The sequence below is a fragment of the Pseudomonas fluorescens genome, assembly GCF_902497875.1.
GTDB classification, from domain to species: domain Bacteria; phylum Pseudomonadota; class Gammaproteobacteria; order Pseudomonadales; family Pseudomonadaceae; genus Aquipseudomonas; species Aquipseudomonas fluorescens_BR.
Genome location: NZ_CABVHY010000043.1, coordinates 1 through 48,543, shown reverse-complemented (window position 1 = coordinate 48,543; position 48,543 = coordinate 1). Strand labels below are relative to the sequence as shown.

Below are 48,543 nucleotides of genomic sequence, written 5' to 3'. Positions count from 1 at the left end.
TTCGGTCGCCCCTCATTCGGGGTAGGAGAGACGCCATAGCGGGATAAGGCATGCCATTGCAAGGTAGACCTCCATGAAAACTTCAATCACCCCACAAGAGATCAAAATCACCATTTGTGCCGTTTCGACTACGTTGTTGCTCTGTTCCTCCATGGAGGTTCAGGCAGGTAATGCCGAAGAGGAGTCGACGCCCTGGTATCGCCAGGACATTCCAGTGTTTACCTTGCCGACACCGGATTCGACCTTCACCGGACCTTACAGCTCCAACCCGCGCCTCGACACTCAGCCACTGACCATCAATGAAGCTGCCCCTGCCGCCTGGGAGCGGGTATATGGCCAGGCCTCCAGGCAGGCTGAAAGCGACTTCCTCACCTCGCAGTACGCCGACCACCTGTCCAGGGGACCGGCGCTCTACACCTTGAAAAATGACAGCGGGCACACCCAGCGTGTCGGCCTGGTCGCAGGTCAGAGCCAGTTCCAGGGCAACAGCAATGGCATGTTGACCTCGCGCACCGTCGCCGACCCGCGACATGACAGCCTGAACCTCGAAGGCCCGAGCATGGGTGCCTACTGGAGCCTGACCGGCCCGCAAGGCTGGCATGTGGATTTGACCGCGAGCGGCGGCCGGGTCAATGGCTTCAGCCGCAGCGAACAGGGCGCCCGGCAGGCCGCCGAAGGTAGTGCGGTGACGCTGTCGGTCGAAGGTGGCTTCCCCATCGGCATCAGCGAAAACTGGGTCGTTGAACCCCAGGCGCAGTTGATCAATCAACGGATCAGCCTGGACCCCATGAATGGCGGCAACGGCACCGCCTCGTCCAGCGATTTGACGTCCTGGAGTGGCCGGGTCGGAGCCCGCTTGAAAGGTAGCTACGAAATTCGCGGGCTGCCGGTCGAACCCTATGTGCGGACCAACTTGTGGCATACGGTGTATAGCGGCGACACGCTGAGCCTCGACCGTGTCGACAAGATCAGCAGCAGTCGCAAATCCTCCACCGTCGATCTGGGCCTTGGCCTGGTGGCCAAAGTCTCGCCCACCGTGAGCCTGTACATCAGCGCCGACTACAGCAGCGATGTCGACGACAACGACCTTAATGGTTTGATTGGCAGTCTGGGTGTGCGGATGCGTTGGTGAGGGTTTGGTTGTGGTTATGGGGCTTGCCCCCTCGCCACAGAAAGCTCCCTCACCCAATGTCCGCGTTAACCCTCGGGCCGCAGGATCAACACCCCCAGCGGCGGCAAGTTCAACACCAGCGACAGGGCCTGGCCATGGCTGGGCTCGTCCTCGGTGAAGACTCCGCCGCCATTGCCAAAATTGGAACCGGCATAGGTGTCGGCATCGCTGTTGATCACTTCGCTCCAGCGCCCGGCGAACGGCACGCCGATCCGATAGGCCTGACGCGGCACTGGCGTGAAGTTGGCCACCACCAGCACCGGCCGCCCTTCCTTGCTCCAGCGCAACCAGGCATACACGCTGTTGATTGCATCGTCACCGATCAGCCACTGGAACCCCTGTGGCGCATCGTCCTGATCGTGCAGCGCCGGCTCTTCACGGTACAGCCGGTTCAGATCCGCCACCAGCTTCTGCACACCCCGGTGCTCGGGATACTGCATCAAGTACCAGTCCAGTTGCTGATCGTGATTCCACTCCCGCCACTGGCCGAACTCGCAGCCCATGAACAGCAGCTTCTTGCCCGGATGCGCCCACATGAAGCTCAGGTAAGCGCGCAGGTTGGCGAATTTCTGCCAGCGATCGCCGGGCATTTTATCGATCAGCGAATGTTTGCCATGGACCACTTCATCGTGGGAGATCGGCAGGATGAACCGCTCGGACCAGGCGTACACCAGGCCGAAGCTCAACTCGTTGTGATGATGAGCGCGGTACACCGGGTCCTGCTGAATGTAATGCAGCGAATCGTGCATCCAGCCCATGTTCCATTTGTAATTGAAACCCAGACCACCCTGCTGGGTGCCCTGACTGACGCCGGGCCAGGCGGTCGACTCTTCGGCAATCATCAGCGCCCCCGGAGCCTCCAGCGCGACCACGTCGTTCAGGTGCCGGACAAAATCGATGGCTTCAAGGTTCTCGCGACCGCCGTGGCGATTGGGTACCCACTCGCCGGCTTTACGTGAGTAATCGCGGTAGAGCATCGAGGCCACTGCATCCACCCGCAGGCCGTCGACATGGAAATGCTTGAGCCAGTGCAGTGCCGAGGCCAGCATGAAACCGTGAACTTCGGTGCGCCCCAGGTTGTAGATCAAGGTATCCCAATCCTGATGGAAGCCTTCCTGAGGGTTGCCGTACTCATACAGCGCGGTCCCGTCGAATTGCGCCAGGCCGTGGGTGTCGGTGGGGAAATGCGCCGGGACCCAATCAAGGATTACCCCGATGTTCGCCTGGTGGCAGGCGTTGACGAAATAACCGAAATCCTCCGGCGAGCCATAACGGGCGCTCGGGGCGAACTGCGACAGTGGCTGGTAACCCCAGGAGCCGCCGAACGGATGTTCCATGATCGGCATCAGCTCGATATGAGTGAAGCCCAGTTCCTGCACGTAGGGGATCAAGCGCTCGGCCAGCTCGTGCCAGTTGTATTGACGCGACACCTCACCGAGGTCATCGACTTCACATTGCCAGGAGCCCGCATGCAATTCATAGATCGACAGCGGTGCATTCGGCCGGTGGCGCTCGCCGCGAGTCTGCATCCACTCGTGGTCCTGCCAGTCGATCCGCAGTGGCGATGCGACCTTCGATGCGGTATCCGGCGGCAGCTGAGTGGCCAGCGCCATCGGGTCGGCCTTGAGCGGCAGAATCCCGTGCGCGCCGAGAATTTCGTACTTGTAGGCCTCCCCTGCCTGCAGGCGCGGGATGAACAACTCCCATACCCCGGACGGATGACGCAGGCGCATCGGATGTCGACGGCCGTCCCAGACGTTGAAGTCACCGACCACCGAGACCCTTCGGGCATTCGGTGCCCACACCGCAAAACGCACGCCATCGACGCCGTCCACGGTCATCAGCTGCGCGCCAAGGCAGGCGCTCAGATCGCGATGATTACCTTCGGCGAACAGATAAAGGTCCATCTCGCCCAACAGCGGGCCGAAGCTGTAAGGGTCTTCGCTGGTCTGCTCGCCGCCCGCCCAGTTGATCCGCAGTTGATAGGCTTGCGCGCGGTCGAAATGCCCGACAAACAAACCCGGCACATCGGTCGCCTCCAGGTTCCCGAGCACTTCACCGCTATCACTGGCCAGCACCTGAACACTCAGGGCACCGGGCAGGAACCCGCGAATAAACTGCCCACCGGCACCATCGCCATGGGGGCCCAGGATCGCAAACGGATCATGATGCTCGGCGCGCACCAACGCATCGATATCCTTGGCGCCGGGCAGTAATTTCTCTTTCGAATGCCCCTGTTCCCTGTTTGAGAAACTCATGACTACTCTCCACTGGTCTCTGTGTCGGAAAAGGGTTTGAGCCCATTCAATAACCCGTACAAACCGTGCAATGGCACCGGCAGCCAGGTGGGACGATTCTCGGCTTCATAGACTACCTCATAAGCCGCTTTCTCCAGGCCGAACAACGCCAGCGCGGCGTCCTCACCTTCGGCGTCCTGCCATGCATGAGCAAGACTAGACGTTGCCAGCCGATATGCCTGAACAAACGCTTCTCGCGCTTCAATGACATAGCGCTCGGTCACGCGCCGACGCGCGGCATGGGCCTGGGCCGAGCCATCGACATTCTGCACATTCAACGCCATTGCCGCCGCATAGTCGAACGAGCGCAGCACACCGCTGACATCTTTGTACGGACTGTGCTTGCCCCGCCGCTCATGCAATGCCCGCGCCGGTTCGCCTTCGAAGTCGATCAGATAGGCATCACCCTTGATCACCAGCACCTGGCCCAGATGCAGGTCACCGTGCACACGTATGCGCAAACCGCCAGTGGCCTGTTTCGCCAGCGCCTGAATATGACTGAGCAACGCCTTCTTGTGTTGCAGCAAACGGCTGATCAGCAGTTGATCCTCGTGCCGCAACTCGGCCTGATGCTGCTTGAGCATCTGCAAGGCGCGCTCCAGTTGCGCCCCGATATGGCGGGTCCATGCCTGTGCGTCCTTGAGCGTACTCGGTTGCGGGCTGAAATCGGGATTGTCGGTCGCCGCCGCCAGTATCTGATGCATTTCGCCCAGACGCTGCCCCAGCATGCCGGCGAAATCCTTCAATTCGCCGAGGGCGTTGTAATGCTGTTCCTGCTCGGAAATCGCTTCGGCCAATTCATCGCGAATCGCCCGTTCGAGGTTGTTCTGCGTCCACTCCCAGGCATCGCCCTGATTGCTCAGGTAACCCTGGGCGATCATCAGCAACGTGTCCTCACCCTGCTCATCGCGGCGCAGCACCGAGCCGAGCAGCGGTGAGATATGGAGGAAACCGGCTGCGGTGAGATAGGCACCCATCTCCAGTTCCGGATGCACCCCGGCGCTGACTTTGCGGATCAACTTCAACACCAGGCTGTTGCCGATTACCACCGAACTGTTGGACTGTTCGGCCGACAGATAACGCACTTCAGATTCGTCGTTCAAGCCCAGCTTCGCCAGTTCCGTGGTCGGCTCGAAACGGATCTCGCCAGCACTGGTCGGCAATACGGTCTGCGCCTGTATATCGTGCAAGACCGCCCGCACAAAGGTATCAAGGCTGAAGGCGTCGGTGATCAAGCCGACTTGCCGTCCGCGCCGGACCCGGGCCAATGCCAGTTGCTGCGGCAAGGCCGCACTGTATTGATCTTCGCCCAGTAAGCCGAAGGGCAATTGATAACGATTGGTCTGACCGTCGCTGGTGACCTCGATCTCGCTGAGCAGCACCGGATGCTGCGGGTCGCCAAAACGCACGCCGTAGACGATATGCACTTGCCCGATCGTCGAGTCCTTGCTGGCGAACCAACGGCGCTTTGGCAACCAGGCCGGTAGTGAAGTCTGCTCCAGAGTGGTGCGCGACGGTGCTTCGAGCAATTCTTCGAGGCGTTTTTTCAGCACCAGGGTGGTGAAGTCCGGCATGCTTTTCGCCGGTTCCACATGCCAGCTGGGCATCTGGTTTTCCGCCGCCAACACAAACCAGTAGAACCCGTAAGGTGCCAGGGTCAGCAGGAAGTTCAGCTGGCCGATCGGTGGAAAGGCGTTACCGCCAAGCATCTCCACCGGCACCATCCCGGCGTACGTTGACAGGTCCAGTTCGGCGGCCTGGGCGCTGCGTGACACATTGGCCACGCAGAGAATGATTTCGTGCTTGCCATCAGGACCGGTGTACTCCCGGGTATAGGCCAGAATCCGCCGGTTGCTCGGTGAAAGCATTCTCAGCGTACCGCGGCCAAACGCCTTCGACTGTTTACGCACCGCCAGCATCCGCCGGTTCCAGTTCAGCAGCGAATGGGGATCGCCCGCCTGGGTCTCGACGTTGACCGACAGATAACCGTAGAGCGGGTCCATGATCGGCGGTAGCACCAGGCTCGCCGGGTCGGCGCGGGAGAAGCCGCCGTTACGGTCGATCGACCATTGCATTGGCGTACGCACGCCGTCGCGGTCACCGAGGTAGATGTTGTCGCCCATGCCGATTTCATCGCCGTAGTACAGGGTCGGGGTGCCCGGCATCGACAACAGCAGACTGTTGAGCAGTTCGACCCGACGCCGGTCGCGTTCCATCAAGGGCGCCAGGCGGCGGCGAATCCCCAGGTTGATCCGCGCCCGGCGGTCGGACGCGTAATAATTCCACAGGTAATCGCGCTCTTTGTCGGTGACCATTTCCAGGGTCAGCTCATCGTGGTTGCGCAGGAAAATCGCCCACTGGCAGTTGGCCGGAATCTCCGGGGTCTGGCGCAGGATGTCGGTGATCGGAAAGCGGTCTTCCTGGGCCAGTGCCATGTACATGCGTGGCATCAAGGGGAAGTGAAAAGCCATGTGGCACTCGTCACCGTTGTCGCCCTTGGTATCGCCGCTCTTTTTATCACCAAAATACAGCTGAGTATCTTCCGGCCACTGATTGGCTTCGGCCAGCAGCATGCGGTCCGGGTAATTGGCATCGATCTCGGCGCGGATCTGCTTGAGCACCTGATGGGTCTCGGGCAGGTTCTCGTTGTTGGTGCCGTCGCGCTCGATCAGGTAAGGGATCGCGTCCAGGCGCAAGCCGTCGATGCCCATGTCCAGCCAGTAGCGCATCACCGAGAGCACGGCTTTCATGACTTGCGGGTTGTCGAAATTCAGGTCCGGCTGGTGGGAATAGAACCGGTGCCAGAAGTACTGGCCGGCCACCGGGTCCCAGGTCCAGTTGGATTTTTCGGTGTCGAGGAAGATGATCCGGGTGCCGTCATATTTCTGATCGTCATCGGACCACACATAGAAATCCCGAGCCGCCGAACCAGGCTTGGCCTTGCGTGCCCGCTGGAACCAGGGGTGCTGGTCCGAGGTATGGTTGATGACCAGCTCGGTAATGACCCGCAGCCCGCGCTTGTGGGCTTCGGCGATAAATCGCTTGGCATCGGCCATGGTCCCGTAATCGGCATGCACGCCACGGTACTCGGCAATGTCGTAGCCATCGTCGCGACGCGGTGAAGGGTAGAACGGCAATACCCAGATGGTGTTCACACCGAGATCGGCAATGTAATCGAGTTTGGCGATCAAGCCAGGAAAGTCGCCGATCCCGTCATTGTTAGAGTCGAAAAAAGACTTAACGTGTACTTGGTAAATCACCGCATCCTTGTACCAGAGCGGATCCTTGATAAAGGCGGCTGACTTGGGTTTCTTCGCCATCTGTAACTCCTGTTGAATTCATAAAAGCAAGCAGCGCCGCGACCTTTGTGGCGAGGGGAGCTTACTGTGGCGAGGGGGCTTGCCCCCGCTGGGCTGCGAAGCGGCCCCAAATGCTGACAACTTGTTCTTTCAGGCACACCGCAACCGCTGGTTTCACGACTGCTTCGCAGCCGAGCGGGGCGGTGCGGCGTTCCGGCAAGCTCCCTCGCCACAAATCAAGTCGCCGTTATCCGCCAGATCCCGAACGGCTGATGCCAGGGTTCAATTCGCATCCACTGGGTCTTGCCGTACCAGGTCCAGCGATGGCCGCTCATAAGGTCCTCGCCGCTGGTTTGCGCATCGTCAGGCAAATCCATCTCCCACAACGGTAGTTCGAAACTCGCCTCCTGGGCGTTGAACGGATCGAGGCTGATCGCCACCAGAATGAAATTGCTGCCATCGGCGCTGCGCTTGCCGAAATACAGAATGTTGTCGTTCCACGCGTTGTAGACCTTCAGCCCCAGATGACTGTGCAGCGCCGGGTTCTGCCGGCGGATGCGATTGAGCTGGGCGATCTCGGCAATGATGTTGCCCGGCGCAGTGAAGTCCCGAGGGCGGATCTGGTATTTCTCCGAATCCAGGTACTCTTCCTTGCCCGGTACCGGCGCCGACTCACACAACTCAAAGCCTGAGTACATGCCCCACAGCCCCGAGCCCATGGTCGCCAGCGCGGCGCGGATGAGAAAACCGGCGCGCCCCGACTCATGCAGGAATCCGGGATTGATGTCCGGCGTATTGACGAAGAAATTCGGCCGGTAACACTCACGCCACGGCGACTCGTTCAACTCGGTGAAATACGTCGCCAGTTCGGCCTTGGTGTTGCGCCAGGTGAAATAGGTGTAGCTCTGGGAATAACCGACCTTGCCCAATCGCGCCATCATGGCCGGCTTGGTAAAGGCCTCGGCGAGGAAAATCACCTCGGGGTACTGCGCCCGCACATCGGCGATCATCCACTGCCAGAACGGGAGGGGCTTGGTATGCGGATTGTCGACGCGGAAAATCTTCACTCCCTCCTCGACCCAACCGATGACGATGTCCCGCAGTGCAAGCCAGAGCCCGGGGATTGCATCGACCGCATAAAAATCGACGTTGACGATGTCCTGATACTTCTTCGGCGGGTTCTCGGCGTATTTGATGCTGCCGTCCGGCCGCCAGTTGAACCAGCCCGGATGCTCTTTGAGCCAAGGGTGATCCTGGGAACACTGAATGGCGAAATCCAGGGCGATTTCCAGCCCGTGATCAGCGGCGGCGGCCACCAGCCGGCGGAAGTCTTCACGGGTGCCCAGTTCGGAGTGAATCGCTTCGTGCCCGCCCTCGGCACTGCCGATCGCATAGGGACTGCCCGGGTCGTCAGGGCCGGCCGTCAGGGAATTGTTCGGGCCCTTGCGAAAGCTGCGACCGATCGGGTGGATCGGCGGGAAATACAATACGTCGAAACCCATGTCGTGGATCATCGACAAACGCGAGTGCACATCGTTGAAGGTGCCATGACGCGCCGGGTCATCAGTGATCGAACGTGGAAACAGCTCATACCAACTGGCGAACTGCGCCAGTTCGCGCTCGACGTCCACCGCATATTCAGGGCTGATACTGAGGAAGGCCCGATGATCGGCCTGGGCCATTAGGTCGGCGCTGCGCTCGTGCAGAAACAGTGCAACCTGCTCGGCTTCCAGCAAACCGGACAGTTCACGGTGCAACGCCTGCAACTGCTCGCTCAGTGTCCCTTCACTGCGTGAAGCCGCCTGCAGCACGTGGCTACGCCCTTCCTGCAACTCCAGGCTGACCGGCACCCCAGCCATATGTTTCTTGCTTAACTCATAACAGAAACTGGCGAACTGATCGATCCAGGCTTCGATGCGAAACCCATAGCGACCCTGCTCAGTCACAGTGAACTGCCCTTCCCAGCCGTTATTGCCCAGATCGGTCATGGTCAGGCTGTACCACTGCGAATCAGCCGATCCGCGCCAGCACAGCTTCACCGCCAGCTGGTCGTGGCCATCGGCGAATACCTTGGTGGTGACTACCACCGGCTGGTCCACCACCGCCTTGACCGCAAACTGGCCACCATCGATCACCGGCGAAGTGCTCTCGATCGCAATCCGCGGCAACAGCAACGCCTGCGACAAGGGTATTTGCGGGTTGTGCTCAAGCTCTGTGGGTTGTTCAGCAATCATCGAGCATCTCTCCTTACGCCCCATGGACGCTCTTGTGCCTGGTCGAATCTCACCTGCGCTGGTGTTCTCTGAATGAACTCACTTAGGTTCCGAGCCAAAAGCAGGGGCAAAAGTTCATATGGATTTTCCTGCGGTATGCCCTGGGCGAAATCCCGGGAGTCAAAGTCGTCCGTCGATGGTCAACCGCTTTACTCCTGTCAACAACAAGCAGAAACGAGGCCACATTCATGGGTATTCCTATTCCAGCTGAAACACCTGATCCGAACATCGATGACCCGATCCTGCCACCGCCTGACCCAACGCCCGACCCGACACCCGTTCCGGAGAAGGATCCAACGCCTCCCGGCACTCAGACTCCCGTGGGCGACCCGCAGAGCGAGGAGCCGCCGGTGAAGGCCTGATCAGGATAGACGCCCTGTCGCTCGGCGGTTATCCAGCAGGGCGACAAATCTTCGGCATCACACTAAACATCGCCAACGCCAACGCCAACCGTTGTGCGGTATCGCGCCACCAGCTCGGTTCCATCAAATCCCAAGATCAGAAGATCTGACCGATCGGCACTTTGTTTGGTAATAGTGAACGTTGTTTGTTGGCACTGAATGTCAATTGATTCGATCGGGCGTTCACCCAAGTAGACGTCAAGCCTGGTGATTCCCTGGGTATCAGTGATGACCTTTGATTGTTCGGACGTGATTGCGTTGACCGTGACTATCAAGACCCGTAACGGACAAACGCCCGCCAGCATTGATCCGGCTTTATTGATAAGGTCGACGTTGCTGTTTAGAAGATCATCGCGCGTAAGGAAGTGACGCTTATCCGGAATCACACCCAAATCTTCCACGGGCACTCCTTCTCGTGGGCCAACACGAAGTGTTCGTCTGATCGATACTCGCATACCTGCATCATTGGGCAGAGATTCATAAACGGAGCCTGCCCTAGGCAAGATGTGACTGACAAAGTGACGATGCTCCCATACATTTGCCCCGCCCGCGCCAGTATTGCCATCCGTACCCAGTATCGTCCCGATACCATGATCCTGAAAGCCGGATGCGAACATGTCGGTAGCGCTATAGCAAAGTGCATCGGTAATCAGGATGACAGGGCCAAAATACCTTTGCCCAATAGCATTGCACGCCTCGGGAGAGGTGATCGGAAAGCCTGCAGAAAATACAGCACCGGTCTGGAGGGACTGCTCCATTGATTCCACCCATTGTGAAAGATCGGTCCAAATTGACTGGGGACCATTGCGACGACAAATGTCCAGATTAAGCGGGGTATTGATGAACTGAAAACGGGTCGGCTCGATACTCTTGAATGTCAGCGTCTGCAGGATACGCTCACAATTAGCGATATGCCCCCCACCATTTCCGCGCACATCAATAATCAACCCATTCGTTGGAAGAAGGGAAATAAGGCGAACAAACTCCTCAACAAAAGTATCGTTTGGCCAGTATAAAAATGTACGAATTCTGAGGTAACCAAATGTACCTGTCGGGGTCGTTGCAACGCGCGCCTCGAACACCTCAGGCAGATGGCTTTTTATTACATCGACTCTATTTTCACTGTTGCTCTTAGCGGATTTTGCATTCTGCGCCGCCCTCGACTTGGGCGCGAATAAGGCAGCTCTGACTCGCTGGGTGATATTCTGCTCCAGGTCCAGTCCCTGAATGGTCTGAGCGCAGGATTCAACGCCAGCATTTTTATCAGCCAAAGACGGTAGCATTGGACTGACAAGCCAATCGACACGAAGCTCCTCAATCTCACCAGCAAGGGTTCGGTAGCCAACGACAACCCACTCTTCATCAGGTGGGAGCGCGAGACTGAGTGCTTTGGTTGTAAGTGTTTGTACACCTCTCGCGATCCTGGCCTCACGGTTGCCCCCCGCATATCGGTGGGCATTGTTCATTACCGCACGATCGATCGGCAGGCCATTCCAATAGAGGATTTCGACACCCGGCACTAACGTAGGGTGATTGAAGCTATCCCTTACTCGGGTCACCAGATATTTACGTTGTGCACCTTCGAAATAGTTCTCTACCAGAAAAGGCAAAAAAGCGGTCTTGTCGTTAAAGGGCGCAGGGAGTAGATAATTGGTATGAAGATCCCGAACAGACATAAAAATTTCGGTTATTTCCCGGTGAAACTCCACCTCGGCCACTTGCATTGCGCTAACAGGTTGCTCCAGGGTTTGAAGTAACATTTTCAATCGCTGCACCGGATTGACTGCGTGCATGGCGCGCTTTAACGGAAGGTTAGCGTAATTCTGCTCGATCAGGATCAACGCTTGCTGAACAATCACCTTGCGCTGCTCTAACGTCAGTTCACCTGCGGTAGCCAGAAAATTTTGAAGGGGGGTTGTCCCCGGAAACTGCTCGAGAATAGCGGCTGTAAAGGTTTCCATGCAGGAAGCTGTCTTTCCAGTTGCATAACGTGATAACGCACCCACCTTGCCGGTTCGCAGATCGGGATTTTCCTGGAATTTCATTTTAGTCATCCTTAACTATTTTTTTGAAAAACCATCAAACAATTTTAATTATTGATGGACATTCATAATGGCCTGCGGCCGGATTCTTTATCAATCATGAGCCCACGAATTGAGTATAGGTGCGCACTGAAAAACATACTCAGCATTGCGCAAACACTCATGTAACAACACATCACCAATACAGCAAGCGCTCAGAGCGACTCTGAGTGCACACCTGACAACAACAATACGCTTTTCCTAAAACGACCCGCACGCTCTTTAAAATTAATCATCACACGCACTGGCTATATTCATCTTATTTTTATTACCTGATCTTTCGCTGCATATAACTGCGACTAAGTACACCTCAGCTGAACGCCCCATAGATACTTCTCCCGAGGTCCCGGAGCGTCAAAACCAGCTGTCATCGATTAAACGGTGATGACAGGCCAACATCGAGGCATTGAGGCCTCATGGCTCATCCTTCTCCAGCAACTTGACCACCATTGGCATCACACCCAGTATCAGCAGCGCCAACAAGGTGCTGAGCACCGCCGTCGCCTCTCGGCCCAGCCCGGCCGAGACGCCGATGGCGGCGGTCATCCACAGCCCGGCGGCGGTGGTCAGGCCTTTGACGTGACCCTCGTCGCCTTCGGTGTTTTTCAGGATGGTCCCGGCGCAGAGGAAGCCGATCCCGGCGACCACGCCCTGGATCACCCGGCTCATCGCGTCGGCCTGGGAGCCGGACATTTGAGGCACCAGCACGAACAAGGCCGCGCCCAGCGCCACCAGCATGTGGGTGCGAACGCCGGCAGCCTTGCCCTTTTGTTCGCGTTCGAAGCCGAGAATGCCCCCGAGGATGGCGGCCATCAGCAGGCGCACGGTGATTCTGGTCATTTGGCTGGCATCGCCGACATCGGCGAACTCGGCTTGTAGCGTTACCCAAACCTCATGCCACCAGGCGTCCATGATGCTGTCCTTCTTATTGACCAATATGCGATGGACAGCAGCCGTGGGCAGTCGTGCGCAAGGGACCAGTGACCGTTAATCGGCTGTCCAGAACGATGACCAACCGCTGACACCTAATGCTCAAACCCCTGACAAAAGGACAACACCATGACTGTGCGCATCGAAAATCAAACCTGCTTCTTTGACACTGACGAGGTGCAGGAACAACGCCCCGCCGCCGAAGTGACGGTCATTACCGATCCGCAAGTGTCGATGTCGGCGGTCGAGCTCAACGGCGGTCGCGTGTACATCACCGAAGCAGAAGCCGACGCATTGACCGTAGCAGGTGCAGTCGACGGGCGCAGGCATTTGAAGGCCAGCGAGCGTGGTTCGGTGATTTGACTGACCCAGATCACAGACATCCGCCGGCGTCTGTGTCAGGCGCTGACGTCGTGTCGGCATAGGCTCGCCAAGGGTGCAGCAAGTTGTCGCAGGCAGGCTTTGGCGCGCATCTGATCCGCTTTTTATTCCGATACCTGAGTCTGTTATGCAAACAGATCGCTGGTCATAGTGCATCGGCCTGATGGAGGCTGATGAGCGAAAGACCATGAGCGATAAAATCCCCGTCCGATTAGTAGAAACATTCGAGCCTTCGCGTCCAAAGATGAAGGCCAAGTCCAGCGACAACCTGATCCACACCCGCAGCTTCAGCGGTGTGTTCCGCAATTTGCGGTTAAGCGGCGCGGGCTTTTTGTTCCTGGCGTTTTTTGGCACCGTCTGGCTGAACTGGGGCGGCCGTCAGGCCGTGCTCTGGGACCTGTCGGAAAGCAAATTCCACATCTTCGGCGCGACGTTCTGGCCGCAGGATTTCATCCTGCTCTCGGCGCTGCTGATTATCTGCGCGTTCGGCCTGTTTGCGATCACCGTGTTTGCAGGCCGGGTCTGGTGCGGCTACACCTGCCCTCAGAGTTCCTTTACCTGGCTGTTCATGTGGTGCGAAAAGGTTACCGAAGGCGAGCGCAACCAGCGAATCAAGCTGCAAGCCGCGCCCTGGGGCCCGAACAAGCTGATGCGCCGCTCGGCCAAGCACACGCTGTGGCTGGCCATCAGCCTGCTCACCGGTTTGACCTTTGTCGGCTACTTCACACCGATCCGCCCACTGGCCAACGAACTGCTGACCCTGCAGATGGGTGGGGTCAGTCTGTTCTGGGTGCTGTTTTTCACCGGTGCCACCTACATCAACGCCGGCTGGTTGCGCGAAGCGGTGTGCATGCACATGTGTCCCTATGCACGCTTTCAGAGCGTGATGTTCGACAAGGACACCCTGACCATCTCCTACGACGTGGCGCGCGGCGAAAGCCGTGGCCCGCGCAAACGCGGCGTGACCTCGGCCGAGGCCGGCCTGGGCGACTGCATCGACTGTCAGTTGTGCGTGCAAGTGTGCCCGACCGGCATCGATATCCGCGACGGCTTGCAGATGGAATGCATCGGTTGCGCGGCCTGTGTCGATGCCTGTGACTCGATCATGGACAAAATGGGCTATGCCCGCGGGCTGGTCAGTTATACCTCGGAGCATGAACTGCAGGGTGGCAAGACTCATTTGCTGCGGCCACGGCTGATCGGCTACACGGCGGTGCTGGTACTGATGATCGGCGCCCTGGCCCTGGCACTGGTAGAGCGGCCGATGGTGTCCCTGGATGTCAGCAAGGACCGTGGCCTGTTCCGTGAGAACAGTCAGGGCCAGATCGAAAACATCTACAGTCTGAAGGTGATCAACAAGACCCAGCTGCGCCAGCAGTACCGCCTGGAACTGGTGGATGGCGATGGCTTCCAGCTGCAGGGCAAGACCGACCTGAGCCTGGCGCCGGGGGAGATTGTCGACGTGCCGGTGTCGGTGGCGATGACCACTGAACGGCCGAGCAGCAGTTCGCAGAGCATCAGCTTCAAGGTGGTCGACAGCGACGAGCCTGAGATCTACAGCGTGGCGAAAAGCCGGTTTGTTGCGCCGATGAATCGGTGAGGCTTTAGACTGCGGTGCGGCCATTCGCGGGCAAGTCGGAGCGGCAGTGTGGCGATCCGACTTGCCCGCGAAGAAGTCACCTGAAAATTTCTGCATGACACTGAACTGAGCTCTTGATGAAACGCTACGAAAAATTCGCCGATGACATCGCTGAACTGATCCGCTCCGGGGTGCTCGGCCCCGGCCAGCGCGTGCCGCCGGTGCGCTACGCCAGCCAGACTTACGGCGTCAGCCCGTCCACGGTGTTCCAGGCCTATTACCTGCTGGAACGTCGCGGCCTGATCCGCGCCCGGCCGCGTTCCGGCTACTTCGTCAACACCCATGCACCGAGCCCGTTCTCGGAGCCGGTGATCAGCAGCCAGGTCAACGAGTCCACCGAAGTCGACGTCAGTGAACTGGTGTTCTCGGTCCTCGACTCGATCAAGGACCCGAGCACCGTGCCGTTCGGCTCGGCCTTCCCCAGCCCGGCGCTGTTCCCGCTGCAACGTCTGGCTCGCTCACTGGCCAGCGCCAGCCGCGATATGGACCCGCGCATGGTGGTCACCGACATGTCGCCGGGCAACCCGCAATTGCGCCGGCAAATCGCCCTGCGCTACATGGTCGGCGGCCTGATGCTGCCGATGGAAGAGCTGCTGATCACCAATGGTGCCCTCGAGGCCCTGAACCTGTGCCTGCAGGCGGTGACCGAACCCGGTGACCTGGTGGCCATCGAAGCCCCGGCGTTCTATGCCTGCCTGCAAGTGCTGGAGCGACTGAAGCTCAAGGCCGTGGAAATCCCCGTGCACCCCAGGGACGGCATCGACCTTGGCGTCCTCGCACAAACTCTGGAACGACATCCGATCAAGGCCTGCTGGTGCATGACCAGCTTCCAGAACCCGATGGGCGCGACCATGCCCGAAGCCAAGAAGCAGGAGCTGGTGGCGTTGTTGCGCCGCCATCAAGTGCCACTGATCGAGGACGACGTCTACGCCGAACTCTATTACGGCCAACAGGCGCCAAAACCGGCCAAGGCGTTCGACACCGAAGGCCTGGTGATGCACTGCGGCTCCTTCGCCAAAAGCCTGGCTCCCGGCTACCGCATCGGCTGGGTCGCCGCCGGGCGCTATGCGCAGAAAATCGAACGGCTGAAGCTCATGACCTCACTCTGCGCCTCGATGCCGGCCCAGGCCGCCATCGCCGACTACCTGCAGCACGGCGGTTACGACCGTCACCTGCGCAAACTGCGCTACGCCCTGGAAGAACAGCAAAGCGCCATGCTTGCCGCCATCGCCCGTTATTTTCCAGCGCAGACCCGCGTCAGCCAACCAGCCGGCGGCTACTTCCTGTGGCTGGAACTGCCAGAGCAGATGGACTCGTTGAAGTTGTTCCAGATGGCCCTTGCCCAAGGCATCAGCATTGCTCCAGGACCGATTTTTTCACCGACCCGGCGCTTCAGAAATTGCATTCGGTTGAACTACGGCAGCCCCTGGACCGAGACGGCGGAAAAGGCCATGGAAACCTTGGGGCGGATTGTGCGGTCGTTCTAAACAGCAAAAAGATCGTCCGAACGCGGCCCGAACCTGCGGCAGCTCCTACGCAAGCCCTATACATCCACAAGATAATGGGTGTACGCAAAACCTGTAGGAGCTGCCGCAGGCTGCGATCTTTTGATCTTGATCTTTACCGACCGCCCCCCAGATCGACAAAGGTCCCGGTCGCATACGAAGCTTTGTCCGACAGCAGCCAGACTATCGCTTCCGCCACTTCTTCCGGGCGGCCGCCGCGGGCCATGGGGATGCCGGATTCGAGTTTGCTGACTCTCTCCGGGTCGCCGCTCAGGGCGTGAAAATCGGTAAAAATGAAGCCCGGACGCACGGCGTTGACGCGAATGCCCTCGCCCGCCACTTCTTTGGACAGGCCGATGGTGAAGCTGTCCAGCGCGCCTTTGGAGGCGGCGTAATCGACGTATTCATTGGGTGAACCCAGGCGCGAGGCGACCGAGGAGACGTTGACGATGCTGCCGCCCTGGCCACCGTGTTTGGGCGACATGCGCAGCACCGCGTGCTTGGCGCAGAGAATCGGCCCCAGCACATTGGTCCGGATGGTTTTGAGAATACGGAATTCGGACATTTCATCGACCCGGGACTTGTGCCCGACGGTGCCCGCATTGTTGACCAGCGCCGTGACTCGTCCCAGCTCGGTATCGACCCGGTGGAACAGCGCGATGACTTCATCTTCGATACTGACATCGGCGCGCACCGCCATCGCCTGGGCGCCCAGTCCACGGACTTGCTCGAGTATCTGGTGAGCGGCCTGTTCGTCCGCCTGGTAATTGATGCAGATTCGATAACCTTGCTGCGCTGCCAGCAGTGCGGTGGCCGCGCCAATGCCGCGGCTGCCGCCGGTGATGACCAGGACTTTGTCCATGCTTGCTTTCCTCCGTTCTAAGCTGAAGCACTGCGCTGCAAGAATACTCGCCAGTGCTCGCTTTTGCATGGGCTCAAGTCAAGCACACATTGCTTGAGCCCACCGCCAATTGCTCCGCCCGATGGATATCGGCCATGAAACGCGCCGCCGGCAGCGGGTGCCCGAGCAGGTAACCTTGCAGCGAATCACAGCCCAATTGAGTCAGGAAACGCTGTTGCATATTGGTCTCCACCCCTTCGGCGACGATCCGCAGCCCCAGCGCCTGACCGAGGGCGACGATGGCCGAGACGATGGCGGCATCGTCGCTGTCATGCTCCAGGTCGCGGACAAAACCGCGGTCGATCTTCAACTCGTTGGCCGGCAGCCGCTTGAGGTACATCAGGCTTGAATAGCCGGTGCCGAAATCATCGATGGACAGGTCGACACCCATTGCCGAGAGTTCCTGCAGCACCATCATGCTCGCATCTGCGTCGCTCATGGCCGTGGTTTCGGTGATTTCCAGCGTCAGGTTGTTGGCCGGCAGCTGGTGGCGAGCCAACGCGCCGGCAACACTTTGTACCAGCCCGACATGACAAAACTGCAACGCTGACAGGTTCACCGCGATACGCCAGTCGGTGTAACCCTGCACATACCACTCACGCATCTGGCGGCAGGCTTCGTTCAATACCCACTCGCCGATCGGGATGATCAACCCGGTCTTTTCCGCCAGATCGATGAATTTGTCCGGCAGTAGCATCCCGTGCTGCGGATGCTCCCAGCGCAACAAGGCCTCGGCGCCCACCGGCCGGCCATTGCCGGCATCGAACTTGGGCTGGTAATACAGACTGAATTGTTGCTGCTCGATCGCCACGCGCAGGTCCTGCAGCATTTGCAGCTGTTTGCGGGCGTTGGTGTTCATCGAGGCATCGAAGAAGCGGTAGCCGTTTTTGCCGGTGCCTTTGGCGTGATACATCGCCGCGTCGGCGTTCATCAGCAATTCTTGCGCGGTCAGGCCGTTACCCGGGTACAGCGCAATGCCGACGCTGGCGGAGATTTGCAAGTCATGCTCGGCCACCCTGAACGAACGGGAAATCAACCCGACCTGGCGAGCGGCCAGTCGCAGGGCATCATCCGGACCGCCAAGCTGCACCAGCAATACGAATTCGTCACCACCGATCCGCGCCAGGGTGTCCTGGCTGCGCAACTCCTCGCGCAAGCGCTGGCCGACCTCACGCAACAACTGGTCGCCCATGTGATGCCCAAAAGCGTCGTTGACCGGCTTGAAGCCATCCAGATCAATGAACATCAGCGCAAAACAACCACCCTGCTCCTGCACCAGATGCATGGCCTGATCGATGCGATCGGCCAGCAGCACCCGGTTCGGCAAACCGGTCAGGGTGTCATGCAGCGCAAGCTGGGTGAGTTCCTGGTTGGCCAGGGTCAGGGAATCGGCCAGGTCAGCGGTGCGGGCTTCCAGGCGAGCATCAAGGATCGAGGTCAGCAAGGCGATGCACAGCACCGCCAAAGTGGTGACCAGCACCAGGTTGTCCAGCCCATTGCCGCTCAGGCCATCGATTGCCGCGCCGCAGAAACTGCCGTCGGCGAAACGCGCGGCGGCCATGCCGGTGTAATGCATGCCGACGATGGCGAGGCCCATGACCACCGCCGCCCCACCACGGGCCAATCTGACGTAGGGGGTGTTCTGCCGCAGGCGGAAGGCAATCCACAGTGCTGCGGCCGAAGCCCCGACCGCAATCAACAGCGAGGCGCTGAACAAGGCTGGATCGTAATCGATGCCTGGCTGCATGCGCATCGCGGCCATGCCGGTGTAGTGCATGGCGCTGATCCCCGCGCCCATGATCAGGGCGCCGAACGCCAACTGCCAGGCCGGCAAGCGCGGCTGACTGACCAGCCACAGGGCAAACCCGCAGGACAGGATACTGATCAGCAGCGATAACAGGGTGATAGTGAGGTCATAACCCAAGTCGATCGGCAACTTGAAGGCCAGCATGCCGATAAAGTGCATCGACCAGACACCCACGCCCATCGCCAACGCCCCGCCAGCCGTCCACAGATGAACCGCCCGGCCTTTGGCCGTGGCGATACGCCCGGTAAGGTCAAGGGCGGTATAGGACGCGAGAATCGCCACGCAGAGGGAGATCAACACCAGGACGGGGGAATAACTACCGATGAGCATGGGACTTCTCGTGGAGACTGAGCCGAACACTGTCCATGCTCGGGGGTAAAGTCGGCGATTGTACCTATTGCGCCAAAGAACGCACCGGGAAATATTATCAATTAGCCATTAGTCTGATGAGTTGATCGCCATGCGCTCATTCGTGACACGCAACCACCCGCCCGCGCCCCATTTTCACGCGAACGTAATTCCTGGAGCTGCCGATAGGCTGCGATCTTTTGATCTTTCGTTTTTGATCCGGAAAATGGATTGCCTGAACGGTCGTCAAGATCAAAAGATCGCAGCCTGCGGCAGCTCCTACGGGTTCACCTGCAACTGCCCATCCCAACCACCGCCCAGCGCGGCGATCAGTTGCACGCTGGTGATCAGGCGGCTTTGCAGCAGGGTTAGCACGCTGCGTTCATTATTCAGCGCAGTGGCCTGGACCACCACCACACCCAGATAGGCAATCAACCCGGCCCGGTACTGGTTCTCGGTCAGGCGCAGGGATTCACGGGCCGATTCCAGAGCCTCCTGGCGCACTGCCGCCTCGTCTTCGAGCACTTTCAACTGCACCAGGAAGTTTTCCACTTCGCGAAAACCATCGAGCACGGTCTGGCGGTATTGGGCCACGGTCTGGTCGTAGACGGCTTCAGTGCGATCGACTTCCGCCGAGCGCTGGCCGCCGTCGAACAGGGTCATGGCCAATTGCGGCCCTACTGACCAGAAACGGTTCGGCACGCTGATCCAGTTCGCGAAGGTACTGCTGCTGTAGCCGCCCCTCAGGCTCAGGGTCAAGTCCGGGTAGTAAGCCGCTTCAGCCACGCCGATCTCAGCGTTGGCGGCGATCACCGAGCGTTCGGCCGCGGCGATATCGGGCCGGCGCTCCAGCAGCTGCGACGGCAGGCTCAAGGGAATCTGCGGCAATGCCGGGATGTCTCGGGTTTCTGCCAGGCTGAATTGCGCCGGTGGCACCCCGGTCAGCACTGCAATGGCGTTTTCCAATTGCGCGCGCTGCCAGATCAGGTCAATGAGGTCGGCCTGGGTGCTCTTGAGCTGGGTTCGCGCCTGGGCGACCGAGTCTTTGCCGGAGACGCCGGCGCGGTATTGGTTTTCGGTCATGGTCAGCGAGCGCTGATAGGCCGCGACTGTGGCTTCGAGCAAACGCTTCTGCTGGTCGATCACCCGCAGTTGCAGGTAGTTCTGCACCAGTTCCGACTGCTGGCTCAGGCGCATCGCCGCCAGATCGGCAAAGCTCGCCTCGGCGCTGGCCGAGTCGGCTTCCAGGCCACGGCGCAACTTGCCCCAGATATCCGCCTCCCAGCTCACACCTAACTCAGTGCTGTAGGTGTCGCGAATACCACTACTGGAACTGCTCAGGCTCGAACTACTGCTACCGGTGCCCTGGCTGGAGCGGGTTTTCCCGGCGCTCAGATCCACGCTGGGAAAGAATGCCCCCCGAGTGCTGCGCACCAGGGCCTGGGCCTGGCGGTACTGGGCTTCCGCTTGGGCGACGGTCTGGTTGGCGCTGTTGAGCTTCTCGATCAGGCCATTGAGTTGCCGATCACCGTACAGTTCCCACCAGGCACCACGGGCCAGGGAGTCGCTGGGACTGGCCTGGCGCCAGCCCTGGGCTTCTTTGTACTGGGCCGGCGTGCTCATTTCCGGGCGCTGGTAGTCCGGGCCGATGGCGCAGGCGCTGAGCAACAGCCCACAGAGCGTCAGCCCGAGCAGTCGCGAACCGCGGGCCAGGCCCAAGCGTTGGGCGGACAGCTCAGGGGGGTTGGAAAGCGAACGGTCAGTCATAGCGGAGTTTCCAGAGCAGCATCGGTACGTACCCCACGCCAGTGGTTGAAGCGATGGCGCAGTCGGTCGAGATAGAGGTAAACCACCGGAGTGGTGTAAAGGGTCAACACCTGGCTGAAGATCAGCCCACCGATGATCGTCAGGCCCAGCGGCTGACGCATTTCCGCGCCTTCGGCGGTGCTCAGCAGCAACGGCAAGGCCCCGAGGATCGCCGCCAGGGTGGTCATCAGAATCGGCCGCAGGCGCAACAGGCAGGCACTGCGGATCGACTCCAGCGGCTCGAGGCCCTGGTGGCGTTCCAGCTGCAGCGCCAGGTCGATCATCAGAATGGCGTTCTTCTTCACCACGCCGATCAGCAGGAACAGCCCCAGCAGCGAGATCAGGCTGAATTCACCACCCAGCACGTAGATCGACAGCAGTGCACCGACCCCGGCCGACGGCAGGGTCGAAAGAATCGTCAGCGGATGAATGTAGCTTTCGTAAAGCACCCCAAGCACCAGATATACCGCCACCAGCGCGCCGAGAATCATCCATGGCTGGCTTTTTTGCGTGGCCGCGAAGGCATCCGTGGTCCCGGCCATTTTGGCGATCACGTCTTCCGGCAGGCCGACCTTGGCAATCGCTCGTTCGATGGCGGCGCCGCCCTGTTCAACGGTGACGCCCTCGGCCATGTCGAAGGAAATGCTTTCAGAGGCAAATTGCCCTTCATGGCTGACCCGGTCATCTTCCAGGCTGCTTTCGTAATGGGCAATGCCCGACAGCGGGATGCGCTGGCCGTCCGCGGTGATCACCTGCACCTGGTTGAGGGTGATCGGATCCTGGGCGTACTTCGGATTGACCTCCATCACCACCTGATACTGGTTGAGGCTGTCGTAGATGGTGGAAATCTGCCGCTGGCTGTAGGCGTTGTTCAGCACCGAGGTGACCATATCCATGTCGACGCCCAGGCGCTTGGCCTGATCGCGGTCGACCACTAGCGTCACCTGCTGCGCGCCGCGCCCTTCCCGGGCATCGATGGCGGTCAGCTCGGGCAAGGCCTTGAGCGCGGTGACCACTTTCGGGTACCACTCGCGCAAGGCGCCCAGATCACCGCTTTGCAGGATGTAGGAGTATTGCGAAGTGCTCTGTTCGCGGCCGCCACCAAATTGCAGGTCCTGGTCGGCCATCAGCATCAATTGCCCGCCGGGCACCTTGGGCATGTCCTTGCGCAGGCGCTCGATGACTTTCTGCGCGGAGATCTGCCGCTCCTTGATCGGTTTCAAACGCACCAGCATGAACGCATTGTTGATGCCGTTGCTGCCGCCTATGAAGCCGGCCACGCTTTCCACGGCCGGATCGCGCAATACCGCGCGGCGGAAGGTTTCCATCTTCGGCTGCATCACGTTGAACGACAGGCCGTCATCACCGCGCACGAAGCCGATCAACTGACCGGTGTCCTGCTGCGGCAAGAAAGTTTTCGGCACCACCACATACAGCGCGACGTTGACCCCGATGGTCACCAGCAAACTGAGCAAGGTCAGCCGCCGATGGCGCAACACCCAGTCCAGGCTGCGCGCATAGCCGCTGACCATCCATTCATTGGCCCGCTGGCTCCAGCGTTGCAGACGGTTTTCCTGGCCTGGGGTATGCGGCTTCAGCCAGCGTGCGCAGAGCATCGGCGTGAGGGTCAGCGAAACCACCAGCGACACCACGATCGCCGCGGCCAGGGTGATGGAAAATTCGCGGAACAGGCTGGCAACGATCCCGCCCATGAACAGGATCGAGAGGAACACCGCCACCAGCGAGACGTTCATCGACAGCAAGGTGAAGCCGACTTCCTGCGCCCCGAGATAGGCGGCCTTCATCGGCGGCACGCCTTTGTCGATGTGGCGGCTGATGTTCTCCAGCACCACGATGGCGTCGTCCACCACCAACCCGGTGGCGAGAATCAGCGCCATCAGCGACAGATTGTTCAGGGAAAAACCGTACAGGTACATGATCGCGAACGTCCCGACCAGTGATACGGGCACGGCCAGGGACGGGATCAACGATGCGCGGAAGTTACCGAGGAACAGGAACACCACCAGAATCACCAGCGCCACGGCAATCAGCAGGGTCATTTCCGCTTCGTGCAAGGTCGCCTTGATCACCGGCGAGCGGTCCATGGCCAGGTTCAGCTTGACGCTGGCCGGCAACACCGCTTGCAACGCGGGCAGCTGGGCCTTGATCTCGTTGACCGTCTCGATGATGTTGGCCCCGGCCTGGCGGTTGATCACCAACAGCACCGCTGCGTCATCGTTGAAGAAGCCGCTGTTGTAGCGGTCTTCAACGCCGTCGCTGACCTTCGCCACATCGCTCAGGCGCAATGCCGAGCCGTTCTGGTAGCGAATGATCAGCGGTTCGTAATCCTTGGCTTTCTCCAATTGATCATTGGCCTGCACCTGCCACATGCGCTGGTCGTCTTCCACCGAGCCTTTGGGCCGGCGCACGTTGGCATTGGCGATGGTGTTGCGCACATCGTCCAGGGCCACGCCGTACTGGTTAAGCAACTGCGGTTCCAGTTCGATGCGCACCGCCGGCAGCGAACTGCCGCCGATCTGCACTTCGCCAACGCCCGGCACCTGGGACAGGCTTTGGGACAGAATGGTCGAGGCCAGGTCATACAACTGGCCTTTTTGCAGCACCTCCGAGGTCAGCGACAGCACCATGATCGGTGCCTGGGACGGGTTGACCTTCTTGTAGGTCGGCATGCTGCGCATACCGCTGGGCAGCAGGTTGCGCGAGGCATTGATCGCCGCCTGCACTTCCCGCGCCGCGCCGTTGATGTCGCGATCGAGGTCGAATTGCAGGATCACCCGGGTCGAGCCCTGGCTGGATCGACTGCTCATGGTGTTGACCCCGGCAATGGTGCCGAAGGAGCGCTCCAGTGGCGTGGCCACGGTCGAGGCCATGACCTCCGGGCTGGCACCCGGCAGGCTGGCCTGCACCACGATCACCGGAAAATCCATTTGCGGCAGCGGTGACACCGGCAGCAAGCCGAAGCTCATGCCGCCGAGCAACATGATCGCCAGGCTCAGGAGCATGGTCGCCACCGGGCGTTTGATGAACGGTCCGGAGAGGTTCATGGCTGTTCTACCGGCTCCGCGCGCTCAGGCGCTGGCCGCCAGCGTCGACCGAGACGGTCGAAGTACAGATAGATCACCGGCGTGGTGAACAAGGTCAGAACCTGGCTGACCAGCAGTCCACCGACCATCACCAGACCCAGTGGCTGGCGCAATTCCGCGCCAGAGCCGGTGGCGAGCATCAGCGGCACCGCGCCGAACAACGCCGCCAGGGTGGTCATCAGGATCGGCCGGAACCGCAGCAACGCCGCCTGATAGATCGCCGTCTCCGGGTCCAGCCCCTGGTTGCGCTCGGCGTCGAGGGCGAAGTCGATCATCATGATCGCGTTTTTCTTGACGATACCGATCAGCAAAATGATCCCGATGATGGCGATCATCCCCAGGTCATTGCCGCTGAGCAGCAGCGCCAGCAAGGCGCCGACCGCCGCGGACGGCAAGGTCGAGAGAATGGTGATCGGGTGGATATAGCTCTCGTAGAGCACGCCAAGGACGATGTACATGGTCACCACCGCCGCCAGGATCAGCAGCAAGGTACTCGACAGCGACGCTTCAAAGGCCTGGGCGGCGCCCTGGAACTGTGTCTGTACACCCAGTGGCATACCGATATCCTGTTGCACCTGGTTGATCAGCTCGACCGCCTGCCCCAGCGCCACGCCGGGTGCCAGGTTGAACGACATCATCACCGCCGGAAACTGGCCGATGTGGGTGATCGCCAGTTGTGCCTGGCGCTCTTCGATATGCGCCAGGCTGGACAAGCGCACCTGGCCGCCGTCGGTGGTCTTGACGTGGATCTGCTCCAGCGCCTGCGGACCGATCTTCTCGCCGGACTGCGCCTGCAAGACCACGCGATACTGGCTGGCCTGGGTGTAAATGGTGGAAATCTGCCGCTGGCCGAAGGCGTCATACAGCGCATCGGTGATGTTCGACACCGAGACACCGATCCGCGACGCCGCATCGCGGTCGATCACCAGATAGACCTGCAAGCCCTTGTCCTGCAGATCGCTGGCAACGTCGGTCAACTCCGGCTGACTGGCCAGGGCCTCGACCAGCCTGCCGCTCCACAGGGCGAGCATGTCGGCATCCGGCGAGGACATGCTGAACTGGTACTGGGTCCGACTGACCCGGTCTTCGATGGTCAGGTCCTGCACCGGCTGCATGAACAAGCGGATACCGGCCAATTGGGCCAGCTCCGGCTGCAAACGCGCAATCACCTCGGTGGCGCTCAGGTCACGTTCGCCGTGGGGCCTGAGGTTGATCAGCAGGCGACCGCTGTTCAGCGTGGCGTTATCACCATCGACGCCGATGTAGGACGACAGGCTCTCCACCGCCGGGTCTTGCAGAATAATCTTGGCCAGTTCCTGCTGGCGCTCGCTCATCGCCGCGAACGAGATCGACTGCGGGGCTTCGGAAATACCCTGGATCACCCCGGTGTCCTGCACCGGGAAGAAGCCCTTGGGCACCACCATATAGAGGAACACCGTCAGGCCCAGGGTGGCGACGGCCACCAGCAGGGTCAGCGGCTGGTGCTTGAGCACCCACTGCAACTTGCGCCCGTAGGCGGCAATCATCCAGTCGATGCAGGCACCGCTGGCGCGGTAGAAACGCCCCTGTTCTTCTTCCTTGGGTTCACGCTTGAGCAACCGCGCGCACATCATCGGCGTCAGGGTCAGGGAGACCACCAGGGAAATCAGGATCGCCACCGCCAGGGTAATGGCGAATTCGCGAAACAGCCGCCCGACCACGTCGGCCATGAACAACAGCGGGATCAGTACAGCGATCAGCGACAGGGTCAGCGAGATCAGCGTGAAGCCGATCTGCTTGGCGCCCTTGAGCGCCGCCACCATGGGGCTGTCGCCCTCCTCGATGTAGCGCGAAATGTTCTCGAGCATGACGATCGCATCGTCCACCACAAATCCGGTGGCGATGGTCAGGGCCATCAGGGTCAGGTTGTTGACCGAGAACCCGGCCAGGTACATCACGCCAAAGGTGCCGATCAACGACAGGGGTACCGCCACCGACGGAATGATGGTCGCGCTGGCACGGCGCAAAAACAGGAAGGTCACCATGACCACCAGGGCAATGGCGATCAGCAGCTCATGCTGCACGTCGGTGACCGAGGCGCGGATGGTCTGGGTGCGGTCGGTCAGCACGACCACGTCGAGGCCGGCCGGCAAGTTGTCGGTAATGCTCGGCAGCAAGGCCTTGATCCGGTCGACCACCTCGATCACGTTCGCCCCGGGCTGGCGCTGGATGTTCAGCAATACCGCCTGGTTTTCATTGGCCCAGGCGGCTAAACGCTCGTTCTCGGCACCGTCGACGATCTGCGCGACGTCCTTGAGCCGCAACGGCGCGCCGTTGTTATAGGCGAGGATCAGCTCGGCGTAGTCCTTGGGCGAGGTCAACTGGTCGTTGGCGTCGAGCATCGACACCCGGGTCGGGCCGTCGAAATTGCCCTTGGGCTGGTTGACGTTGGAGGCGCCGATCAGGGTCCGCACGTCCGACAGGTTCAGCCCATTGGCCGCCAGGGCCTCCGGGTTGACCTTGATCCGCACTGCCTGACGCTGGCCGCCAGCGATGCTGACCATGCCGACGCCGCTGATCTGGGCGATTTTCTGCGCCATGCGGGTATCGACCAGGTCATTGAGCTTGGGCAACAGCATGGTCTTGGAAGTGATCGCCAGGGTCAGCACCGGGGTATCCGCCGGGTTGACCTTGTTGTACACCGGCGGCGCCGGCAGATCCTTGGGCAACAGGTTGGTCGCGGCGTTGATCGCGGCCTGCACCTGCTGCTCGGCGACATCCATGTTGATGTCGAGGTTGAAGCGCAAGGTCAGCACCGAGGCGCCGCCGGAACTGGTCGAGGCCATCTGGGTCAGGCCGGGCATTTGCCCGAACTGCCGCTCCAGCGGCGCGGTGACCGCACTGGTCATCACATCCGGGCTGGCGCCGGGATAGAGGGTCATGACCCGGATGGTCGGGTAATCGACCTGGGGCAATGCCGAGACCGGCAACAGCCGATAGGCGATCACGCCGGCCAGAATAATCGCCAGCATGCTCAGGGTAGTGGCTACCGGGCGAAGGATGAACAGCCGCGAGATGTTCATGCGCCGCCCTTTTTCGCCTTGTCGGTGGCTTGCGGTTCAGCCGCATTGGCCGCCGATTTGCCTTGCAGGTGTTCGGCCGGGGTGGCTGGCACGTCCTGGCTGTCGTTGACCACTTCCACTTCACTGCCCTCTTTCAGGCGGTCGGTGCCTTCGAGGACCACCCGGTCGCCGGGGGCCAGGCCTTCGTTGACGACCGTCAGGTTGCCGTCGCTGGCGCCGACTTTCAGTGGGTGAATCTTGACCTTCTTGTCGCCATCCATCGCATAGACGAAGGTGCCTTCATTGCCGAACTGGATCGCCGCCGTCGGCGCCAGCACTACGCCTTTCAAGGTGTCGGCGAGCAAACGCACATTGACGAACTGGTTGGGGAACAGGCTTTGATCGCGGTTCTCGTAGCGTGCCTTGAACTTCAGGGTGCCGGTGGTGACGTCGATCTGGTTGTCCAGGCTCTGCAACACGCCGGTGGCCTGCAACTTCAGGTCGCCGCGATCCCAGGCTTCCACCGGCAGTTTCGCGCCGCTGCGATAACGCTCCAGCACCGTCGCCAGGCTGTTTTCCGGCAAGGTGAAGGCGACGCTGATCGGTTGGGTCTGGGTGATGATCACCAGCGCCGCGGTGTCATTGGCCGCCACCAGATTGCCGACATCCAGCTGACGCAGGCCCAGGCGGCCGGCGATCGGTGCACGAATTTTGGTGAATTCCAGGTTCAGCTTGGCGTCATTGACCGCCGCCTGGTTGGTCTTGACCGTGCCCTGATACTGGCCCACCAGCGCTGCCGCAGTGTCCAGGGTCTGCTTGGCGATACTGTCTTCGGCGTACAGGCCGCGGTAGCGCTCCAGATCGACCTGGGCGTTTTTCAGTTGCGCCTGGTTCTGCAACAAGGTGCCTTCGGCCTGCAGCAAGGCGTTTTGATAAGGACGCGGGTCAATCTCGGCCAACAAGTCCCCGGCCTTGACCATCTGCCCTTCCTCGAAGGCGATTTTCACCAGTTCACCGGCCACCCGGCTGCGCACATTGATGGTGTTCAAGGCCGTGACCGTGCCCAGGGCCTTGTAATACAGCGGGAAATCTCCGCGGGTCGCCGGCGCGACGCGTACCGGCACCGGCCCCGCCGCCCCACCGAATCCCGGACGCATCCCACCGGACCTGCCGGCATGGCCGTTGGCGGCTTTTTGCCCAGCAGCGCCTTTTTCGGCAACGTCGGTTGGCCAGAACTTCCAGCACAGGCCGACGATGGCCAACAGGACTAGCAGGCCGAACAGCCAGCGACGGGGATTGCGGGAAGCGGTGGATTGCATGGAGTGATCAACCATTGGGCGCGAGAGCATCTTCTTCGGAAGGCTGAAAGATAAGCACTGGAGGGGATTTAGCAAAGCGCCTTTACCGGCAATTTACCTTGGGCTTACGTTTGTCAGTGCCTGCTAAGCCACTGAGGCACAAATAAAAACGGCCTGGACAGAGCCAGGCCGTTGATATTCTAAAGCCTGTTACTTCAAAACAGCCAACGCCGCTTCGTAGTTCGGCTCTTCAGCGATTTCCTTGACCAGTTCGCTGTGCAGGACATTATCGTTTTCGTCCAGTACCACAACGGCACGGGCAGTCAGGCCTTTGAGTGGGCCGTCAGCGATGGCCACACCGTAGTTCTCGATGAACTCGGCGCCACGCAGGGTCGACAGGTTCTGGACGTTTTCCAGGCCTTCGGCGCCGCAGAAGCGAGCCTGGGCAAACGGCAGGTCAGCCGAGATGCACAGCACCACGGTGTTGGCCACGTCATTGGCCTGGGCATTGAACGTGCGCACCGAGGTGGCGCAGGTCGGGGTGTCGACGCTTGGGAAAATGTTCAGCACTTTGCGCTTGCCGGCAAGGCTCGCCAGGGTAACGTCGGAAAGATTGCCCGCCACCAGGGAGAAGGCTGGCGCCTTGGAACCGACTTTCGGCAGCTCGCCGTTGACTTGAACCGGGTTGCCTTTAAGAGTGACTTGAGCCATGAACGGAGTCCTTTTAAGCGGAGTGGTCGTAGGGTGTTGCGAGGACCCAAAGTTAAACACGAAAGCGCCTTTGAGCCTATCCCGGAATGCTGACGGACGACTCCGAATCCGTGACCTGAAATGTCCGACACAGGGCTGAATGAGCCTGGTCAACAGGCGCCAGTTTCCCGCTGAATGACAAACCCTCTTCGCGGGCAAGCCCCAATGCCGTAGCAGCTGGCGAAGCCTGCGTTCGGCAGCTGCTACGGGGAATGTGCGGGGCCAGAAATTCCTTAACTGACCGGCATTGGGGCAATGCCCGCACACACAGGGTCAGCGCCAATCCCGGATGGAGTGGTCGATACATAACCTGTGGGAGCGAGCTTGCTCGCGAAGAACGATAACGAGGTCAACCTGCCGGAGCCACCTGCTCCAGCGCCTCATTCACCAGCAACTGGCTCAACTCGATCATCTGCTGAATCGCCAGCGCCACATTACGGCAGGAGCCTTCGACCTCGAACGCCAGGTCGCTGACCAGAACATTGGCGCTGGCCAGCGTCTCGCAGGCGTTGGCCAATAGCGTTTCGGTGCTGAGGCCAGGGACGACGGTGAAGATGTTGACCGGAACGACGTGGGCGAGTCTGGACTTGTCGAATGGGGGCTGCGGGTAGTGATCGCGAGCTCGCTGCGCGGCCTCGCAGAGCTCGCTGGAATCGGAGGGAGAAGCGTTTTCGGTTTCAGGCGGATCGGGAGTGACTTTGAACATCGTGTAACTCCTAGAGTAATGGGAGCTGCCACAGGTCTTCTCACGGACTTGGGGTGGCAGCCGTACGCGGGGTGAGAAACCGGGACTCTAGGAACCCGGCCACGCCGAAACGTGCCCGCGCACAGCCGCCATAACTTGAACGACAGACGAAAAAAAGCGCCTGCAAAAGTATGGTGGGCGCTGTGCGCCTAGAGATGTCCGGATTCTCACGTCCGATCGCTGAATTGGCAGCGATCCGCGAAGATTATCGCCCAGCCGGTACCAAAGCAACCCCGATAATGCGATCAACCCCGCACAACTGTAGGAGCTGCCGCAGGCTGCGATCTTTTGATCTGCAACACCGCCAAACGAAACGCGTTCTTACGGTTAATCCAGCGCTCCCGGACCGACCCCCAACCTTCCCTACCTAGCAGTTCTGCTAGTAGACAATCTCTGCCCCGGCGACGAACCTGAACACCCTGCCCCAAAAGATCCACAGGAGTTTGTCCCATGCCTTCCAGCCGCGAAATCGTCCTCTGCCGCTACCGCTACGACCCGCTGGACCTACTCGCCTCTACTACACCGTTGTCGGTCGTGGAGCTTCAGCGCTTTTACTGTAAAAGCCGCTTGGCTACCGAAATTCAGGGTCAGGTAAAATACTCGATCTTTCAGCACGACGACCAGCTACTGGCGCAACAACAGAGTGGCGGGGATGCCGTGAAGACCACATTGCTGGCCACCGACCAGCAGCGCTCGGTGCTCCATGCGTTCAACGCAAGCCCACCCCAACCCATCGCCTATTCACCCTACGGCCATCGCCCCGCCGACAACGGTTTATTGAGCCTGCTGGGGTTCAATGGCGAACGGCGGGATCCGGTAACCGGGCATTATTTGTTGGGTAATGGCTATCGAGCGTTTAATCCGGTGTTGATGCGATTTAACAGCCCGGACAGTTGGAGTCCGTTTGGGGATGGGGGGTTAAATTCGTATGCGTATTGTTTTGGGGATCCGGTTAATCGAAGTGATCCGAATGGGCATACTCCCTTTTGGGATATATATATCCGGTTTGCAGCGAGTGCAGCGATTACACGCAGAGTCAGTGTTGGATCGCAAGTGGTGAGCTCCATAGATCTAGGACGGCTCTCAATTTCGACCCCAAGCATTGCCCCACCAAGAATTCCCAATGCGCTGGGAACTATCACGATGCCTTTCACCAATAATCGGAGGGGTGAAAACTTTAGGCGTCAGACTCCGCACAGATTCGGATCGACTGACTCACTAAATTCAAACGGCTCATTTCAATCAACTCATTCATCCGTATCAGCTCGATTATCCGAATCAACCAGTTCAATCAATTGGTTCGGACCCACCAGTTCTACTGATACAGCATCAACGTCCTCAGGACGAGGATCGATCTCTGTAGATTCAAATTGGTCTGGCTCGGGCAGGCGCGCCAACGTTGAGTGGGGATCCAACGAATCACTAAGTTCAGTGTCCTCATACCCTTCGGGATCAGCTCCTCGGGGGACTTTCGTGGACACTTTATTGACGCTGGATGCTCAAGGAAACGTTTCATCTCGTCCTGACCTCGTATCTACCCAAACCTCGCGGATCAGGGGCACATCCAGTCGGTACCTTTGAATAAGGGCCTTTTTCCAGACTGGTGGCGCGAACCACACGCTCATCGCTGCTGGCGAAGCCAAGATCAGTATCGTTTTTTGAGGATTGGCATGGGCGTTTCTCGAGTTTGAACGCACGACTGAGCGCGTAGCGCTCGTACATCCGGCGCATGCGATTTAGAGGATGGATTAACTCTCTGCAGGAGGGCGCAGCCTGCAATTTTTTTATCTGCAACACCGCCCAAGCCAAACCCGCCACGAAGCGCGCTCTTATGGTTAATCCAGCGCTCCGGGACCGAACCCCAACCTGCGCTACCTAGCAGATCTGCTAGTAGACAGCCTCGGCACCAACGACGAACCTGAACACCCTGCCCCAAAGGATCCACAGGAGTTCGTCCCATGCCTTCCAGCCGCGAAATCGTCCTCTGCCGCTACCGCTACGACCCGCTGGACCGACTTGCCTCTAGTACACCCTTGTCGGCCGCCGAGCTTCAACGCTTTTACTGCAAAAGCCGTTTGGCTACGGAAATTCAGGGCCAGGTAAACCACTCGATTTTCCAACACGACGACCAGCTCCTGGCGCAACAACAGAGCGGTGGAAATACGGCGGAGACCACATTGTTGGCCTCCGACCAGCAGCGCTCGGTGCTCCATACACTCAGCGCGAGTCCGCCCCAACCCATCGCCTATTCCCCCTACGGCCATCACCCCGCCGACAGTGGTTTGCTGAGCCTGCTGGGATTCAACGGCGAACGGCGGGATCCGGTGACCGGGCATTACTTGTTAGGTAATGGCTATCGGGCGTTTAATCCGGTGTTGATGCGGTTTAACAGTCCGGACAGTTGGAGTCCGTTTGGGGATGGCGGTTTGAATGTGCATGCATATTGTTTAGGAGACCCGATTAACAGACAGGATCCAACGGGACATATTTCTGGATTTTTGTTGGTTCACTTTCAAAAGTATTGGGCAAGAGCGGCTTCAGCAATTTCAAAAAATAGTAGTGCCGCATTACCGGTCACCGCAATAGCCAATAAAAACCGCTCTATTGAGGTTTTTGATAAAATAGTCAAGCGTATTGGCGAATCAGCCCGAGGCAGAGAAAAGTACCTAATGGAAGAATCGGCGAAGCTATCGCAAAGCAATAAACTTATATACCAACTGGATCGCGGTAGGCTGCGAAGCGCTGAAGAAACCACTAAACGTTTTAAATTCTATAATAAACATAGGGACTTTTTCAACTTCAAGGATGGCTTACCTCAAAATGGACAACGTTTACTTATAAACAACGGTCCAGACGTTTACCTGTACACGGATCAGTTCAATACGTCGATTGGTTATTATCTCTATAAAATGAAAGCATCATCTGGACCCAAGCTGGAAAGAGTCACCGCCAGGTTGCGCGCCAGTGTAATTATTCGCGATGAGCATATCGTCATGAATACACTACGTTTGGAAGGCGGCAGTATCCGCGGACCGCAAGGCAGAACACCCGCCGGATCACCTGGCAGACGCCCTAGTATGTAAGTCGTTTCTCAGCCTTACTACGCGCTTCGTAGCAGCTGGCGAAGCCTGCGTTCGATTGCGCAGCAATCGCAATAGGGTGGACCGTATGTTTGCAGGAAAAATGCGTTCGCCGGTTTTACGACCGCTACGCGGCCGAACGCAGCCTTCGGCAGCTGCTACGGGGAACTCACATCCCGCGAACCCATGCACAAAAACCAACGAGTCATCCCTTCCGACTGGCTAACCCGCCGTTCCCTGCTAGCTTAATCTGAAGCGCCCTACAGACTTGCCCGAGCGAGCAGTCATCAATCCGCCACCCAGTGCCGAGTCGTCCACTGAGCCAGGAAGGAACCGGGGAATCATGTCGATCAAACACTACGCGCCCGCCATGCTAATGGCTGCAGCCTTGTCGTCGGCGTTTTGTGCCATGGCCGACAACGTCGAGATCGCCAACAAAAGCAACAACCCGCTGAACTTCGAGCCCGGAATGAATCTGCAGGATTACTACACCCCGAGGTACTACGACACCAATATTCATACCAACGACCTGCTGGTGCGCGGCACCTTGCCGATAGCGCCCAACGACTACATCGGGGTCCCGCAGTTGCTGCGCGCCACCGCGCCGATCAGCACCCACCCCGACCCAAATGGCGGCTACAGCACCGGCGAAGGTGATCTGAACCTGTTTGATATCTTTCTGCTCAAGACCGATGGCGTGCAGCTGGGCATCGGCCCGCAGATCACCCTTCCAATTGCCGATCAGGACGAACTCGGTACCGGCAAATGGCAGGCCGGCCTGGCGGCCATCGCCATCGACACCTCCCCCCGCGGTTTGCTCGGTGCGCTGGTGCAGTACCAAAGCTCGTTTGCCGGCGACAGCGACCGTGCGCATGTTGAAACGGCGACCCTGCAGCCGTTCATCATTCACAACCTGGACAAGGGTTGGTACCTGCGCTCCACCGGCATCTGGACCTTCGACCTGAAAAACGATACCCACTACATCCCCCTGGGTTTCGGTGCCGGCAAGGTCTGGAAGGACCGCGACAATATCCTCAACGCCTTTATCGAACCGCAATGGACAGTGGAACGCAAAGGCGATGGTCAGCCGCAATTCACGCTGTTTGCCGGACTTAACGTCACCTTCGGAAAATAAGGAAATCTCAATGAATGGGTTACTTCGCGCCACCGGTTTCAGCCTGTTTGTACTGTTCGCCAGTTGTGGTGTGGGTGCTCAGACCCAAGCCCAGTCTCTGGCAACGCATCCAGACCCACTGGCCTCCTACGCCCAATAACAGGTTGAGTTTCACGACAAGCCCGGTGCCCTGAGCGGCGACTTGATGGTGTTCGAAAGACGGGGAAAACCGCCCGGAGGGCAATGGTGTCAGCATCAAGCTGACACCGGCGTTTTTCAAGGAGAGACCAGCGATGACCACGGCGCAGCAGATTGCGCAGGCGCTACAGCAACTCAAACATTCATTGACTACGCTGCATCGTCAGATACCACGCCCGGCTCAGCCCCCTCGACAAACCGCTTTGCAACCCCTCAATCCCGGTCACGAGAAGGACTTCCCATGACGAACCTGATATCGATTCGCCAACGCCACGGGCTCACGCTGTTACTGGCCCTGATCCTGCAACTGCCGTTGCTGGTGCAGGCCACTGAACCCCTGCCCTCGTGGAACGACGGCCCGGCGAAAAAAAGCATCGTCGAGTTTGTCCGGGCCGTGGCCACCCCGAGCACCAGGGACTACGTGAAACCCTCCGAGCGCATCGCCGTATTCGGTAACGACGGGACCCTCTGGACCGAGCAACCCACCTACTTCCAGGTGCTGTTCGCTTTCGATGAAATCAAACGCCTGACCCCGCAGCATCCAGAGTGGAAGACCGAGCAACCGTTCAAGGCGGTACTGGAAAACGGTCACAAGGGCCTCGGTGAAAGCGGCATGGACGACTTGTTGAAAATCGTCGGCGCGACCCGCACCGGGATCACCACCGAAGCCTTCATGGATAACGCGAAAACCTGGCTGAGCCGGGCTCGTCATCCGAGAACCGGCAAGCCTTATACCGAGATGATCTACCAGCCGATGCTGGAGATGCTCGACTACCTGCGCAGCCAGGACTTCAGGACCTACATCGTCAGCGGTGGCGATACCACGTTCATGCGCGCCTTTGCCAAAGTGGTCTTCTATGGCGTGCCGCCGAAACAGGTGATCGGTACACGTGCAATGACCCGCAACGCAATGCAGGACCGCAATATACGTTGGTCGCTTCGACGTGACTCAAGCAGGCAAAAGACGCAGCGACCACGCCGTTCCGCAACGAGAAGAACTCCAACGGGAAGGCGCTTATCGGGTGTCGGCGGCCTTGCTGCCATTGTTGATTCACAATGGTGAGCCACGGTCGACCCTGGTGATCGGCTTCGGCACCGGCATCACCGCCGGCGCCCTACTGCATTGGAACATCGGGTGGTCGCCGAATTGCTGCCGGCCGTGGTCAAGGCCGCGCCATTGTTCAAAGGCAACTTCAACGCCGCCGCCGGGGTGGTCAATCTGTACTCGCGCGACTTCTACCAGCTCGCTGCCAAACGCCTGGAGAAACACGGCCTGGTCGCCCAATGGCTGCCGCCACTCATACTCAACGCCGACACAGCCTTCATCGAGCGCATGAACACCCACCGGCAACGCCTGATGCAGTTCTACCGCGCCAGCCTGAACGCCTACGACGGCGACCGGGCGGCTTGGGGCCGGGACATTCGCGAAGTGATGCGCGGGGATGGGGGGAATCCGTATTACCGGTGGTTTGTCGGGGATTAAGGTTGAATCGGCCAGTTTTTTTGTTGACCGATAGATCGCCAGTTCAGCCCGCTCCCTGTAGGAGCGAGCTTGCTCGCGATCAGGTCTCCCATTAGGCAAGTGTTTAACGGCCCTACTCCGCCTTCAACTTCAAGTACGATTGATGTATGTCCGATGCCCAGCTATCGATGACGTTTTTCACATCGTCGGCCTTCATCACCTGTGATACGTTTTCCAGCGGCTTGCCAGTGCCTTTGCGCACTACCTGGGCCAGAACCTTGTTATTCCCGCCATCAAGAAACACCGCTTCGGAGCCCAGATCGGTTTCCTGGTCACGAATGCCGGTGGCCGTGCTGACCGCGGCGGCCACCAGGGCAATCGGGATCACTTCATAGGGTTTCAGGCCTTCGGTCTTGCTGCTGACGGCGGTAATAGCCGCGCGCACCACCATCACACCAGGGCCAGGACCGGTGGCCAGGGGCATCGATTTACTGATCTCACGCTTGAGCGCCTGATCATAATAGTTGGTAATCCCGGACAAGGTGCTCTGCGGAATTTTCACCGTCGGCTGGGGTTTTGGATAGAGCTGGGTCGGCTCGACGTAGACGCTGGTGTATTGGTTGATGTTGAGTTTTGGGTCAACCCAGCGCATCACTTCGACACCCGATGGAGACTTTGCCTCTTTGAGCTGGCTGTAGTCCTTGAGAAACCCCGAATACTCGTCAGGCTGGGGTACTTTGCTGGAACAGCCCACTACTCCGATGGAGGCAATGCACAGCGTGCTCATCATTAACGCAAGCTTCATTCTGTAACTCCTGTCAGCTAGCCGACAACGGTATTGGGTACGAGAATTGTAGGTATAGCCAAACCTCAGGAAATTGTTATGACAACAGCCGAATATTCATCTATGGCCTTGGGCAATTTCACAAAGGTCATTTGACAGGCACCCGCCATCGGGCAAAGCTGCACGGAGCTTAAACGCGGGCCTTAGAGGCCAATGCATCTGGACTATGGAAGTCGCAATGGCGAAGCATAAAAATAAAACTGCAAAACCCCAGCCTGATTCACCCGCCTCGCTCACTTCGCGTTATCTGTTCCCCGCCATCGCCGCCGTGCTGCTGTTGATCAGCCTGGGGCTGTGGTTTTTTCTGCACCACAGCAAACCGATGCCGCTGGCCTATGCCCCTGTCAACGCGCCGGTAGTGCAGCGAGCAAAGCCCCCAGTCGCACCTGCGCCACCAGCAAGCATGGTCGACGAACAGCAATGCCAGGGCTGCCACAGTGCTCAGGTAAAAGACTGGCAAGGCTCTCATCATCAATTGGCGATGCAGACCGCGAATGCGGACACCGTACTGGCCAATTTCAACGACGTGATCTTCAAGAACGAGAAAGAGACCAGTCGTTTCTTCCGTAAAGACGTTAGTTTTTGGGTTAATACCACCGGCAGCGATGGCAAGAATGCCGACTTCAAAATCGCCTACACCTTCGGCATCGCACCGTTGCAGCAATACCTGATCGAAGTCGGCGATGGCCGCTTGCAAGCCTTGGGTGTGGCCTGGGATACCGAGAAACAGCGCTGGTTTCACCTGTATCCGGGCCAGGGGGTGAACTTCAAGAACCCGCTGCACTGGAGCAAGCCCAGCCAGAACGCCAACTTCATGTGCGTCGAGTGCCATACCACCGGCTACCAGCGCAACTTTGACGCGGCCAGCAACAGCTTCGCCAGCCAATGGAACAGCCTCGGCGTCGGCTGCCAGGCCTGCCACGGCCCGGCATCGAACCATCTCGAATGGGCGGCGAAAAAAGGTGACCTGATTCATGCCGGTTTTGCCGTCGACCTCAACGCCAGAGACGCCACCACCGAGATCGAAACCTGTGCCCGCTGTCATGCCCGTCGCGCTCCGTTGGACGACGGTTACACCGTCGGCAAACGCTTGATGGATGATTACCTGCCTAGCGTGCTGACCCGCGAGCTGTATGCGCTGGACGGCAAGATCAAAGATGAAGTGTTCGAACACGGCTCCTTCGCGCAAAGCAAAATGTTCGACAAGGGGGTGCGTTGCAGCAACTGCCACAACCCTCACAGCACCGAACTGAAAGCCCCGGGCAACGGCGTTTGCCTGCAATGCCACAATAGCGCCGGCAAAACCTCGGTCGAGAGAGTCGACGGCAAAGGCCTGCAAGCGAAGAACTACGATTCTGCCGAGCACCATCGGCATCCAGCCGGCCAACCGGGCTCCCAGTGCGTGGATTGCCATATGCCGGGCAAGTTCTACATGGGCAATGACTTCAGGCATGACCACAGTTTCAGCATTCCCAACCCCGAGCGGGCGAAAAAACTCGGCACCCCGGACGCCTGCCTGACCTGCCATCAAGGCAAGGCTGGCGACCGAATCACCGAGCTATTCAAACGCTGGAGCGGCAGCCCGATCGCCCAAGCGCCGCGCTACGACGAGAGCCTGGGGCTGATTCGCGGGGGCCAAGCCGGGGCGGCGCAAGCCTTGTACGAGCAGTTGCAGCGCAACAACCTGCCAGCCATCCAGCGCGCGACCTTACTCGCCGAACTGCCGCTCTACCCCAGCGAACAGGCGTTGAAGCTGGCCAGCAAGGATTTGAGCAACCCGGCACCCCAGGTACGCGACAGTGCAATACGCGCCGTCAGCGCTTTCCTTCCACCCACAGAACGCACGCCGCTACTGGCACCACTGCTCAATGACCCGGTCCGCGCCGTGCGCATCGCCGCCGCCCGTGACCTGCTGAGCGCCGCCAACAGCGGTTTGGGCAGCGCCCAGCCCAGCTGGGACGCGGCCATCGCTGAATACGAAGCCGTGCAGTTGAACCTGCTCGAACGGGCCGAAGCCAATCTCAATCTGGCGATGCTTTATCAAGCCAGTGGCCGCGGTGACAAGGTCGAGCCGCAATTACGCGCGGCACTGTTGCGCGACCCGGACTTCTTCCCGGCACTGGTGACCCTGGTGCAATGGCTGGAAGCCAGTGGCCGCGGCAAGGAGGCTGAGGATCTGCTGGCCAAAGCGCTGCGTGAACACCCTGATGCGGCGCTGCTGCAACACACTCGGGGGCTGGCACTGATCCGCGCGGGCAAAGCCGCCCAGGCGATGCCCGCCTTGCGCAACGCCGCCCACCTTGAACCGCAGAACGCCCAGTATGGTTATGTGCTGGCAGTAGCCCTGCACGAGAGCGGGCAGATCGACGAAGCCTGCGACCTGCTGGAAAAAATGCTCAAGCTGCAACCGGCCAACCGCAATGCGCGCTTGTCGCTGATCCAGTACTACCTGGACAACGGCCAGGAATCGAAAGCCCAGGTATTGCTGCAAGGCTGGAAGAGACTGAATCCTGGGGATCCGGCGTTGAAATGAGGAATGGGAAATCAGTGACGATGGTCTGGTGGGTACTTGTGGCGAGGGAGCTTGCTCCCGCCGGCCGGTCCGCGCTCGGGCGCAGCAGACGCAAATTGGCTGACGCGTCATACCTGACAACACGCGGTTGCAGGTTTTAGGGCCGCTACGCGACCCAGCGGGAGCAAGCTCCCTCGCCACAGGCCTCCTAACGTCGGCGAAACAACGGCCGCGGCTCAATCACCGAACGTCCATACAACACGCTCATCCCCGCCAATCCCTTGAGCGCGTCCTCGGCGGATTTGTCTTCACGCACCGCAAAGGCGTCAAAACCGCATTGGCGCATGTGGCTGAGTTGGTCGCGCAGGACATCGCCAATCGCCCGCAACTCGCCCTGCCAGCCGACGCGGGTGCGCAACAGATAGGCCTGGCTGTAGGCGCGTCCGTCGCGAAAGCTCGGGAAGTCCAGGGCAATCAGCGGCAACAGATTCAACCACGGCTTGAGGCTTTCCACTTCGTCATCCGGGCTTAACCAGACCGCGTCATGAACTGGATTGTGGTCGATTCGGCGGGCTAGCCACAGCGCCAGCGGCAGGATCATCGGCCCCTCGGGCAGATCGGCATCCACTTCCCTGATCAAGGTCCAGCAATCGTCGTGGACCACCCGCGGCACGCCCTCTTGCAAACGCAGTAGGTTATTCATGCCGACACCTCCAGAACCTTCGGATAGACCCGTTCCTTGAAAGGCTCCAGGCCAATGCGTTGCAAGGTATCGACGAAGGACTCTTCGCTTTCGCGATAACGGACGAAAGTGGCTACGATGCCCTCGATCACGTCCGGCACCTCAGCAGCGCTGAACGACGGGCCGATGACCTTGCCCAAGGCACTGTTCTTGCCCTGAGAACCGCCGAGGGTGATCTGGTACCACTCGCTGCCGTTTTTGTCGACGCCAAGGATGCCGATATTGCCGATGTGGTGATGGCCGCAGGCGTTCATGCAGCCGGAGATATTGAGACTGATTTCCCCCAGGTCGTGCAGGTAATCCAGATCGTCGAAACGCGCCTGGATCGCCTGGGCGATGGGGATCGACTTGGCATTGGCCAAGGCGCAGAAGTCACCGCCGGGGCAGGCGATGATGTCGGTCAGCAAGCCGATATTGGCGCAGCCCAGGCCCTGTTCACAGGCCAGGCACCAGAGCGCATAAAGATCGGCCTTGGGCACATCCGGCAGGACGATGTTCTGTTCATGGGCGATGCGGATTTCGCCAAAGCCGAACTGCTCGGACCAGTCGGCAACGGCTTCCATTTGTTCCGCGGTGACGTCGCCCGGTGGAGCGCTGATGCCGGGTTTGGTCGAGAGCACCACGCTGCTGTAGCCCGGTATTTTATGCGGCTGCACGTTGCGCGACACCCAGCGGGCGAAGGCCGGGTTTTCGCTCAGACGGGTGCCGAAATCCAGATCGGCATCCGTCAGGAGGCGATAAGCCGGTGGCACGAAAGCACTGGCCACACGCTCGTACTCGACGTCGGTCAACTGTGCCGGGCCGTCCTTGAGGTGCTCCCACTCTTCTTCCACTTCCTCGGCAAAGGCTTCAATGCCCAAGGCCTTGACCAGAATCTTGATCCGCGCCTTGTACTTGTTGTCGCGTCGGCCATGGCGGTTGTAGACCCGCAATACGGCCTCGACATAGGACAGCAGGTGCTGCCAGGGCAGGCCTTCGCGAATCTGCAAACCGAGGATCGGTGTGCGCCCCAGCCCACCACCGACTATCACCCGCAAGCGCATTTGTTCGTCAGCGTCGCGATAAAGATACAGGCCGATGTCATGCATCATGATCGCCGCCCGGTCCTGCTCCGCCGAGCAGATGGCGATCTTGAACTTGCGTGGCAGGAACAGGAATTCCGGATTGATGGTCGACCACTGCCGCAGGATCTCCGCCAGGGGCCGCGGGTCGAGCAACTCGTCGGCGGCGACCCCGGCAAAGGCTTCGGTGGTGATATTACGCACGCAGTTGCCGGAGGTCTGGATCGCGTGCATTTCCACTTCCGCCAGGCGTTCGAGAATCGAAGGCACCCGGGCCAGTTCGATCCAGTTGAACTGCATGTTCTGCCGGGTGGTGAAGTGACCGTAGCCGCGATCGTAATCCCGGGCGATGCTCGCCAGGGTACGCAGCTGCCGGGCACCGAGGGTGCCGTAAGGGATCGCAACCCGCAGCATGTAGGCGTGCTTTTGCATATACAGACCGTTTTGCAGGCGTAGCGGCAGGAATTCTTCCTCGCTCAACTCACCGCCCATGAAACGTTCGACCTGATCGCGAAACTGCGCGACCCGCTCAAAGACCAGGGCACGGTCATAGTCATCGTAATGGTACATGTCGCTACCTCATCATCAGGGCTGACCGCGCTCTATCGGCTGGTTCCGGGGAAACGACTATGCACCTGCAGCTCAGTACGTTACAGATTCAGGTAAACGCTAAAAAACCATATCAGTGCCACGCTGGGCACCGCTGGCATGCTGTTTAATCTGATCCGCATTAATGCAGTTTTTCTGAGTCTGTTTTGTTTGGTCCAGCCTTTCTACAGTTCACTGCATGCCAGACCGGGTGGCCTGGCAAGACTTTGCAACCGTGGAAGATTTGACCATGAGCACAGCAGCAACCGGACAAGCCTATAACTACAAGGTCGTCCGCCAATTCGTCGTGGCAACAGTGGTATGGGGCATTATCGGCATGGCGATGGGCGTATGGATCGCCTCGCAGCTGGTCTGGCCGCAATTGAACCTGGACCTGCCGTGGACCACCTTCGGCCGCTTGCGCCCGCTGCATACCAGCCTGGTGATTTTCGGCTTTGCCGGCAGCGCACAATTCGCCGCCAGCTATTACGCGGTACAACGCACCTGCCAGGTGCGGTTGTATTCCGACAAACTGGCGGCCTTCACCTTCTGGGGCTGGCAGTCGGTGATCACGATCATGCTGATCACCCTGCCGCTGGGCTACACCACCACCAAGGAATACGCCGAGATCGAATTCTCCGGGGCGGTGTGGATGACGGTGGTCTGGGTCGCCTACGCGATTGTGTTCTTCACCACCGTGGTGCAGCGCAAGACCAAGCATATCTACGTGGGTAACTGGTTTTTCGGTGCGTTCATCGTGGTGATCGCCATGCTGCACGTGGTCAATCACCTCTCGATTCCGGTGGACTGGTTCAAGTCTTACCCGGTGTATTCCGGGGCCACTGACGCCATGGTCCAGTGGTGGTACGGGCACAACGCGGTGGGCTTCTTCCTGACCACCGGTTTCCTCGGGATGATGTATTACTTCGTCCCCAAACAGGCCAACCGGCCGGTGTATTCCTACCGCTTGTCGATCGTGCACTTCTGGGCGCTGATCACCCTGTACATCTGGGCCGGCCCGCACCACTTGCACTACACCGCGCTGCCGGACTGGGCGCAATCGCTGGGCATGGCGATGTCGTTGATCCTGCTGGCGCCGAGCTGGGGCGGGATGATCAACGGCATGATGACCCTGTCCGGTGCCTGGCATAAATTGCGCACCGACCCGATCCTGCGCTTTCTGGTGCTGTCGCTGGCGTTCTACGGCATGTCGACCTTCGAAGGACCGATGATGGCGATCAAAACCGTGAACGCCCTCTCCCACTACACCGACTGGACCATCGGCCACGTACACGCCGGCGCTCTGGGTTGGGTGGCGATGATCACCTTCGGCTCGCTGTATCACATGATCCCGAAAGTCTTCGGCCGCGAGCAGATGCACAGCATCGCGCTGATCAACCTGCACTTCTGGCTGGCGACCATTGGCACCGTGCTATACATCGCCGCATTGTGGGTCAACGGCATCACCCAGGGCCTGATGTGGCGGGCGATCAACGACGACGGCACGCTGACCTACTCGTTCGTCGAGGCCCTGGAGGCCAGCCATCCGGGGTTTGTGGTGCGCTTTGTCGGCGGCGTGTTCTTCCTCAGCGGCATGCTGTTGATGGCCTATAACACCTGGCGCACGGTGCGGGTCGCGGACCTGAAAATGGCTGAAAGTGAAGCGCAGATTGCTTGATTCCAACACTGACGCAAGCCTCCACGGCTTGCGTCCTTCCTGTCAGAGAGAAGCTTGTCATGATCGAAATCGGCCTGAACCTGCTGGCGGTAGCGTGCCTGTATTTCTCGGTGGAATACTGCTTGAGGAACCAGTCGGCCCAAACCCTGGACGACGCCAGCCTGATCCCGTTTGCGGATGACCCGGAGGTGGCGCGCCGGGTGGAGTTGGCGACGGGCAAGACCATCAGGGCCGTGGCGCCTGAGGTGGCGAAGGTTGGTTGGGGGAATGTGGAAGTCTGAAGTAAGGCCGCGATCCTGTTGCGAGGGGGCTTGTCGGAACGCCGCATCGCCCCGTTCGCCTGTGTAGCAGTCGTAAATTCCGCAACCGGGTTTTGTCGGATAGAACTCGATTTCAGGTTTTAGGACCGCTTCGCGCTCCAGCGGGGGCAAGGCCCCTCGCCACATAAGCTCGTGCCTACAGGTAAATTACCCACGCTCTCGCGGAATCAGGCTCTGCAACTGCTGCGCCAGGAAGTCCGCATCGAAGGCAAAGGTATCCGGGTCTTTCAGACCGTTGGTCTTGCGCCACTGCCAGTCGCTCGACGGTGGCTGGCACACCAGCGAAATACTGCCATAACGCGCGGCCGTCAGGCCCATCACCGCCAGTGAGATCAAACCACCAGCACCCATCACGTCGGGCACGAACTCCACCGGCTTGCCGGCGATCTGAATCGTCAGTTTCTCGGTTTTGAAGGGTGAGGTTTCGACGGCAACGCTCGGGCCTGAGGCGACATAGGCTTCGCGGCTCACCTCAAGCAGGCTCGGACTTTTAACCGGTTCAAGCCACTGCTCGATCTGATCGAAGAGTTTGCCGATGCGCACCGCCCAATCGGCCGATTGGGTCTCGAAAACCTGCTTCTTGTGCGCTTCGCTTTCTGCGTAGTGGCGAAGCATCTCGCCCAGTTGCTTTACGTCGTCCATCGCGATGTTCCTTGGGTGAAGCATGACTGCAAGGTATTGATCATGGCAGATGCCGGCCAGCCACGTATGACTAAAAGCCGTTGCTCCGATGACTCACCAGCCCAGGGCAACAGCCGAGGATGGAATTGATTGGTAATCACGGGCACTGTAGATGGCTCACATTTTCCCTTCAGGCAATTATCTTCGATACAGAGTTGCCATCAACAGGAGAACAGCATGCGCACCATCGGCCTGATCGGCGGCATGAGCTGGGAGTCCAGCGCCGAGTATTACCGCATCATCAACCAACGGGTGCGTGATCGGTTGGGACCGCTGCGTTCGGCGAAACTATTGATGTACAGCGTCGATTTCGGGCCCATCGAACAGGCCCAGCATGCCGGGCGCTGGGACGATGCGGCGCTGATTCTGGTGGACGCCGCCCAACGACTGGAGGCCGGCGGTGCCGAGTGCGTGGTGCTCTGTACCAACACCATGCATTTGCTGGCGGAGCAGATTGAGGCGGCGATATCGGTACCTTTTTTGCACATTGCCGACCCGGCGGGACAGGCAGCGGTAGATGCCGGCGCCATGACTGTCGGCCTGCTTGGCACCGCATTCACCATGGAGCAGGACTTCCTCAAGCAGCGTCTCGGTGCGCAAGGGTTGAGTGTGTTGGTGCCTGAAGCCGCCGAGCGCGATGCGGTGCACCGGATCATTTACGACGAGTTGTGTGTCGGGGTGATCAGTGACCGCTCGCGGGAAACCTACCAACGGATCATCGAATCCCTGGCCGCTCGCGGTGCCCAGGCGATCATCCTCGGCTGCACTGAAATCTGTCTGCTGATCAAACCCGAACACAGCCTGCTGCCACTGCTTGACACCACCGAGCTGCATGCCCGGGCCGCAGTGGCATTTGCCCTGGGCGACTGACTCAGGAAGCCGAGCGTGTACGGCGCAAGCGCGCCATGCTCAGCGCGTCGACCAGGCCGCCGTCGCGAACCGCATAGTCGCGCAGCAGGCCTTCGGTCTCGAAGCCGAACTTGCGGTAGAGCCCGATGGCGGCTTCGTTGTCGGCGTAGACCGTAAGCTCGACCCGCTGCAGGTTCATCCAGTTGTCGGCGATATCCAGCGCCGCGGCGAGCAGTTTCGAGCCAACGCCCTTGCCCTGCCAGGCCACTGCGACGCCCATGCCGATATTGCCGCAATGACTGCGGCGGATCCGCGAAAACTGCTCCAGGCCGCAATTGCCGATCACCACGCCTTGATGCACGGCCACCAACTGCAACAGCCGTTCGTTGTCCGGGGCTATGCGTTTGCGCCAGACTTCGCTGGTCTGAAACGGCATTTGCAGCACCTGGCGGGCGACCGCGGGGTCGTTGTAGAGCGAAGTAATACCGTCGATATGGACTTCGCTGAAGCGTTCGATGGTAATCGTCGGATCGGTGGCGGGCATGGTGGTTCGTCCTTGAATGTCGAATGGACCGCCGAGTGTAAGGCCCTATGCAGGGGTGTGGCGAGGGGTCTCAAAAGACCGTCGAAGATCAAGATCAAAAGATCGTCCGAACGCGGCCCGAACCTGCGGCAGCTCCTACATGGATTGTGCAAGACCTGTGGGAGCGAGCTTGCTCGCGAAGGCGTCGGCTCAGGCGCCATCAATCACTGGGCTGCTGCCGAAACCCCACCGCCAACCGATTCCAGCAATTGATGGTGGCAACCGCCACGGTCAGGTCGACCATCTCGCGTTCGCTGAACTCGGCCTGCAGCGCCGTGTACAGCTCGTCCGGCACATTGGAAGTCGGCAGCAAGGTCACCGACTCACTCCAGGCCAGCGCGGCCTTTTCCCGCGCATTGAAAAACGGCGAGTCGCGCCACACGGCAATGGCGTACAGCCGACGCTCGGTTTCGCCCTGACGGCGGGCTTCGACAGAATGCATGTCGGTGCAGAACGAACATTGATTGAGCTGCGAGACGCGAATCTTGATCAGCTCCAGCAACGGCTTTTCAATCGATAGACCAAAGGTCGCCGCCTCGAGCATGAGGATCCCCTTGAGGGCTTGCGGCGAGGCCGTGTAGTAATCCAGGCGGGGTTCCATGGGCGTGACCTTTGACTGACATTCGATGACTCAAAGCCTACGACTCGAGGCCCCGACTCCCTATAGCCAATTGCCGGTTTTTTGCCAAGACCACCCGAGCGCCTTGATCTACACCAACAGCCTGGTTGCGAGTAATCTTGCACACGACCGACCGTCTTCAGGACTCTCCATGGAACTTCATGTCGTCATCAAAGGCCGCAAGGACCTGGCCGAGCAGCTGTACCAGCAACTGCGGGGAGCGATCGAATCCGGGCGACTGGCCGCCGGTGCACAGCTGCCGCCCAGCCGTCTGCTCGCCGAGCAACTGGGTGTCTCGCGCAAGACAGTCTCCGACACCTATGCACTGCTGACCTACGAAAACTTGCTGATCGGCAAGATCGGTCGTGGCACCTTCGTCAACGCGCGTGCCGCCAAGGTCGAGCGCAAGCAAAATGCAGCGGACCTGGCCTGTGCGCAGAGCCTGGAGCAGTGGCAGAACCTGCCGGCGAACTTGCGCCATCCGACCCTGGAAGGCACCTTGCGCTGCGAATTTATCGGCGGCGCGACCACCCGCAATCAATTCCCCCAGGAAGAATGGCGGCGTTGCACCCTGGACGCGTTGCGCCGGATCGCCCTGAGCGCAGGGTTTTACAGCCAACCGGAAGGCCTGCCGGCGCTACGCAGTGCCATTGCCGGGCATGTCGCGTTTTCCCGTGGAGTGGCCTGTCATGACGACGACGTCGTAGTCTGCAACGGTGCCCAGCAAGCCCTCGACCTGATCGCCCGGGTGGTAGTCGAACCGGGCAGCCTGGTCGCCATGGAGGACCCCGGCTACACCCCGGCGCGGCTGTTGTTCACCGCCCAGGGCGCGACGGTGGTCGGGGTTCCGGTGGACGCCGAAGGCATTCAGGTCGAGCTGATTCCCGACGGCACGCGGCTGATTTACGTCACTCCGTCGCACCAGTTTCCCCTCGGCATGCCGATGAGCCTGGCGCGCCGTGAGGCGCTGCTGGAACGCGCCCGAGTGCTGGGCGCGATCGTGATCGAGGATGACTACGACAGCGAATTCCGCTATGAGGGGCGGCCCACCGACTCCCTGCAAAGCATGGACACCCGCGGCGTCGTCGCTTACGTCGGGACCTTCTCGAAAACCCTGCTGCCGGAGTTGCGGCTCGGTTATGCGGTGTTGCCACCGGCGATCCGCAGCGCGGTGATCAAGGCCAAGCAATTGACCGACTGCCACACCTCGACCCTGCCGCAATGGGCGCTGGCCAAGTTCATTTCCGAGGGCTACCTGCTCAAGCACATCCGCCGTTGCCATACGGTCTACGCCAGTCGCCGGGAGCACATTCTCAAGCGCCTGCACGGCGATCTGGCGCCCTGGTTCGAGGTCGTGCCATCGATTGCCGGTTTCCATATGGCTGCGCTGTGCAAGGTGGCGGTGGATATCCCGTTGCTGATCGAGCTGGCGAAGAAAGTCGAAGTCGGGCTCTACCCGCTGGACAGCTTCTTCCACAACACGCCGGTCAAAAGCGGGCTGTTCATCGGTTTCGGGGCGATCGAGACCCTGGACATCGACCCTGCGCTGGACAAGGTCCGGGATATTCTCAAACAGATCGCCTGATTGGCTCAGTGGTTTTCCCGCGGATTGGATATTGGTGTTGAAAGAGCGCAGCCCTACTCTTCTTCTCACGAACTCCCAAGCCAGCAACAGGAGAACCCGCCATGCACAGCAGCGCGATCAACACCGTCCGGATCCAGGCCGTCCACGGCCGTTCAGATGAGCTCGGCCTGCACCTGGCGCGGATTGCCGAAGCGATCCGTGAAGCCCCGGGCTGCCTCGACTACACCGTGCAACCGTGCCCGGTCATCCCCGACCGGTGGATCGTCAGCGGCCACTGGCAGACCCGCCAGTTCATGGAGTCGCACTTCGCACTGCCAGCGCTGCAAGGGTTTATCGAGCTGATCGACAACCGTGTGGCCAGCCGTCTGGACTTCAATCACTGAGCCCATTGGCCTCCTGTTCTTTCCCGAGAATCACGCCTCCAACCATGCAAAGGTACCCATCATGAACTTCCCAACTTCGATCTTCGCCGGCCTGGCCATGCTGGCCTCCCTCAATTCCTTCGCCCACGACCCGGTCTACGGCAAGGAAAAACTCAATATCCTGCAGGAACATGCACTGACCAACGCACCGGGCAACAAAGCCATGATGCTCACCGTCGACTACGCCCCGGGCCAGGCCAGCGTGCCGCATATGCACCAAGGCTCGGCCATGGCCTATGTGCTGGAGGGTGAGGTCACCTCCCAGGTCAACGATGAAAAGGCGATCACCTACAAGGCCGGCGAATCCTGGTACGAAGCGGCCGGTTCCAAACACCCGGTCTCGGCCAACGCCAGCGCCACCAAACCGGCGAAGTTGCTGGTGTTCATATTGATGGGTGAGAAGGATGAAGTGCTGACGCCGTTGAAGA

Annotated in this window: 34 protein-coding genes and 3 pseudogenes; 17 read left to right on the top strand and 20 right to left on the bottom strand. The window is 59.7% G+C overall.

What is annotated here, in order from left to right; genetic code table 11:
• Window positions 1–73: 73 nt before the first annotated feature.
• The gene (locus F8N85_RS30345) at window positions 74–1,132 is read left to right on the top strand and encodes an autotransporter outer membrane beta-barrel domain-containing protein (RefSeq protein WP_150803540.1); all 1,059 of its coding nucleotides are present in this window, start codon (window positions 74–76) and stop codon (window positions 1,130–1,132) included.
• Window positions 1,133–1,197: 65 nt separating this feature from the next.
• Here the strand turns inward: F8N85_RS30345 and glgB are convergent, their stop codons facing one another.
• The 3 genes from glgB to F8N85_RS30325 form a co-directional block, all read right to left on the bottom strand.
• Window positions 1,198–3,429, bottom strand: coding sequence for a 1,4-alpha-glucan branching protein GlgB (glgB, locus tag F8N85_RS30340; protein WP_150807132.1), 2,232 nt, complete (start codon window positions 3,427–3,429; stop codon window positions 1,198–1,200).
• Window positions 3,430–3,431: 2 nt separating this feature from the next.
• Window positions 3,432–6,788 carry a maltose alpha-D-glucosyltransferase gene (gene treS, locus F8N85_RS30335; RefSeq protein WP_150807131.1) on the bottom strand — a complete coding sequence of 1,119 codons (3,357 nt, stop codon included), beginning with the start codon at window positions 6,786–6,788 and terminating at the stop codon, window positions 3,432–3,434.
• 215 nt (window positions 6,789–7,003) lie between these two features.
• Window positions 7,004–9,001: an alpha-1,4-glucan--maltose-1-phosphate maltosyltransferase gene (locus tag F8N85_RS30325; protein WP_150807130.1), complete on the bottom strand. Its 1,998-nt coding sequence runs from the start codon at window positions 8,999–9,001 to the stop codon at window positions 7,004–7,006.
• A 227-nt stretch (window positions 9,002–9,228) separates the two neighbouring features.
• On the opposite strand from F8N85_RS30325, the gene F8N85_RS34710 reads away from it, so the two are divergent.
• Entirely contained in the window at window positions 9,229–9,402 is a 174-nt protein-coding gene (locus tag F8N85_RS34710; RefSeq protein WP_191636296.1) for a hypothetical protein, read from the top strand.
• A gap of 62 nt (window positions 9,403–9,464) precedes the next feature.
• On the opposite strand, the gene F8N85_RS30320 is transcribed toward F8N85_RS34710, so the two are convergent.
• Together F8N85_RS30320 and F8N85_RS30315 are read right to left on the bottom strand one after the other, a co-directional pair.
• The gene (locus tag F8N85_RS30320; RefSeq protein ID WP_191636295.1) at window positions 9,465–11,486 is read right to left on the bottom strand and encodes a S41 family peptidase; all 2,022 of its coding nucleotides are present in this window, start codon (window positions 11,484–11,486) and stop codon (window positions 9,465–9,467) included.
• Window positions 11,487–11,936: 450 nt separating this feature from the next.
• A complete protein-coding gene (locus tag F8N85_RS30315; RefSeq protein WP_150807128.1) occupies window positions 11,937–12,434 on the bottom strand; it encodes an MgtC/SapB family protein in 498 nt (165 codons plus the stop codon).
• A gap of 147 nt (window positions 12,435–12,581) precedes the next feature.
• Here F8N85_RS30315 and F8N85_RS30310 point away from each other — a divergent pair, with 147 nt between their 5' ends.
• The 3 genes from F8N85_RS30310 to mapR all read left to right on the top strand — a co-directional run bounded on the left by F8N85_RS30310 (window position 12,582) and on the right by mapR (window position 15,959).
• Window positions 12,582–12,815, top strand: a complete 234-nt coding sequence (locus F8N85_RS30310) for a DUF3203 family protein (RefSeq protein WP_150807127.1) — start codon at window positions 12,582–12,584, stop codon at window positions 12,813–12,815.
• A gap of 205 nt (window positions 12,816–13,020) precedes the next feature.
• Complete coding sequence (gene ccoG, locus F8N85_RS30305; protein ID WP_150807126.1) at window positions 13,021–14,433, top strand: cytochrome c oxidase accessory protein CcoG; 1,413 nt, start codon at window positions 13,021–13,023, stop codon at window positions 14,431–14,433.
• Between the two features lie 116 nt (window positions 14,434–14,549).
• The gene (gene mapR / locus F8N85_RS30300; RefSeq protein WP_150807125.1) at window positions 14,550–15,959 is read left to right on the top strand and encodes a GntR family transcriptional regulator MpaR; all 1,410 of its coding nucleotides are present in this window, start codon (window positions 14,550–14,552) and stop codon (window positions 15,957–15,959) included.
• A gap of 133 nt (window positions 15,960–16,092) precedes the next feature.
• Here mapR and F8N85_RS30295 read toward each other — a convergent pair whose 3' ends face one another.
• The 8 genes from F8N85_RS30295 to F8N85_RS30260 form a co-directional block, all read right to left on the bottom strand.
• The gene (locus F8N85_RS30295; RefSeq protein ID WP_150807124.1) at window positions 16,093–16,839 is read right to left on the bottom strand and encodes an SDR family oxidoreductase; all 747 of its coding nucleotides are present in this window, start codon (window positions 16,837–16,839) and stop codon (window positions 16,093–16,095) included.
• Between the two features lie 73 nt (window positions 16,840–16,912).
• Window positions 16,913–19,015 (bottom strand): putative bifunctional diguanylate cyclase/phosphodiesterase, encoded by a 2,103-nt coding sequence (locus F8N85_RS30290; RefSeq protein ID WP_150807123.1) that lies wholly within the window; start codon window positions 19,013–19,015, stop codon window positions 16,913–16,915.
• A gap of 297 nt (window positions 19,016–19,312) precedes the next feature.
• Window positions 19,313–20,800 (bottom strand): efflux transporter outer membrane subunit, encoded by a 1,488-nt coding sequence (locus F8N85_RS30285; protein ID WP_150807122.1) that lies wholly within the window; start codon window positions 20,798–20,800, stop codon window positions 19,313–19,315.
• A complete protein-coding gene (locus F8N85_RS30280) occupies window positions 20,797–23,904 on the bottom strand; it encodes an efflux RND transporter permease subunit (protein WP_150807121.1) in 3,108 nt (1,035 codons plus the stop codon). Before F8N85_RS30280 ends, F8N85_RS30285 begins: the two co-directional genes overlap by 4 nt.
• Complete coding sequence (locus F8N85_RS30275) at window positions 23,901–27,005, bottom strand: MdtB/MuxB family multidrug efflux RND transporter permease subunit (RefSeq protein WP_150807120.1); 3,105 nt, start codon at window positions 27,003–27,005, stop codon at window positions 23,901–23,903. The genes F8N85_RS30280 and F8N85_RS30275 overlap by 4 nt, the downstream gene beginning before the upstream one ends.
• Entirely contained in the window at window positions 27,002–28,318 is a 1,317-nt protein-coding gene (locus F8N85_RS30270; RefSeq protein WP_150807119.1) for an MdtA/MuxA family multidrug efflux RND transporter periplasmic adaptor subunit, read from the bottom strand. The genes F8N85_RS30275 and F8N85_RS30270 overlap by 4 nt, the downstream gene beginning before the upstream one ends.
• A 174-nt stretch (window positions 28,319–28,492) precedes the next feature.
• Window positions 28,493–28,993 carry a thiol peroxidase gene (gene tpx / locus F8N85_RS30265; RefSeq protein ID WP_150807118.1) on the bottom strand — a complete coding sequence of 167 codons (501 nt, stop codon included), beginning with the start codon at window positions 28,991–28,993 and terminating at the stop codon, window positions 28,493–28,495.
• 388 nt (window positions 28,994–29,381) lie between these two features.
• Complete coding sequence (locus tag F8N85_RS30260) at window positions 29,382–29,738, bottom strand: DUF6124 family protein (RefSeq protein WP_150807117.1); 357 nt, start codon at window positions 29,736–29,738, stop codon at window positions 29,382–29,384.
• A gap of 489 nt (window positions 29,739–30,227) precedes the next feature.
• On the opposite strand from F8N85_RS30260, the pseudogene F8N85_RS35275 reads away from it, so the two are divergent.
• From F8N85_RS35275 to F8N85_RS30245, 3 genes and pseudogenes are all read left to right on the top strand, one after another.
• A pseudogene (locus tag F8N85_RS35275) lies at window positions 30,228–30,755 on the top strand (RHS repeat-associated core domain-containing protein); the annotation flags it as partial.
• 980 nt (window positions 30,756–31,735) lie between these two features.
• Complete coding sequence (locus F8N85_RS30250) at window positions 31,736–32,860, top strand: RHS repeat-associated core domain-containing protein (RefSeq protein WP_150807115.1); 1,125 nt, start codon at window positions 31,736–31,738, stop codon at window positions 32,858–32,860.
• A gap of 340 nt (window positions 32,861–33,200) precedes the next feature.
• Complete coding sequence (locus F8N85_RS30245) at window positions 33,201–33,992, top strand: hypothetical protein (protein ID WP_150807114.1); 792 nt, start codon at window positions 33,201–33,203, stop codon at window positions 33,990–33,992.
• Between the two features lie 19 nt (window positions 33,993–34,011).
• On the opposite strand, the gene F8N85_RS34705 is transcribed toward F8N85_RS30245, so the two are convergent.
• Window positions 34,012–34,227: a hypothetical protein gene (locus tag F8N85_RS34705; protein ID WP_191636294.1), complete on the bottom strand. Its 216-nt coding sequence runs from the start codon at window positions 34,225–34,227 to the stop codon at window positions 34,012–34,014.
• A gap of 183 nt (window positions 34,228–34,410) precedes the next feature.
• Between F8N85_RS34705 and F8N85_RS30240 the strand changes: the two are divergent.
• Together F8N85_RS30240 and F8N85_RS30235 are read left to right on the top strand one after the other, a co-directional pair.
• Window positions 34,411–35,088 (top strand): annotated as a pseudogene (locus F8N85_RS30240) (haloacid dehalogenase-like hydrolase); the annotation flags it as partial.
• A 112-nt stretch (window positions 35,089–35,200) separates the two neighbouring features.
• Window positions 35,201–35,652 (top strand): annotated as a pseudogene (locus F8N85_RS30235) (hypothetical protein); the annotation flags it as partial.
• 112 nt (window positions 35,653–35,764) lie between these two features.
• On the opposite strand, the gene F8N85_RS30230 reads toward F8N85_RS30235, so the two are convergent.
• Window positions 35,765–36,436 carry a DUF3313 domain-containing protein gene (locus F8N85_RS30230; protein ID WP_150807112.1) on the bottom strand — a complete coding sequence of 224 codons (672 nt, stop codon included), beginning with the start codon at window positions 36,434–36,436 and terminating at the stop codon, window positions 35,765–35,767.
• 217 nt (window positions 36,437–36,653) lie between these two features.
• Here F8N85_RS30230 and F8N85_RS30225 point away from each other — a divergent pair, with 217 nt between their 5' ends.
• A complete protein-coding gene (locus tag F8N85_RS30225; protein ID WP_150807111.1) occupies window positions 36,654–39,008 on the top strand; it encodes a tetratricopeptide repeat protein in 2,355 nt (784 codons plus the stop codon).
• 187 nt (window positions 39,009–39,195) lie between these two features.
• Here the strand turns inward: F8N85_RS30225 and F8N85_RS30220 are convergent, their stop codons facing one another.
• Both F8N85_RS30220 and F8N85_RS30215 read right to left on the bottom strand, forming a co-directional pair.
• Window positions 39,196–39,690 carry a DUF934 domain-containing protein gene (locus F8N85_RS30220; protein WP_150807110.1) on the bottom strand — a complete coding sequence of 165 codons (495 nt, stop codon included), beginning with the start codon at window positions 39,688–39,690 and terminating at the stop codon, window positions 39,196–39,198.
• The gene (locus tag F8N85_RS30215; RefSeq protein ID WP_150807109.1) at window positions 39,687–41,360 is read right to left on the bottom strand and encodes a nitrite/sulfite reductase; all 1,674 of its coding nucleotides are present in this window, start codon (window positions 41,358–41,360) and stop codon (window positions 39,687–39,689) included. The genes F8N85_RS30220 and F8N85_RS30215 overlap by 4 nt, the downstream gene beginning before the upstream one ends.
• A 268-nt stretch (window positions 41,361–41,628) precedes the next feature.
• Between F8N85_RS30215 and ccoN the strand changes: the two genes are divergently transcribed.
• Window positions 41,629–43,056, top strand: coding sequence for a cytochrome-c oxidase, cbb3-type subunit I (gene ccoN, locus F8N85_RS30205; protein WP_150807108.1), 1,428 nt, complete (start codon window positions 41,629–41,631; stop codon window positions 43,054–43,056).
• A gap of 59 nt (window positions 43,057–43,115) precedes the next feature.
• On the top strand, window positions 43,116–43,337 hold the full coding sequence (locus F8N85_RS30200; RefSeq protein WP_150807107.1) for a cbb3-type cytochrome c oxidase subunit 3: 222 nt from the start codon (window positions 43,116–43,118) through the stop codon (window positions 43,335–43,337).
• A 186-nt stretch (window positions 43,338–43,523) separates the two neighbouring features.
• On the opposite strand, the gene F8N85_RS30195 is transcribed toward F8N85_RS30200, so the two are convergent.
• Window positions 43,524–44,018, bottom strand: coding sequence for a hypothetical protein (locus F8N85_RS30195; RefSeq protein WP_150807106.1), 495 nt, complete (start codon window positions 44,016–44,018; stop codon window positions 43,524–43,526).
• 216 nt (window positions 44,019–44,234) lie between these two features.
• On the opposite strand from F8N85_RS30195, the gene F8N85_RS30190 reads away from it, so the two are divergent.
• Window positions 44,235–44,927: an aspartate/glutamate racemase family protein gene (locus F8N85_RS30190; protein WP_150807105.1), complete on the top strand. Its 693-nt coding sequence runs from the start codon at window positions 44,235–44,237 to the stop codon at window positions 44,925–44,927.
• A 1-nt stretch (window position 44,928) separates the two neighbouring features.
• Here F8N85_RS30190 and F8N85_RS30185 read toward each other — a convergent pair whose 3' ends face one another.
• Window positions 44,929–45,450: a GNAT family N-acetyltransferase gene (locus F8N85_RS30185; RefSeq protein ID WP_150807104.1), complete on the bottom strand. Its 522-nt coding sequence runs from the start codon at window positions 45,448–45,450 to the stop codon at window positions 44,929–44,931.
• Between the two features lie 199 nt (window positions 45,451–45,649).
• The gene (locus tag F8N85_RS30180) at window positions 45,650–46,090 is read right to left on the bottom strand and encodes a carboxymuconolactone decarboxylase family protein (RefSeq protein WP_150807103.1); all 441 of its coding nucleotides are present in this window, start codon (window positions 46,088–46,090) and stop codon (window positions 45,650–45,652) included.
• A gap of 169 nt (window positions 46,091–46,259) precedes the next feature.
• Here F8N85_RS30180 and F8N85_RS30175 point away from each other — a divergent pair, with 169 nt between their 5' ends.
• The 3 genes from F8N85_RS30175 to F8N85_RS30165 form a co-directional block, all read left to right on the top strand.
• Window positions 46,260–47,693 carry a PLP-dependent aminotransferase family protein gene (locus F8N85_RS30175; protein ID WP_150807102.1) on the top strand — a complete coding sequence of 478 codons (1,434 nt, stop codon included), beginning with the start codon at window positions 46,260–46,262 and terminating at the stop codon, window positions 47,691–47,693.
• A 101-nt stretch (window positions 47,694–47,794) separates the two neighbouring features.
• Window positions 47,795–48,076, top strand: a complete 282-nt coding sequence (locus F8N85_RS30170; RefSeq protein ID WP_150802929.1) for a putative quinol monooxygenase — start codon at window positions 47,795–47,797, stop codon at window positions 48,074–48,076.
• A gap of 61 nt (window positions 48,077–48,137) precedes the next feature.
• A partial coding sequence (locus tag F8N85_RS30165) for a cupin domain-containing protein (protein WP_150807101.1) occupies window positions 48,138–48,543 on the top strand: 406 nt, incomplete at its 3' end.

Bases quoted from the DNA above. Each gene is read 5' to 3' on its own strand.
- F8N85_RS30290 (WP_150807123.1), bottom strand. From the start codon at position 19,015: ATGCTCATCGGTAGTTATTCCCCCGTCCTGGTGTTGATCTCCCTCTGC.
- F8N85_RS30315 (WP_150807128.1), bottom strand. From the start codon at position 12,434: ATGGACGCCTGGTGGCATGAGGTTTGGGTAACGCTACAAGCCGAGTTC.
- F8N85_RS30170 (WP_150802929.1), top strand. From the start codon at position 47,795: ATGCACAGCAGCGCGATCAACACCGTCCGGATCCAGGCCGTCCACGGC.
- F8N85_RS30180 (WP_150807103.1), bottom strand. From the start codon at position 46,090: ATGGAACCCCGCCTGGATTACTACACGGCCTCGCCGCAAGCCCTCAAG.
- treS (WP_150807131.1), bottom strand. From the start codon at position 6,788: ATGGCGAAGAAACCCAAGTCAGCCGCCTTTATCAAGGATCCGCTCTGG.
- F8N85_RS30345 (WP_150803540.1), top strand. From the start codon at position 74: ATGAAAACTTCAATCACCCCACAAGAGATCAAAATCACCATTTGTGCC.
- F8N85_RS30230 (WP_150807112.1), bottom strand. From the start codon at position 36,436: ATGAAGCTTGCGTTAATGATGAGCACGCTGTGCATTGCCTCCATCGGA.
- F8N85_RS30310 (WP_150807127.1), top strand. From the start codon at position 12,582: ATGACTGTGCGCATCGAAAATCAAACCTGCTTCTTTGACACTGACGAG.
- F8N85_RS30215 (WP_150807109.1), bottom strand. From the start codon at position 41,360: ATGTACCATTACGATGACTATGACCGTGCCCTGGTCTTTGAGCGGGTC.
- F8N85_RS30185 (WP_150807104.1), bottom strand. From the start codon at position 45,450: ATGCCCGCCACCGATCCGACGATTACCATCGAACGCTTCAGCGAAGTC.
- F8N85_RS30250 (WP_150807115.1), top strand. From the start codon at position 31,736: ATGCCTTCCAGCCGCGAAATCGTCCTCTGCCGCTACCGCTACGACCCG.
- F8N85_RS30195 (WP_150807106.1), bottom strand. From the start codon at position 44,018: ATGGACGACGTAAAGCAACTGGGCGAGATGCTTCGCCACTACGCAGAA.
- F8N85_RS34705 (WP_191636294.1), bottom strand. From the start codon at position 34,227: ATGCTGACACCATTGCCCTCCGGGCGGTTTTCCCCGTCTTTCGAACAC.
- F8N85_RS30260 (WP_150807117.1), bottom strand. From the start codon at position 29,738: ATGTTCAAAGTCACTCCCGATCCGCCTGAAACCGAAAACGCTTCTCCC.
- F8N85_RS30175 (WP_150807102.1), top strand. From the start codon at position 46,260: ATGGAACTTCATGTCGTCATCAAAGGCCGCAAGGACCTGGCCGAGCAG.
- ccoN (WP_150807108.1), top strand. From the start codon at position 41,629: ATGAGCACAGCAGCAACCGGACAAGCCTATAACTACAAGGTCGTCCGC.
- F8N85_RS30320 (WP_191636295.1), bottom strand. From the start codon at position 11,486: ATGAAATTCCAGGAAAATCCCGATCTGCGAACCGGCAAGGTGGGTGCG.
- F8N85_RS30295 (WP_150807124.1), bottom strand. From the start codon at position 16,839: ATGGACAAAGTCCTGGTCATCACCGGCGGCAGCCGCGGCATTGGCGCG.
- F8N85_RS30200 (WP_150807107.1), top strand. From the start codon at position 43,116: ATGATCGAAATCGGCCTGAACCTGCTGGCGGTAGCGTGCCTGTATTTC.
- F8N85_RS30220 (WP_150807110.1), bottom strand. From the start codon at position 39,690: ATGAATAACCTACTGCGTTTGCAAGAGGGCGTGCCGCGGGTGGTCCAC.
- F8N85_RS30275 (WP_150807120.1), bottom strand. From the start codon at position 27,005: ATGAACATCTCGCGGCTGTTCATCCTTCGCCCGGTAGCCACTACCCTG.
- F8N85_RS30280 (WP_150807121.1), bottom strand. From the start codon at position 23,904: ATGAACCTCTCCGGACCGTTCATCAAACGCCCGGTGGCGACCATGCTC.
- F8N85_RS30325 (WP_150807130.1), bottom strand. From the start codon at position 9,001: ATGATTGCTGAACAACCCACAGAGCTTGAGCACAACCCGCAAATACCC.
- F8N85_RS30270 (WP_150807119.1), bottom strand. From the start codon at position 28,318: ATGGTTGATCACTCCATGCAATCCACCGCTTCCCGCAATCCCCGTCGC.
- F8N85_RS30245 (WP_150807114.1), top strand. From the start codon at position 33,201: ATGTCGATCAAACACTACGCGCCCGCCATGCTAATGGCTGCAGCCTTG.
- F8N85_RS30285 (WP_150807122.1), bottom strand. From the start codon at position 20,800: ATGACTGACCGTTCGCTTTCCAACCCCCCTGAGCTGTCCGCCCAACGC.
- tpx (WP_150807118.1), bottom strand. From the start codon at position 28,993: ATGGCTCAAGTCACTCTTAAAGGCAACCCGGTTCAAGTCAACGGCGAG.
- F8N85_RS34710 (WP_191636296.1), top strand. From the start codon at position 9,229: ATGGGTATTCCTATTCCAGCTGAAACACCTGATCCGAACATCGATGAC.
- mapR (WP_150807125.1), top strand. From the start codon at position 14,550: ATGAAACGCTACGAAAAATTCGCCGATGACATCGCTGAACTGATCCGC.
- glgB (WP_150807132.1), bottom strand. From the start codon at position 3,429: ATGAGTTTCTCAAACAGGGAACAGGGGCATTCGAAAGAGAAATTACTG.
- ccoG (WP_150807126.1), top strand. From the start codon at position 13,021: ATGAGCGATAAAATCCCCGTCCGATTAGTAGAAACATTCGAGCCTTCG.
- F8N85_RS30225 (WP_150807111.1), top strand. From the start codon at position 36,654: ATGGCGAAGCATAAAAATAAAACTGCAAAACCCCAGCCTGATTCACCC.
- F8N85_RS30190 (WP_150807105.1), top strand. From the start codon at position 44,235: ATGCGCACCATCGGCCTGATCGGCGGCATGAGCTGGGAGTCCAGCGCC.